The 57,671-nt window shown below is 72.3% G+C and carries 43 protein-coding genes and 1 pseudogene (2 of these 44 cut by a window edge); 22 read left to right on the top strand and 22 right to left on the bottom strand.

Annotated elements, in window-relative coordinates; genetic code table 11:
- The 7 genes from B072_RS0134895 to B072_RS0134865 form a co-directional block, all read right to left on the bottom strand.
- Positions 1–1,259: the 5' portion of a thiamine pyrophosphate-binding protein gene (locus tag B072_RS0134895; RefSeq protein WP_018534623.1), read on the bottom strand. The gene continues 391 nt to the left of window position 1, outside the view; 1,259 of the gene's 1,650 nt are visible here — the first part of the coding sequence; its start codon is at positions 1,257–1,259; the stop codon falls past the left edge of the window.
- On the bottom strand, positions 1,256–2,092 hold the full coding sequence (locus B072_RS0134890; RefSeq protein WP_051127352.1) for a cyclase family protein: 837 nt from the start codon (positions 2,090–2,092) through the stop codon (positions 1,256–1,258). Before B072_RS0134890 ends, B072_RS0134895 begins: the two co-directional genes overlap by 4 nt.
- Positions 2,093–2,170: 78 nt before the next feature.
- A complete protein-coding gene (locus B072_RS0134885; protein ID WP_018534621.1) occupies positions 2,171–3,442 on the bottom strand; it encodes an MFS transporter in 1,272 nt (423 codons plus the stop codon).
- 15 nt (positions 3,443–3,457) lie between these two features.
- Positions 3,458–4,051, bottom strand: a complete 594-nt coding sequence (locus B072_RS0134880; RefSeq protein WP_018534620.1) for an ArsR/SmtB family transcription factor — start codon at positions 4,049–4,051, stop codon at positions 3,458–3,460.
- A 127-nt stretch (positions 4,052–4,178) separates the two neighbouring features.
- Complete coding sequence (locus B072_RS0134875; protein WP_199791123.1) at positions 4,179–4,874, bottom strand: hypothetical protein; 696 nt, start codon at positions 4,872–4,874, stop codon at positions 4,179–4,181.
- 173 nt (positions 4,875–5,047) lie between these two features.
- Positions 5,048–6,208, bottom strand: coding sequence for a fumarylacetoacetate hydrolase family protein (locus B072_RS0134870; protein WP_018534618.1), 1,161 nt, complete (start codon positions 6,206–6,208; stop codon positions 5,048–5,050).
- Between the two features lie 42 nt (positions 6,209–6,250).
- Positions 6,251–7,975, bottom strand: coding sequence for an IlvD/Edd family dehydratase (locus B072_RS0134865; protein WP_018534617.1), 1,725 nt, complete (start codon positions 7,973–7,975; stop codon positions 6,251–6,253).
- 105 nt (positions 7,976–8,080) lie between these two features.
- Here B072_RS0134865 and B072_RS0134860 point away from each other — a divergent pair, with 105 nt between their 5' ends.
- The gene (locus B072_RS0134860) at positions 8,081–8,803 is read left to right on the top strand and encodes a FadR/GntR family transcriptional regulator (RefSeq protein ID WP_234018984.1); all 723 of its coding nucleotides are present in this window, start codon (positions 8,081–8,083) and stop codon (positions 8,801–8,803) included.
- 6 nt (positions 8,804–8,809) lie between these two features.
- Here B072_RS0134860 and B072_RS0134855 read toward each other — a convergent pair whose 3' ends face one another.
- Genes B072_RS0134855 through B072_RS0134830 form a run of 6 tightly spaced genes read right to left on the bottom strand, consistent with a single transcriptional unit; the run spans position 8,810 to position 15,963 of the window.
- Positions 8,810–10,027 carry an amidohydrolase gene (locus B072_RS0134855; protein ID WP_018534615.1) on the bottom strand — a complete coding sequence of 406 codons (1,218 nt, stop codon included), beginning with the start codon at positions 10,025–10,027 and terminating at the stop codon, positions 8,810–8,812.
- A 38-nt stretch (positions 10,028–10,065) separates the two neighbouring features.
- Complete coding sequence (locus tag B072_RS0134850; protein WP_018534614.1) at positions 10,066–11,082, bottom strand: ABC transporter ATP-binding protein; 1,017 nt, start codon at positions 11,080–11,082, stop codon at positions 10,066–10,068.
- On the bottom strand, positions 11,079–12,119 hold the full coding sequence (locus tag B072_RS0134845) for an ABC transporter ATP-binding protein (protein WP_018534613.1): 1,041 nt from the start codon (positions 12,117–12,119) through the stop codon (positions 11,079–11,081). The genes B072_RS0134850 and B072_RS0134845 overlap by 4 nt, the downstream gene beginning before the upstream one ends.
- Positions 12,119–13,120: an ABC transporter permease gene (locus tag B072_RS0134840; RefSeq protein ID WP_026246611.1), complete on the bottom strand. Its 1,002-nt coding sequence runs from the start codon at positions 13,118–13,120 to the stop codon at positions 12,119–12,121. Before B072_RS0134840 ends, B072_RS0134845 begins: the two co-directional genes overlap by 1 nt.
- 2 nt (positions 13,121–13,122) lie before the next feature.
- Positions 13,123–14,859 carry an ABC transporter substrate-binding protein gene (locus B072_RS0134835; protein WP_018534611.1) on the bottom strand — a complete coding sequence of 579 codons (1,737 nt, stop codon included), beginning with the start codon at positions 14,857–14,859 and terminating at the stop codon, positions 13,123–13,125.
- Between the two features lie 36 nt (positions 14,860–14,895).
- Positions 14,896–15,963 (bottom strand): ABC transporter permease subunit, encoded by a 1,068-nt coding sequence (locus tag B072_RS0134830; RefSeq protein ID WP_018534610.1) that lies wholly within the window; start codon positions 15,961–15,963, stop codon positions 14,896–14,898.
- Positions 15,964–16,225: 262 nt separating this feature from the next.
- Between B072_RS0134830 and B072_RS0134825 the strand changes: the two genes are divergently transcribed.
- The 4 genes from B072_RS0134825 (at position 16,226) to B072_RS0134810 (ending at position 22,161) form a co-directional block, all read left to right on the top strand.
- Entirely contained in the window at positions 16,226–17,722 is a 1,497-nt protein-coding gene (locus B072_RS0134825; RefSeq protein WP_018534609.1) for a chlorohydrolase family protein, read from the top strand.
- Positions 17,719–18,399 carry a GntR family transcriptional regulator gene (locus tag B072_RS0134820; RefSeq protein WP_018534608.1) on the top strand — a complete coding sequence of 227 codons (681 nt, stop codon included), beginning with the start codon at positions 17,719–17,721 and terminating at the stop codon, positions 18,397–18,399. The genes B072_RS0134825 and B072_RS0134820 overlap by 4 nt, the downstream gene beginning before the upstream one ends.
- A 129-nt stretch (positions 18,400–18,528) precedes the next feature.
- The gene (locus B072_RS0134815) at positions 18,529–20,571 is read left to right on the top strand and encodes a DUF4139 domain-containing protein (protein ID WP_018534607.1); all 2,043 of its coding nucleotides are present in this window, start codon (positions 18,529–18,531) and stop codon (positions 20,569–20,571) included.
- A 6-nt stretch (positions 20,572–20,577) separates the two neighbouring features.
- Positions 20,578–22,161, top strand: a complete 1,584-nt coding sequence (locus B072_RS0134810) for a DUF4139 domain-containing protein (protein WP_018534606.1) — start codon at positions 20,578–20,580, stop codon at positions 22,159–22,161.
- A 71-nt stretch (positions 22,162–22,232) separates the two neighbouring features.
- Here B072_RS0134810 and B072_RS0134805 read toward each other — a convergent pair whose 3' ends face one another.
- The 3 genes from B072_RS0134805 to B072_RS0134795 are packed head-to-tail and all read right to left on the bottom strand — an operon-like array spanning position 22,233 to position 28,097.
- Positions 22,233–25,199: a hypothetical protein gene (locus B072_RS0134805; RefSeq protein WP_018534605.1), complete on the bottom strand. Its 2,967-nt coding sequence runs from the start codon at positions 25,197–25,199 to the stop codon at positions 22,233–22,235.
- A gap of 2 nt (positions 25,200–25,201) precedes the next feature.
- The gene (locus B072_RS0134800) at positions 25,202–27,052 is read right to left on the bottom strand and encodes an HSP90 family protein (protein ID WP_018534604.1); all 1,851 of its coding nucleotides are present in this window, start codon (positions 27,050–27,052) and stop codon (positions 25,202–25,204) included.
- Between the two features lie 58 nt (positions 27,053–27,110).
- Positions 27,111–28,097, bottom strand: a complete 987-nt coding sequence (locus B072_RS0134795; protein WP_018534603.1) for a hypothetical protein — start codon at positions 28,095–28,097, stop codon at positions 27,111–27,113.
- A 189-nt stretch (positions 28,098–28,286) separates the two neighbouring features.
- Here B072_RS0134795 and B072_RS0134790 point away from each other — a divergent pair, with 189 nt between their 5' ends.
- On the top strand, positions 28,287–29,075 hold the full coding sequence (locus B072_RS0134790; protein ID WP_026246609.1) for an IclR family transcriptional regulator: 789 nt from the start codon (positions 28,287–28,289) through the stop codon (positions 29,073–29,075).
- Between the two features lie 93 nt (positions 29,076–29,168).
- Here the strand turns inward: B072_RS0134790 and B072_RS0134785 are convergent, their stop codons facing one another.
- The gene (locus B072_RS0134785) at positions 29,169–31,457 is read right to left on the bottom strand and encodes an FAD-dependent oxidoreductase (protein ID WP_018534601.1); all 2,289 of its coding nucleotides are present in this window, start codon (positions 31,455–31,457) and stop codon (positions 29,169–29,171) included.
- Positions 31,458–31,810: 353 nt separating this feature from the next.
- Between B072_RS0134785 and B072_RS0134780 the strand changes: the two genes are divergently transcribed.
- The 6 genes from B072_RS0134780 to B072_RS0134755 all read left to right on the top strand — a co-directional run bounded on the left by B072_RS0134780 (position 31,811) and on the right by B072_RS0134755 (position 39,317).
- Positions 31,811–32,755: a carbohydrate ABC transporter permease gene (locus B072_RS0134780; RefSeq protein ID WP_018534600.1), complete on the top strand. Its 945-nt coding sequence runs from the start codon at positions 31,811–31,813 to the stop codon at positions 32,753–32,755.
- The gene (locus B072_RS0134775) at positions 32,752–33,687 is read left to right on the top strand and encodes a carbohydrate ABC transporter permease (protein ID WP_018534599.1); all 936 of its coding nucleotides are present in this window, start codon (positions 32,752–32,754) and stop codon (positions 33,685–33,687) included. The genes B072_RS0134780 and B072_RS0134775 overlap by 4 nt, the downstream gene beginning before the upstream one ends.
- A gap of 99 nt (positions 33,688–33,786) precedes the next feature.
- Complete coding sequence (locus B072_RS0134770; RefSeq protein WP_018534598.1) at positions 33,787–35,088, top strand: sugar ABC transporter substrate-binding protein; 1,302 nt, start codon at positions 33,787–33,789, stop codon at positions 35,086–35,088.
- A gap of 145 nt (positions 35,089–35,233) precedes the next feature.
- Positions 35,234–36,523: a BNR-4 repeat-containing protein gene (locus B072_RS0134765; protein ID WP_018534597.1), complete on the top strand. Its 1,290-nt coding sequence runs from the start codon at positions 35,234–35,236 to the stop codon at positions 36,521–36,523.
- 165 nt (positions 36,524–36,688) lie between these two features.
- A complete protein-coding gene (denD, locus tag B072_RS0134760; RefSeq protein WP_018534596.1) occupies positions 36,689–37,723 on the top strand; it encodes a D-erythronate dehydrogenase in 1,035 nt (344 codons plus the stop codon).
- A gap of 85 nt (positions 37,724–37,808) precedes the next feature.
- Complete coding sequence (locus B072_RS0134755; RefSeq protein ID WP_018534595.1) at positions 37,809–39,317, top strand: MFS transporter; 1,509 nt, start codon at positions 37,809–37,811, stop codon at positions 39,315–39,317.
- Here the strand turns inward: B072_RS0134755 and B072_RS0134750 are convergent.
- Positions 39,301–40,437, bottom strand: a complete 1,137-nt coding sequence (locus B072_RS0134750; protein ID WP_018534594.1) for an FAD-dependent oxidoreductase — start codon at positions 40,435–40,437, stop codon at positions 39,301–39,303. The genes B072_RS0134755 and B072_RS0134750 overlap by 17 nt on opposite strands.
- Before the next feature lie 115 nt (positions 40,438–40,552).
- Here B072_RS0134750 and B072_RS0134745 point away from each other — a divergent pair, with 115 nt between their 5' ends.
- The 6 genes and pseudogenes from B072_RS0134745 (at position 40,553) to B072_RS0134720 (ending at position 46,767) form a co-directional block, all read left to right on the top strand.
- Positions 40,553–41,266, top strand: coding sequence for a TetR/AcrR family transcriptional regulator (locus B072_RS0134745; RefSeq protein ID WP_018534593.1), 714 nt, complete (start codon positions 40,553–40,555; stop codon positions 41,264–41,266).
- Positions 41,267–41,319: 53 nt separating this feature from the next.
- A pseudogene (locus B072_RS44805) lies at positions 41,320–41,745 on the top strand (thiamine pyrophosphate-dependent enzyme); the annotation flags it as partial.
- 9 nt (positions 41,746–41,754) lie between these two features.
- Complete coding sequence (locus B072_RS0134735; RefSeq protein WP_018534591.1) at positions 41,755–42,513, top strand: ABC transporter ATP-binding protein; 759 nt, start codon at positions 41,755–41,757, stop codon at positions 42,511–42,513.
- A 235-nt stretch (positions 42,514–42,748) separates the two neighbouring features.
- Positions 42,749–44,383, top strand: coding sequence for an ABC-F family ATP-binding cassette domain-containing protein (locus B072_RS0134730; protein WP_018534590.1), 1,635 nt, complete (start codon positions 42,749–42,751; stop codon positions 44,381–44,383).
- A 78-nt stretch (positions 44,384–44,461) separates the two neighbouring features.
- A complete protein-coding gene (locus B072_RS0134725; RefSeq protein WP_078506689.1) occupies positions 44,462–46,183 on the top strand; it encodes an ABC-F family ATP-binding cassette domain-containing protein in 1,722 nt (573 codons plus the stop codon).
- A gap of 56 nt (positions 46,184–46,239) precedes the next feature.
- Positions 46,240–46,767, top strand: a complete 528-nt coding sequence (locus tag B072_RS0134720; RefSeq protein WP_158689282.1) for a hypothetical protein — start codon at positions 46,240–46,242, stop codon at positions 46,765–46,767.
- A 54-nt stretch (positions 46,768–46,821) separates the two neighbouring features.
- Here the strand turns inward: B072_RS0134720 and B072_RS0134715 are convergent, their stop codons facing one another.
- From B072_RS0134715 to B072_RS44800, 3 genes are all read right to left on the bottom strand, one after another.
- Positions 46,822–50,112 (bottom strand): S8 family serine peptidase, encoded by a 3,291-nt coding sequence (locus B072_RS0134715; protein ID WP_018534587.1) that lies wholly within the window; start codon positions 50,110–50,112, stop codon positions 46,822–46,824.
- A gap of 160 nt (positions 50,113–50,272) precedes the next feature.
- On the bottom strand, positions 50,273–51,064 hold the full coding sequence (locus B072_RS0134710; protein ID WP_018534586.1) for a class II aldolase/adducin family protein: 792 nt from the start codon (positions 51,062–51,064) through the stop codon (positions 50,273–50,275).
- Complete coding sequence (locus tag B072_RS44800) at positions 51,061–52,068, bottom strand: C-terminal binding protein (RefSeq protein ID WP_043245264.1); 1,008 nt, start codon at positions 52,066–52,068, stop codon at positions 51,061–51,063. The genes B072_RS0134710 and B072_RS44800 overlap by 4 nt, the downstream gene beginning before the upstream one ends.
- Before the next feature lie 215 nt (positions 52,069–52,283).
- Between B072_RS44800 and B072_RS0134700 the strand changes: the two genes are divergently transcribed.
- The 4 genes from B072_RS0134700 (at position 52,284) to B072_RS0134685 (ending at position 57,415) form a co-directional block, all read left to right on the top strand.
- Entirely contained in the window at positions 52,284–53,183 is a 900-nt protein-coding gene (locus B072_RS0134700; RefSeq protein WP_018534584.1) for an Lrp/AsnC family transcriptional regulator, read from the top strand.
- A 169-nt stretch (positions 53,184–53,352) separates the two neighbouring features.
- Complete coding sequence (locus tag B072_RS0134695) at positions 53,353–55,008, top strand: amidohydrolase (protein WP_018534583.1); 1,656 nt, start codon at positions 53,353–53,355, stop codon at positions 55,006–55,008.
- Positions 55,009–55,147: 139 nt separating this feature from the next.
- Positions 55,148–56,524 carry an MFS transporter gene (locus tag B072_RS0134690; protein WP_018534582.1) on the top strand — a complete coding sequence of 459 codons (1,377 nt, stop codon included), beginning with the start codon at positions 55,148–55,150 and terminating at the stop codon, positions 56,522–56,524.
- A gap of 102 nt (positions 56,525–56,626) precedes the next feature.
- Positions 56,627–57,415, top strand: a complete 789-nt coding sequence (locus B072_RS0134685; protein WP_018534581.1) for an SAM-dependent methyltransferase — start codon at positions 56,627–56,629, stop codon at positions 57,413–57,415.
- Positions 57,416–57,480: 65 nt separating this feature from the next.
- Here B072_RS0134685 and B072_RS0134680 read toward each other — a convergent pair whose 3' ends face one another.
- On the bottom strand, positions 57,481–57,671 hold the 3' portion of the coding sequence (locus B072_RS0134680; protein WP_018534580.1) for an acyl-CoA dehydrogenase family protein. The gene runs 973 nt beyond the window's last position; 191 of the gene's 1,164 nt are visible here — the last part of the coding sequence; its start codon lies off the right edge, out of view — the gene reads right to left on this strand; the stop codon is at positions 57,481–57,483.

The raw sequence follows: 57,671 nt of genomic DNA, 5'->3' as shown, positions 1-57,671 counted from the left end.
GTGGTGGCGAGGCCGAGGCCGATGGACTGGAAGGCCTGCGTGAAGCACAGGCCCTGCTCGTCGGGGACGGACAGGTACATCGTCGGGTGGCCCATGAAGTTGCCCGAGTCGATGCCGATGACGCGTTCGGCGGGGAGGATCTCGTCGAGGGCGATGCTGAGCGTGCGCGGGTCGATGCGGTCCCGGGTGCCCTCGTCCTCGTACGGGATGTCGCGCCAGCGCAGGCGTGCGGCGAGCGCCTCGGCGGTGTCGGGGGTGCGGTAGCCCGTCGCGTGGCCGTCCCCGAGCGTGGTGAGTGTCCTGGTCGCGGTCAGCAGGACGTCGCCGGTGACGCCGAGGTGGACGGGGCGCTGCCCGCCGAGCGCCGCGGGGTCGTCGTCGACCTGGGCGAGGGTGGTGTCCGGGCCGATGAGCCGGCCGTGCCGTGTCGTCCACATGGTCAGCGAGCAGCCCCAGGCCACGATCGCGTCGGCACCCTCGATCAGCTCGGCGGCGAGCGGGGAGGCGAAACCGCCGGAGACGTCGAGCGACCATGTGTTGCCGTGGAACAGGCCGCGGGCCACGGCCGAGGTCGCGAGCAGCGCGCCGCAGCGTTCGGCGAGCGCCTCCAGCGCCGCGCGGCAGCCCGGTCCGCGCGCGCCGCGTCCCGCGATGAACACCGGCCGCTCGGCCCGCGCGAGGAGATCGGCGAGGGCCGTGATGTCGGCGTCGACGGGTTCGGCGGCGGGGCGCGGGGACGGCGGCGCGACGGCGGCGAGGGCCCGGTCCGGGTCGGGTACGTCCTGGGTCTGTACGTCGAGCGGGAGGTTGAGCACGACGGTGCACCGCTCGTGGACGGCCCGTCGCACGGCGTCGCGGGTCTGCGCGGCGGCCTCCTCGGCGGACGTCACACGGGCGGTGCGGGCGCCGACCGCCTGCGCCAACGCCCCTTGGTCGACATGGAAGTTGGAGTTCGGCTGTGTGGCCTCGGCCGCGACGACGACGAGCGGTGTCCCGCTCTTGGCGGCCTCGCCGATCCCGGTGAGGGCGTTGGTGAGCCCGCACCCCTGGTGCACGCTGACCGCGGCCACGGCGCCGCCGACCCGGGCGTACGCGTCGGCCATGGTGGCGGCGCCGCCCTCGTGGCGGGTGGCGACGAACCTCGCTCCGGCCGCCACCATCGCGTTGGTGACGTGGAAGTTCCCGGAACCCACCACGCCGAAGACCTGCCCGACGCCCGCGGCGACGAGGGCGCGCCCGACCACTTCGGCGACCTTCATGACGGCTGCCCCGTCCGCTCGACGAGGGCGAGGACGCGGGCCGGTGCCCCGGATCCGGAGACGATCGGCAGCGGCCCCGCGACCACCACGGCTCCGGTCGGCGGGAGTTCGGCCAGGTTCTGCAGCTGCGTCAGGCCGTACTTGCCGCTGCCCATGAGGTACGAGTGGCAGGGGAACGCCGGGTCGAACCCGTGCGCCGCGCCCGCGTCGGTGCCGACCGTCTCCACGCCGAGCCCGAGCACCGGTGCCTCCTCGGCCACCCAGCGGGCGCACTCGACGGAGAGCCCCGGTGTGTGCGGCCCGCTCTCGTCGGCGTTCAGGAACGGCTCCTGCGCGTACGACCTGCTGCTCCAGCCCGTCCGCACGAGCAGCCAGCCACCGTCGGGCAGGGCGCCGTACCGGTGCTGCCAGGCCTGGATGTGCTCCACCTCGACGAGGAAGTCGGGATCCTTGGCGACCTCGTCGGTGACGTCGAGCACGGCGGCGGGCGCCACGAGCTGTCGGGCCGGGACCGAGGCGATGTCGCCGAGGTCCTGGCCGGTCACCCAGTGGTTGGGCGCGTCGAAGTGGGTGCCGGTGTGCTCGCCGGACCGGAAGTTGTTCCAGTACCAGCCGGGCCCCCGGTCGTCGTACCGGCTGATCTCCTCCAGCTCGAACACGGCGGTCTGCCCGAACTGGGGCGGCAGCTGCAGCACGGGGGTGGTGGACGACAACGGCGCGGTGAGGTCGACGACTTCGATCGCGCCACCCCGCAACCCGGCCACCAGGGCGGCCAGTACGGACGGTGACGAGGACTGCGACGCTGCTGCGGCTGCTGCCGTTGACTCAGACATGCCTGCATCCTGAAGGCAGTTGCGGGGGTGCACAAGCGTCGGGGTTCCGGCGGCGGCGGTCGGCGGGAGCAGCGCGTCTCACCGGTCCGGGCGCGGCAGCTCGGCCCGGCGCACCGGGCCGGCGGCGAGGGCGACGACCACGCCCAGGGAGGCGAAGGCGCCGCAGCCGACGAACACCGGTGTCGCGCCCACGGCGCCGATGGCCGCGCCCACGATCGGGTAGCTCAGCGGCGCGATGCCGACCATGGTGAGCATGAGGACGGACGTGGTCCGGCCCAGGTGGGCGGGGTCCGTCGCGGTCAGGACGAGGGCGTTGTCGAGGCTGCCGAAGACGCCCGCGCACACCCCGATGACGGCTGCTGTCGCCACGGCGTACGGCAGGGTCGGCACCAGCGCGATGCCGGCGGCGCCCAGGCAGCCGCCGAACAGGGTCCCGGTCAGCACGAGGCCGGCCCGCGGCACCCAGCCCGCCTTGGCGAGCAGCGCGGCGCTGATCGCCGCCCCGGCGCCGAAGGCGCTGACGATCGTGCCGTAGCCCGAAGGGCCCCAGCCGCGTTCGTCGCCCAGCAGCACCAGGCCGACGTTGAGTGTGCCGGTCAGCCCGAACTCGCTGATGGCCAGGGCGATGACGAGCGGCAGGACGAGGCGGTTGCCGCGGATGTGACGCAGGCCGTCGAGCAGGTCCTGCCGTGCCGTACGCGACACCGGCCGGTCCGTGTCGCGCGTGTCGAGGGGGCGCAGCCGCAGGGTGAGCAGCAGCGGCAGCGACAGCGCGAAGAGCAGCCCGGCGATCGCGAACGCGGTACCGGCGCCGCCGTGTCCCATGGCCAGGCCGCCGACCGGCGGACCCGCGATCTGGCTCAGGCGCATCGAGAGGGCGCGCATGCCGGTCACCCGGGCCAGCTGGTCGAGGTCCGTGAGCCGGGACGGGAGGGCGCCGACCGCGGGCACGAACAGTGCGTCGACGGCGCCGAACAGCAGGGCCACGGTCACCAGGAGCCACAGCGCCGGGGTGGTGAGCGCGACGCCGGCGGCCACCGCGAGGACGATCACGCAGCGCACCCCGTCGGCGGTGACGACGATGCGCCGCGGGCCGAACCGGTCGGCCACCACTCCGCCGCCCAGCATGAGCAGGGCCCTGGGCACCGCGCCCGCGGCCATGACCAGGCCGACCTCGCCGGGTGCCGCGACCTTTTGCGCGGACCAGGCGAGGGCGACGAAGTAGACGCTGTCGCCGACCAGCGACGCGGTGTGGGCGACGAGCCAGCGCAGCACGTTCCCGTCGCGGTGAGCGGGGCGGGCGGGCTGTGCCGTGGTGGGTGCCGAGGCGCGCGCCTCCGTGGTGTCCATGGCGGGCTCCCGAGGTCAGGGCCGGAACGGGAACCCGTACAGGTGCACCGACACGTGCTCGCGCCCCGCGGTGTCACCGGCCGCCTTCGCGCTCTTGCCGCGCTCGCGCCAGCGCCGGGCCACCGCCTCCAACTCGTCGCTCATCTCGGCGAGTTCGTCGGGGCGCAGGTCGAGCAGCCACTCGGAGCTGAACGCGGCGTCGGTCCACCGCCGGTCCCACGCGGCCCGTTGGTCGAGGTACGTGCGGTAGTGGTCGGCCCGTGTCTCGAAGATGCCGCGGGTGACCGAGCCGACGGCGGCGACGCCCTCGGGCGTATCGGCGAAGTCCGAGTCGCGAAAGCCCCAGCCTTCTTCGGAGTCCACCCGCCACCAGCGCTCCCGGCCGTCCGCGCGCTGCGGTTCGGCCTCGGCCACGAAGCCGAGCTCCGCGAGCTTGCGCAGGTGGTAACTGACCAGCGACGGCACCTGATCGACCTGTTCGGCCAGCTGCGAGGCGGTCGCCGTCCCGGCCGCGTACAGCAGCCGGTAGAGCCGCACCCGCAAGGGGTTCGTGAATGCCTTGAGGCGGGACAGGTCGGTGATCCGTTCGGGTTCGTCCTTGGGCCGCATGCCCGCACGCTAGAAGTGAAAATATAGTTTCGCAAGAGAATTTTCAGATCTGCCGGTCACGGCCTGATGGCCTGGCACGCCGACGGCGGGGCTCGGCGCCCCGCCGTCGGCCTCCTGCGACCGGGCCTCAGTCGCCGTCGACGATCTGGTACAGGTAGATGAGGTGGCTGTCGTCGTCCGGCATCGCGTTCACGTCGTCGGAGGAGGCGTCGATCCGGAAGTAGAACTGCGGCGCCTTGGGCCCGCCGAGCTGTCCCTTGTCCTGCATCAGCGCGAGCTGGTCGAGGAACTTGTCGGGCTTCGGCGTCCTGGTGCCCAGGTCGCTCGCCAGCTTGCCGCCCACGACCACCTTGAGGTGGTGGGAGTCGACGAACACGTTCGACGCGGCGCCGGTCGCGCTGGACGGCACGAAGTTCGGCCCGGTGTCGCCGCACTCGTAGTGGCCGAGGACCAGGCCCATCACCGGATACGGGCTCTCGCCGCCCCAGTTGACGGACTCGACCGACCCGTAGGGGCCCTGCCCGCCGTGGTCGCAGACCGAGCCGGACGGCGGGACCTGCCGGTCCGCGTAGTCCCAGTCGTCCCCGCCGCCCTTGCCGTCGGCGGACGCGGCCGGAACGGTCGTTCCCGTCTTGGCCGGGGCCGGCTTCGAGGACGTGCCGCTGGACGGCGACGCCTGAGCGGAAGGACTCGACGACACGCTCGCGGACGGGCTCGCCGACTCGCCGGCCTTGCCGTCCCCGTCGCCCGACCCGCAGGCGGTGACGGTCAGGGCCGCCGCGACGGCCGCTCCCAGTGCGTACAGCTTCATGCTCTTGCGCATCACACGCATGGTCGGATCCCCCGATGTTCCGCGCACGCGATGATGCGCCGGTCAGCTGCTCGAATCGGGGGAAGTGTGCCCGCGGAGCCGATCCCTCCATACCGCCCGTACGGGATCGTTACGGATCACGGACAATGACCCGGACCTGCGACAACTCGGGTGCGCACCGCGTGTCAGAGCACTCCCCTGCCCGCCAGGCTGCGCATCAGCCGCCGCAGCCCGTACTCCCACGGCGGCGCCGCCTCGCTGGTGGTGACGGTGTTGAGCAGGGATCCCAGGCGCGGGCTGGAGACGCGGACCGTGTCGCCCTCGTGGTGGGTGAATCCCTCGCCGGGGGCGTCCCTGTCCTGTGTCGGCGCGAACAGTGTTCCGGTGAACAGCACGAAGCCGTCGGGGTGTTGGTGGTGGTCGCCGTGTACGGACGCGACCAGGTCCCGTACATCGCGGCTGATGCGTCGCATGGTGCTGCTGCCGCGCAGGACGAAGCCGTCCGTGCCCGTCACTTCGAGGTCGATGTCCAAGGTACGTACGTCGTCGAGGCCGAAGCCGTCGTCGAACAGGCGCAGGAACGGGCCGAGGGCGCATGAGGCGTTGTTGTCCTTGGCGCGGGGCAGCAGGAGCGCGCTGCGGCCCTCCACGTCCCGGAGGTTGACGTCGTTGCCGAGCAGCGCGCCCCGGATCCGGCCCCGGGAGTCGACCGCGAGGACGGCCTCCGGTTCCGGGTTGTTCCAGACGGACGCGGCGAGGATCCCGATCCGGGCGCCGGTGCCGACCGCCGACAGGACCGGTGCCTTGGTGAACACTTCCGGGTCGGGGCCGATGCCCACCTCCAGGTACTGCGACCACAGCCCGTCGGCCAGCAGGATCTCCTTGGCCTTCGCCGCTTCCGGGGAGCCGGGGCGCACCGCCGTCACCGCGCCCACGGAGGCGGCGAGGCGGTCACGGGTGCGGGCGGCGAGGGCCGGATCACCGCCGGTGCGTTCCTCGATGACCCGTTCCATGAGGCTCTCCGCGAATGTGACACCCGCGGCCTTGATCACCTGGAGGTCGACGGGGGCGAGCAGGTGCGGCAGGTCGCGACGCCCGGCCACGGTCGCCGCGAGGAGTGCGTCGAGCGACCAGCCGCGGCCGCCCTCCGCGTGCCGGACGAGGTGCTGCGCGTCGTCGCGTTCCAGGAGGTCGGCGACCGTGGGCGCGTACGCGGTGAGGTCGACGACGTGTCCGTCGCGTACGGCCGCCACACAGGGTCCGTCCCACTCGGGTTCGTGGACGCGGGCGACGAGGAGTGCGTCCCGCGCGTCGTCGGGCAGCACGGACTCGGCGGTGATCGTCATGCGGGCTCCTGGGGCGCGTCGGCTCTTCCGTGGTTGCGTCCGTCAGTGCGAGTCGCGGGGCACCGCGTGGCCGCGGCAACCGCGCAGGAAGTCGAAGTCGGCGCCCCGGTCCGCTCCTTCGACGTGCTGCGTGTACAACCACGCGTAGCCACTGGTGTGGTGTGGCACAGGTGGCTGCCAGGCCGCACGGCGGCGCTCCAACTCCGCGTCCTCCACGTTCAGTCGGAGTACGCGCTTCGGGACGTCCAGGGTGATCGTGTCTCCGTCCCGGACGAGTGCCAGAGGGCCGCCGACCGCCGCCTCGGGGGCGACGTGCAGGACGACCGTGCCGTATCCGGTGCCGCTCATCCGGCCGTCGCACACCCGCACCATGTCGGTGACGCCGGCCTTCAGCAGCTTCGCCGGGAGGGGCACGTTGGAGACCTCGGGCATGCCGGGGTAGCCCTTGGGGCCCGCGCCGCGGATGACGAGGACCGTGTGCTCGTCGACGTCGAGGTCCGGGTCGTCGCACACCGCGTGGTACGCCTCCGGGGTGTCGAAGACGCGGGCGGTGCCGGTGTGGGTGAGCAGGTGCGGGGACGCCGCGGACTGCTTGATGACGGCGCCGTCCGGGCAGAGGTTGCCGCGCAGCACGGCGGTGCCGCTGCCGGCCGGCTGGAACGGGGCGTCGACCGGGGTGATGACCTCGTCGCCGACGCGCTCGGCGTCCGCGACGTTCTCGGCGATGCCGTGCCCGGTGACGGTGAGCTGCTCGCCGTGGAGGAGTCCGGCGCGGACCAGTTCGCGGTGGACGGCGGGGAGTCCGCCCGCGTAGCAGAAGTCCTCCATGAGGTACTTCCCGGACGGCATCAGGTTCAGCAACGTCGGTACGTCGCGCGCGAGTTGATCGAAGTCCTCGGCGTCGAGCGGGACGCCGACCCGGCCCGCGAGGGCGGTGAGGTGGATGATCGCGTTGGTGGAGCCGCCGATCGCGGCGTTGGTGCGGATCGCGTTCTCGAACGCCTGCCGGGTGAGGATCCGCGAGGGCCGCAGCTCCTCCTCCACCATCTCGACGATGCGGCGGCCGGCCCGCTGTCCGGTCTCGAAGCGGCGCATGTCGACGGCCGGCCAGGTCGCGGAGCCCGGCAGCTGCATGCCGAGGGTCTCGGCCATGCAGGCCATGGTGGAGGCGGTGCCCATCGTCATGCAGTGGCCGTTGGAGCGCGCCATGCAGCCCTCGGCGAAGAAGCACTCCTCCTCGGTCATCCGGCCCGCCTTGACCTCGGCCTCCATCTGCCACACCGCCGTGCCCGAACCGACGTCCCGGCCCTGGAACTTGCCGTTGAGCATGGGACCGCCGGTGACCATCACGGCGGGCAGATCGACACTGGCGGCGCCCATGAGCATGGCCGGGGTCGTCTTGTCGCAGCCGGAGAGCAGCACCACGCCGTCGAGCGGGTTGGCGCGGATCAGCTCCTCGACCTCCATCGCCATGAGGTTGCGGTACAGCATGGCGGTGGGCCGCATCAGCGTCTCGCCCGTCGCCATCGTGGGGAACTCCAGCGGGAAGCCCCCGGCCTGCCACACCCCGCGCTTCACGGCTTCGGCGACGCGCGGCAAGTGGGCGTTGCACGGGGCGAGTTCGGATGCGGAGACGGCGATGCCGATCACCGGACGGCCGTCGAAGACCTCGGGTCCGAAGCCCTGGTTGCGCATCCACGAGCGGTACACCATTCCGCCGCGGCCTGCCGCGCCGAACCACGCCTGGCTGCGTCGACCTTCGGACATGCGGATCACTCCTCCACGTAGAGGTAGGGGCGTACGATGCCGGGCAATCATTGAATGATTCGATGAAACCGTCCAGGGGGTGCGCACGAGATCGTGGTGGAGATCGTGGAGAAGAGACGTGCCGGACGCCGCACGGGCCATCAGCGGCTCATCGACGACCTCGGCCGCCGGATCGTGTCGGGTGCCTTCCCGGCCGGTGTCCCGCTGCCCGTGGAGGATCTGCTCGCGGCCGAACTCGGGGTGAGCCGTGGTGCGTTGCGCGAGGCGGTGAAGGCGCTCGCCGCGAAGGGCATGCTCGTCATCCGTCCGCGGACCGGGACCCGGGTGCTGCCGTCGGACGAGTGGAACCACCTGGACCGGGATCTGCTGGCCTGGCAGCAGGAGAGCGATCCTCGGCAACTGCTGCGCGAGACGGGCGAGTTGCGGCGGATCGTGGAGCCGGAGGCCGCACGCCTCGCGGCGAAGCACCGCGGGAACGGCCACCTCCCCGCGCTGAATGCCGCGTTGGCCGCGATGGAGGAGGCGGAGGCGCGCGGTGACCGGGCGGCGTACGTGGAGGCGGACACCGTGTTCCACCGCACCCTGCTGGCCGCCGGCGGCAATCGCCTGCTCGGTTCGCTCGGCCGTGCGATCGACGTGGCGCTGCGGCACCACTTCGCGATCAGTACGCAGACGCCGGGCGCCGCCACCTCGTCCCTGCCCGGGCACCGGGCGGTTCTGGACGCGGTGACGGCGGGCCGCGGGGCGGACGCGGCGGCCGCCGTCACCCGGCTGATCACCGCCGCCGAACAGGAACTCGCCGCGTCCCCCGGGTTCCCCGCTCCCTGACCGCGGCTAGAGGGCGGCCGCGACCAGTTCGAGGCCGTCCGCCACGACGCGGCCGTCGTGCAGGACCGTGCGGTCGGTGCCGCGGTCCATGACGGCGCTGCTCGGCGTCTCGCCGTCGACGAGCAGCAGATCGGCGCGGTCGCCGACCGCGAGACCCGGCCGGTCGGTGACTCCGGCGAGGTGCGGCACGTCGTGGCTCATGATCGAGGCGCCGCCCATGGTGGCGACCGCGAGGGACATCTCGATGTGGTCGTCGCGGCGGAAGTTGTTGGTGAAGGCGAGCTGCCAGGTGCGGTCGAGCAGGTCGCAGTTGCCGTACGGGCTCCAGTAGTCGCGCTGCCCGTCCTCGCCGAGGCCGACGCGGACGCCCGCCTCGGTGAGCTGGACCAGGGAGAGCTGGTTGCGGGCGGCGGGGGCGACGGTCGCCATGGCGATGTCGAGCTCCGCGAACTCCTCGATGAGACGGCGGCTGGTGGACTCGTTGACCGAGCCGAGCTCGTAGGCGTGCGACATGGTGACCTTGCCCTGCATGCCGAGCGCGCGGACCCGCTCCAGGATCAGGTCGGTCGAGAAGACGCCGAGCTCGCCGGGCTCGTGCAGGTGGATGTCGACCTCGACGCCGTACTTCTCGGCGAGCCCGAAGACGACGTCGAGGTGGCCCTTGGGGTCGCGGTCCAGGGTGCAGGGGTCGATGCCGCCCATCACGTCGGCGCCCGCCTTGAGCGAGGCCTCCAGGTACTGCTCGGTCCCCGGCTCGCGCAGGATGCCGGCCTGCGGGAACGTCATGATCTGGACATCGGCGAGGTGCCCGTACTTCTCCTTGGCGGCGAGGACGGCCTCGAACTTCTCCAGCTTGCAGTCCACGTCGACCTGCGCGTACGTCCGCACCCGGGTCGTGCCGCGCTCGATCATGCGGGCCAGCGTGCCGGCGACCCGCTCGGGCAGCGGGACCTCGGCGTCGCGCCAGTTCTCGCGGTCGTTCATCATCATCGTCCACACGCCGGGGCCACCGGTGTGCGGGCGGAACGGCAGGCCGATGCGGGTGGAGTCCAGGTGGACGTGGACGTCGCTGAAGGAGGGCAGGAGGAGCCGGCCGCGGCCCTCGACGACCTCGCCCGCGGGCGTGGCGGCCGGGTCGTGCGGGCGGATCGCCGCGATGCGGGTGCCGTCGAGCTCTACGTCGCTGCGGTCGCCGCCCCAGGGGCGGACGTCACGGATGAGCATGTGGTGCAACTTCCTTACGTTGTCGGTCGATGGGTGGGTCAGTGAAGTGCGGCGACGGCCCGGTCGCCGAAGTGGCAGGCGGGTCCTTCGTCGCTCGCCACGGCCGGCACCTCCCCCGCGCACCGCGCCTGCTCGGCCTCGCCGAGGGTGGGGCGCAGCGGGCAGCGCGTACGGAACACGCAGCCGGACGGCGGGTTCGCGGGCGTGGGCAGGTCGCCGCTGAGCCGGATCCTGCGGCCCCGGTCGGCGTCCGGGTCGGGCTGCGGGACGGCGGAGAGCAGGGCCCGCGTGTAGGGGTGGCGGGGGTGGTCGAAGACGTCCCGGGTCGCGCCGCTCTCCATGACCTTGCCGAGGTACATGACGGCGACCCGGTCGGCGAAGTGCCGTACGACGGACAGGTCGTGGGCGATGAAGAGGTACGAGACGCCGGTGTCGGCCTGGATGTCCTGGAGGAGGTTGACGACCTGGGCCTGGACGGAGACGTCGAGGGCGGAGACCGGTTCGTCGCAGATGATGAGGCGCGGTTCGAGAGCGAGGGCGCGGGCGATGCCGACGCGCTGCTTCTGGCCGCCGGAGAACTCGTGCGGGAAGCGGTTGTAGTGGTCGGGGCGCAGGCCCACCCGGTCCATCAGTTCGCGGACGCGCGTCTTGATCCCGCCGGGCGGTTCGATGCCCTGGGCCTGCAGCGGCGCGGCGATGGCGGCGCCGACGGTCTGCCGGGGGTTGAGGGAGGAGGTGGGGTTCTGGAAGACCATCTGGACCTGGCGGCGGTACTCCTGCGCCTCGGCCCGCTTCATCGCGCCGATGTCGCGGCCGTCGAGGCGGATGGTGCCGGAGGTCGGTTCGAGCAGGCGCATCAGGAGCCGGCCGGTGGTGGACTTGCCGCAGCCGGACTCGCCGACGATGCCGAGGGTCTGTCCGGCGCCGACGGAGAAGCTCACGCCGTCGACGGCCTTGATCGGGGCGCCGCCGCGGCCCAACAGGCCGCCCCTGCCCGGGAAGTGCTTGGTCAGCCCTTCGGCCTCAAGCAGCGGGGTCTGCTCGGTGGTGGTCATCGCGCGGCCTCCTCGGTGGTTTCCCCGGCGGTTCTCCCTGCGTCGAGGTTCTCCTGGTGGCACCGGGAGGGATGGTCGGCCGCGTCGCCGGTGACGAACGCGGGCCGCTCGCCGTGGCACAGGCCGTCGGGCACGAGGTGGGTCTGCGGACAGCGGTCCGCGAAGAGACAGCCGACGGGCAGGGCGGTGAGCGACGGCGGGAACCCGGGGATGGGGCGCAGCCGTTCGCTCTCGTCGCCGAGTGTCGGCATGGAGGCCAGCAGGCCCTGCGTGTACGGGTGGCGCGGGTCCCGGAACAGTTCGCGCACGCTGCCCCGCTCCACGCACTGCCCGCCGTACATGACGGCGACGTGGTGACAGACCTCGGCGACGACGCCGAGGTCGTGGGTGACGAGGACGACGGCGGTGCCGGTCTCCTGCTGCAACTCGCCGAGCAGGTCGAGGATCTGGGCCTGCACGGTGACGTCGAGCGCGGTGGTCGGCTCGTCGGCGATGAGCAGTTCGGGCTCGCAGACCAGGGCCATGGCGATCATCGCGCGCTGGCGCATGCCGCCGGAGAACTCGTGCGGGAAGGCGCCGGCCCGCCGCTTCGGGTCGGGGATGCCGACCCGGCCCAGCATGTCGACGGCGACCGCGAGCGCGGCCTTCCTCGACACCTTGTTGTGGACCCGGTACGCCTCGGCGATCTGCGCGCCGACGGTGTGGAAGGGGTGCATCGCGGAGAGCGGGTCCTGGAAGATCATGGCGATCTTCTTGCCGCGCCAGGTCCGCATCCGGTCCTCGGACAGGGAGTTGAGGTCGGTGCCGTCGAGCAGGATCTCGCCGGTGACCTGGGCCCTGCTCTCCTTGAGCAGGCCCATGAGGGCCTGGCTCGTGACGGTCTTGCCGGAGCCGGACTCGCCGACGATGCCGACGGTCTCGCCCCGGTTCAGGGTGAGGTCCATGCCGTTGACGGCGTGCACGAGCCCGTCGTCGGTGGGGAACGCGACGTGCAGGTCCCGTATCCGCAGCAGGGGTTGCTCGGTGGAGGTGGTCATCAGGCGGCCCTCACTCGCGGGTCGATGACGGCGTAGACGGCGTCGACGACGACGTTGGCGACGATGATGAAGAAGGCGGCGAGCAGGGTGATCGCCATGGTCACGGGCAGATCGCCGGCCTGCGCGGCCCGTACGGCGGTGAAACCGACGCCGGGCACGGAGAAGATCTGCTCGGTGAGGACGGCTCCGCCGAGCAGCAGCCCGATGTCGAGGCCCAGCATGGTGACGACGGGGGTCAGTCCGGCGCGGGCGCCGTGCCGGACGACCATCACGGTCTTCGACAGGCCCTTGGAGCGGGCGGTGCGCATGAAGTCCTCGCCGAACGTCTCCAGCATGGAGCTGCGGGTGACGCGGATGTACTGGGCGCTGAACAGCACGGCGAGCGCGACCCACGGCAGCAGATAGTTCTCGAACCAGCCGCCGAATCCGGCCGGGCCGAACGGCGAGGTGATCGCGTTGGTGGTGAACGGCAGCACGTCGAAGGTCGAGACGAAGACGAGCAGCAGAAGCAGTCCGGTGACGGGGATCGGCAGCGAGACGCCGATGGAGGCGGCGCCGACGATCACCTTGTCGGTGAGCTTGTTCTTGCGCAGCGCGGCCAGCGTGCCGAGGGTGACCCCGGCGACCGTCCACAGCACGATCGCGCCGACGGCGACGGAGACCGTGTACGGCAGGGCGCGTTCGAGTACGGCGGTGACGTCCTCGTTCGTCTGGAAGGACTTTCCGAAACAGGGCCACTGGCAGATCGATTCCGCACCGGGCGCGCCGACCGTCCGCCCGTGGAACAGGCCGGACATGTAGGTCAGGTACTGGGTGAGGAAGGGCTTGTCCATGCCGAGGGCGACGCGTGCCTCGGCGACCCGTTGCGGTGTGCACTCCTGTCCGCAGGCCGCGGCCGCCGGGTCGGCGGGCCCGAACTGGAAGAGGCTGAAGGTGACGAAGCTGATGACGATCAGCAGGACGACGGTGGCGCCGAGGCGCCGCAGCAGAAAGGCAGGCATGGTCACCCCTTCTTGGACACGACCGAGACGGTCGACAGGTCGATGGAGCCGAAGAAGTAACCGACTTGCGCGTTACGGATCCGGGATCCGACGACGCTGCGGGTGACGTTCCTGATCAGCGGGACGAGCGGGTAGTCCTGCATGCCGCGGTCGAAGAGCGTCGCCCACTTGCGGCCGAGCTCCTCGCTCGTACCGTTCTCGCCGCGCAGGGCGTACATGGCGTGGGCGAGCTCCGGGTCGTGGTAGCGGGGGATGTTGGAGAAGCCGAAGGACGTGCCGTCGACGCTCGGGCCCAGGTTCGGGTCGACGGTGGTGCGCACCGAGCCGCTGTCGGCGCCGCCGCACCAGCCGCTGCGGGCGATGTCCGGCATGTTCTTCCCGGCGAGCGTCGTGTAGTAGTTCGCGGCGGGGATGGCGCGCAGTTCGAGGTCGATGCCGATCTGCTTCAGGTTCTGCTGGAGCGAGGTGCCCATGTTCTTGTAGCGGGGCGTCGCGTCGGCGTATCCGTAGACGAGCTTCTTCGGGACGTCACGGCCCTTGAGCAGCTTCTTCGCCGCCGCCACCCTGGGCTGCCCGGACGGGTCGAGGGCGGTGTGCTGGGTGACGTAACCGCGCTGGTCGGGGTTGATGTACGACTGCGTGAGCTTGCCGAAGCGGGCGCCGCCGTACTGGAGGTGGATGGCCTTGCGGTCGATGGCGATGGCGATCGCCTCGCGCACGACCGGGTCCTTGATGGACTCGGTGTTGAAGTCGAGGACATCGGTGCAGCCGATGAGCCCGGAGGCGGTGCGCCGCGCGACGTCCGACCCGTCGAGCTTCGCCGCGTCGGACGCCTGCAGGCCGCCCGCGCTGTCGAGCGTGAGGGCCGTCGGGTCGGAGTCGGCGAGCAGCTGCTGGCTGATGGTCGACTGGGCGGTGGAGAGACTGAACGTGAAGGTGTCCGGCAGCGCGGTGCGGTTCGGGTCGGTCGCCGGGTCCCACTGCGGGTTGCGGACGAGCTGCATGGAGCGGCCGCGGTCGTAGTGCTTGATCTTGTACGGGCCGGTGGACACCGGGTGGTTGGTGTAGTCGAGCTTGGTGTCCTTCGCCCGGGGCACGGGCGCGGTGTTGGAGCGCGAGACGAGGGCCGGGAACTCGGCGAACGGCTGCTTCAGCTTGAAGACGACCGTACGCGCGTCGGGCGTCTCGATGCCCTTGAAGTCACCGGCGGAGCCCTTGGCGTAAGGGCCCTTGTAACCGTCGTCGGACAGCGCGGCGTTCAGTTCCTGCGGCGCCTGCGTGTACACGTCGCGGGCGTAGGTCCGCTCGACGCCGTACTTGACGTCCTTGGCGGTGATCGGCGAGCCGTCCTCGAACTTCAGCCCCTTCTTCAGGGTGTACGTCCAGGTGAGGCCGTCCTTGGAGACCTTGCCGAGGTCGGTGGCGAGGTCGGGGACGATCTTCGGCGGCTTGCCGGCCTCCTCCTTCGCCATGGTGAGGGTGCGGTAGTAGAGCTGGCCGACGTTGGCCGTCTGGACGTAGTTGCTGTTGCCCGGGTCGAGGGTCTGGAAGTCGGTGGACATGAGGACGTTGACGTTGCCGCCCCTGGTCGTGTCGCCGTCGCCGACCGTGACGGCCTCGAAGGCGTCGGCGGGGGCGCGCGAGCCCGCGTCGGGCGACGGCTTGGGGCCGCCGCACGCGCTGAGGGTGAGCCCGGCGGACACCGTCAGGGCGAGCACCGCCGTGGTGCGTCGATTCACTGCTGCTCCTGGATTTCCTGGTCGTGCCGGCCGGGCTCAGCCACGGGAGGACTTGGGGTCGAGGGCGTCGCGGACGGCGTCGCCGAGCAGGTTGAAGGCGAGGACCGTGATCACCAGCGCGCCGGCGGGGACGGCGAGGAACCAGGGGTCGGTCAGGTACCAGTTGCCGGCCTGGGCGGCGTTGAGCATCTGGCCCCACGACGGGGTGGGGTCCTTCACGCCGACGCCGAGGAAGGAGAGCGCGGCCTCGGCGGTGATGTTCGTGGGGATCATCATCGTGGCGTAGACGAGGACGACGCCCATGACGTTGGGGACGATCTGGCGCAGGATGATCGAGCGGTGCGAGGCGCCGTAGGCGCGGGCCGCCTCGACGAACTCCTGCTCCCTGATGGACAGGACCTGGCCGCGCACGACCCGGGCGAGATAGGCCCAGCCGAAGAAGCCGAGGATGATCACGAGCGAGGCGATCGGCAGCAGGCTGCCGTCCCCCAGCGCCGTGTCACCGAGCCGGGACTGGAGGATCGGGGTCAGCGAGAGCACGAGCAGCAGGTGCGGGAAGGCCAGGAACAGGTCCATGATCCGGCTGATCACCATGTCCACCTTGCCGCCGAAGTAGCCGGCGGCCGCGCCGAGCACGGTGCCGAGGACGACGGAGACGGCGGTCGCGAGCAGCGCGATGACCAGCGAGACCTGCGCGCCGTGCGCCATGCGGGCGAAGAGGTCGCGGCCGAGGCCCGGTTCGACGCCGAGCCAGTGGTCGACGGACGGGAAGCGGTAGTAGGGCACCGGCAGCCCGGGAGTGCCGTAGTCGTCGAGGACGTCCGGGCTCGTGCGGGTGGTGTACGGGTCCTGGCCCTCCAGGGCGGTGAGCAGCGGGGCGAGCGCCGCGAACAGGATCATGAGGATCACCACGGCGAGCGAGGCGAGGGCGATCCTGCTGCGCCGGATGCGCAGCCATGCCGTACCGAGCAGGGAGCGGGCGGCGATCGCGGGAGTGGTCGAACTCGCCTCGGGAACAGGCGAGTCGGGCACGTCTGCGGCGTCGGCGTCGGAAGGCGGCCGAGCGGGCAGCACAGGGGAATCCGTCACGTCGGGGAGGTCCATTCGGCGCTCGGGGGAAGGTTGGCCCGGACGGTATACCAAGAGAGCGGGCGGGCGGTAGGGGTGACCGGATTTTGGTATACCGAAGACTTCAACCGCCCTCGATAACGGGACAATTCACCGCCACCCGGGATCCGGGGTGCGCTGCCCCGAACTCGCCCTTCCCATCCGGTATACCAACTCGTACGATCACGATCACGGACCGTCGGACACCGTCGGGCGGTGACCGGCACACGTCCCAGGACAAAGAACCCCAGGAGGCAACATGCGCACCCGCTGGCGCGCCCGGCACATCCTCGCCCACCAGGGCGGCGGTCACGCGCTGCTGCGGGACGGCGAGGTGGTGTGGGAGGACGACAGGATCGTCTACGTCGGCCCCCGCTACGAGGGCGACGTCGACCGGGAGCGCGACCTCGGGGAGTCCCTGGTCATGCCGGGGCTCATCGACCTCGACGCACTCACCGACGTCGACCATCTCGTCCTCGACTCCTGGGCGGGCCCGGAGCGCGGCCCGGGACTGCAGTGGTCGCTGGACTACTTCACCCACCACCGCCACGACGTGTTCACCCCGCCGGAGCGGGCGACGATCCGCGCGTACGCCCTCGCCCAGCTCGCCCTGCACGGCATCACCACGTTCATGCCGATCGCCTCCGAGGTGCACAGCCGCTGGGCCGAGCCGTACGAGGAACTGGTCGACATGGCGCGGACCGCGCGCCGGATCGGGCTGCGCGGCTATCTCGGCCCGGCCTACCGCTCGGGCGTCAACGTCGCCCTGCCGGACGGCACCCGGGACGTCGCCGTCGACGAGGAGGAGGGCCGGGCCGGCCTGCGCGACGCGGTCCGCTTCCTCGACCGTCTCGCCGAACTCGACGACCCGCTGCTCACCGGCGTCCTGCTGCCCTGCCGCATCGAGACCCTCACCGAGGAACTGCTCGGCGAGACGGCCCGGATCGCACGCGAGCGCGGTGTCCTGGTCCGGCTGCACGCACTCCAGGGCCTGGTGGAGCGCGACATCATCCAGCGGCGGCACGGGATGACGCCGCTCGAACTCCTCGGCAAACACGGCCTGTTGACCCCGAACCTGCTGATCCCGCACACCGTCACCATCGACCGGCACCCGTCGGTGCACGGCGAGGACCGCGGCGACCTGGACCTGCTCGCCCGCAGCGGCGTCTCGGTGATCCACTGCCCGCAGACGTCCCTGCGCTACGGCGAGATGCTGCACTCGTTCCGCGCCTACCGCGCGGCCGGCGTCAACCTCTGCCTGGGCACGGACTCGTTCCCGCCGGACCTGATCCGCGGCATGGACGTCGGCGTGCACCTGGCGAAGATCGCCGAGCGGCGGTCGGACGCCGCGCCCGCCGAGCACTACGTCGAGGCGGCCACGCTGGGCGGCGCCCGCGCCCTCGGCCGCGACGACCTGGGCCGGATCACGCCCGGCGCCCAGGCCGACCTGGTCGCCTTCTCCCTCGACGACATCCGCGACGGGGTGCTCGACGACCCGGTGCGCACGTTCCTCCTCAACGGCACGGCACGGCAGGCGACGGACTCGGTCGTCGCGGGCAGCCCGGTACTGGTCGACGGCGGACTGCCCGGCATCGACCTGGACGCTCTGCGCCACGACGCGCAGGCCCTCTTCGAACGGATGCGCGCGGCGTACAGCGAACGCGACACCGAGCGGCGCGACACCGCCGCGCTCTTCCCACCGACGTTCCCCGCCTTCGACGCGTCCCGCGTTCCCGCGACGGAGGTAGGTGCGTGACGCTCGCCGAGGTGGCCGAACCGCCCGGCGCCTCACACGTGGAGCGCACCGAGGAGCTGATCAGGGCGCACGTCCACTCCGGGGCGTACAAACCCGGCGCGCGCCTTCGCGAACGCGAACTGGCGGAGGCACTCGGCGTCTCGCGCGTCCCGGTGCGCGAGGCCCTGATGCGGCTCGCCGCCGAAGGGCTCGTCGTCCTGGAGCCGCGGCGCGGCGCGCGCGTGCGCCGGCTCACCCTGCGCGACGTCGACGAACTCTTCGACCTCCGGCTGAGTCTGGAGGTGTTCGCCGCGCGACGGGCGGCCGAGCTCGTCGCGCGCGGCGGCGACCACGGCGTCCTGCGCAAGGTGATGGACGAGGCAGAGGCGGCGACCAGGCACGGTGACGCGGCCGGCATCGCGGCCGCGAACACGGCCTTCCACGCCGAGCTGATCACCATGACCGGCAACAGCCTGCTGCAGTCCTCCTTCCAGCCGTCGATGGGCCTGATGCACTGGCTGTTCCGGCTCACGGCCACCGAACGGGGCGCCGAGCAGCACTGTGCCGAGCACCGGCAGATCTGTGACGCGATCGGCGCGGGACGGCCGCGGCTCGCCGAAGCCCTCACGTTCTCCCACATCGACATCCGGCGCGAGCCCGTGATGCGGTCGCTGGCCGAGACGCTCCCGGCGGACTGACAGGGCGTTCGGTCCGCTCCCGGCGTCAACTCTGGGGTGCCGGCGCACTCCGCGGCGTACCCTTCGACGGGGGTCGGCGCCGTGATCAACGGCGTGCTCGCCCCCGCACGCCCAGGGGGAGGGATCAAGATGACGGACGCGGTGGCACAGCCGTGGGAATCAACGCTCACGTCGGTCGTGGTGCACGCGCGTGGCGCGGTGTGCCGGCGCCTGGCCCGCGGCGTCGTGGCGGCCGACGGCCGGGTGCGGGTGAGCGGGCTGCCGCGCGTGCTGGAGCCGGGCTCCCTGCGCGCCCAGGTGGTGGACGCCGCCGGTGTGCGGGTCGTCGAGGCCCGCGTCGTCGTCGAGGCCGAGCCGCTCGCGGCGGACGCTCCGCCGGAGCTGCTCCGCGAGGTGGAGCGTCTCGGCGAGGAGCGGCGGCGGGCCGAGGTCCGCCGGGAGCGCCAGACCCGGCGGATCGAGGAGGTCTCCGCGCTGCGCCCGGTCCCGCCGACGCGCAAGCGCGACGACCCGCACCGCCGCACCCCCGTCGACGCGTGGCTCGGGCTCGCGGAGTTCGTCGACTCACGGCTGGCGGCCCTGCACTGCGGACTCGTCGAGCTGGACGAGGAACTCCGCCGGATCGAGCACGAACTCGACATCGCCGGCGACCGCCTGGCGCGTGCCTCCACGGACACGCCGTCCACTCCGGTGCACACCACGGTCTCGGCCGACCTCACCGTGGCGGGAGCCACCGCGGCGGCCGTGGAGATCGCGGTCGAGTACCGGGTTCCGGGCGCGGTCTGGGCACCCTCGTACCGCCTGACGCACCATCAGGACGAAGGGGGCGGACGGCTGTTGCTGCGCGCCTCGGTCGCGCAGCGCACCGGCGAGGACTGGACCGGTGTGCGCCTCGGGCTGTCCACCGCGGATCTGCTGCGCCCCACCGGGGTGCCGACCCTGCGCTCGCTGCGGATCGGGCGCCGTCAGCCCGTCCCCGCGCCGTCCGGCTGGCGTGAGCCTCCCGCGGGGCTCGGCGACCTGTTCGCCGGGTACGACACGGCGGAGCGGCGAAGGCCGGCCCGTCTCGACCCGGGGGCCGTCGGTGGGTACGTGCCGGAGAGCCAGGGGTACGCGCCGGCGGGGGAGGTCGCCGGGGCCGCTTCCGACGCGCCCCGCGCCGCCCGTCCGCGCAGGGCTGCGCCTCCCTCGGCCGGCTCCGCTCCCCGGCCCGGCCCGGCGCCCGTGCCCGTCGGGGCTCCCCCGCCCCCTCCTCCCGCTTTCGGGGCTCCGCCGGCCCCCGCGGCGCCCGGCGGTGCGCCCGCCGCGCCACCGCCCCCGCCACCGCCCGGGCCGCCGCGCCCCAGCGCAGCCGAACTGGACTACGCGGACCTGGTCCTCGCCGGGCCCGACAGCCCGGGTGGCCGCCGTGGCCTGCTCGCGCCCGGGACGCCGGTCGACCCGGTGGCCACGGAGTACCGGCGCCGCGCCGAGTCGGTGAACTCGCTGGCGCTGCCCGGGCACGCGGTGCGGCCGCGCGAGTCGGCCGGATCCTTCGACCACCGGTACGACACGGAGGGCCCCGCCGACATCCCCTCCGACGGCACCTGGCACACCGTCACCGTCACGGAACTCCCGGTCGGTCTGCGCACCGAGTACGTCTGCGCGCCGTCCGTCGAGGAGACCGTCTACGCGACCCTCGTGGTCACCAACTCCACCGGTCAGGCACTGCTCGCCGGCCCCGTGGACGTCACGGTCGACGACGACCAGCTGCCGACGACGGCCCTGCCCACGCTCGCTCCCGGCGGCACCGGCCGCGTGGGACTCGGGCCCGCCGAGGCGATCCGCGTCGGCCGCCGCACCGAGCTGCGCGAATCCACCGCGGGGCTGCGGAACACGACCACGGTGCTCGACCACCGGATCCACGTGGAGCTGGCCAACCGGCTCTCCCGGCCGGTCACCGTCGAGGTCCGCGAGCGCGTTCCCGTCGCCTCCCAGTCGGACATCCGTGTCGAGGAGCGGGCCGGCTGGACGGCGCCGGAGCACGGCGACGACAGCGGCGAGCCGCACGCACCCGGCACCCGCCTGTGGCGGGTGGAGCTGCCCGCGGGCGGCACCGCCGAGCTCGACGGCGGCTACGAGATCCGGATCCCGGCCGCCAAGGCCCTCACCGGCGGCAACCGGAGGAGCTGACCCACCATGACCACATCCCTCGCCCCCGACGCGCCGCCCACCGTTCCCCTGCCCGTCACCGCGGTGACCTGCCTGGAGGACCGCGCCCACATCGAGCGCTCGACACAGCTCCAACTCGTCCCGGGTGTGCAGCAGTTGCGCCTCGGCCCGATCAGCGCCCTCGCCGTCGACCGCAGCCTGCACACCGAGCTCACGGGCGCCGACGCCACCGTCCTCGACGTGCGGGTGGTGCGGGCCTGGACCCCGCGCGGGCCCCGGCCGCCGGCCGACGACGACTCCCCGCTGCGCCACCACGTGCACGCCCTCGACGAGGAGCGGCGCACGCTGGAGCAGCGCCGCGACAGGAGCCGGGCGCGCCTCGACCTGCTCGGCAGGCTGGCCGCCGATCTGCTGCGGGAGATCGGCGAGGGCGCCGGCTACGGCGAGACCGAGCAGGAGCGCTGGGCCGCAGAGTTGGACCGGGTGGACGCCGAGCGCGCCACGCACGAGGACGAACTCGGCGTCACACAGAACCGTTTGACGATCCTGAACACCGAACTGCAGGAAGCCCGGCACGCGTTGGACCTCTCGGAGGAGGACCCGCCCGAGCTCACCGCGCACGTGGAACTGACGGTACGCGCCGCGGCCGCGGGCCCCGCCGAGCTGCGCCTGAGCCACCTCACTCCTTGCGCGTTGTGGCGCCCCGCCTATCGGGCGACGCTCGACGCGGGCGAACTGACCCTGCAGACCGACGCGATGGTGTGGCAGCGCACCGGCGAGGACTGGTCCGGCGTACGCCTGACGCTCTCGACCGCCCGCTCGGCGGCGGCCACCACCCCGCCGCGCCTCGTCGAGGACCGGCTGACGTTGCGGGACCGGTCGTCCGAGGAACGCTCCTCCGTCGCCGTCGAGTTGCGCGAGGAGGCGGTTTCCGACGTCGGCCCGAAGCAGGTGACCGGCCTGCCGGGCGTGGACGACGGCGGAGAAGTACGCGTCCTGCGCGCCCCCGATCCGGCCTCCGTGCCCGGCGACGGCCGCGCCCACCGCGTCCCGCTCACCGCCGCCTCCTCGCCCGCGCACAGCGAGTACGTCTGCGCGCCCGAGCTCTCCCCCTTGGTGACCCAGGTGGTCCGGTTCACCAACACCACCGGCCACGCCCTGCTCGCGGGCCCGGTGGACCTGATCCGCGGCAGCGGCTTCACCGGCCGCGGCACCCTGGACTTCACGGCTCCCGGGGCCGCCCACGAGCTGGCGTTCGGCAGTGCGGACACGTATCGGGTGACGCGGGAGACGGAGGAGTCCCGGCACACGACGGGCCTCAGCCAGCGCACCCGGATCACCCGCACCGTCCGCCTGCACCTGTCCCGCTTCTCCGGGCCGGGCGAGACGGACGACCGTGTCATCACGCTCCGCGAACGGATCCCGGTCTCCGAGGTCTCGGAGGTGGAGATCCGCCTGCGCAAGGACGCCTGCTCCCCCGCCCCCGACAGCCTCGACGCCGAGGGCATCGCCCGCTGGGACGTCTCGCTGCCACCGGGCGGGCGGCGCACGGTGACGCTGGTGTACGAGGTGTCGGCGAGCGGGAAGGTCACCGGACTGTCCGACGCCTAGGGGCGGCTACAGCGCTTGCCGACGGTGTCGGCCGGAGGCCTCCGCGTCGGCGGCTGCCTCCGGCCCCGGCGTCACCGCTCGTCGCGCAGGCCGGCCGCCAGCTCCGCCAGCGGTTCTGCCTCCCCCGTGTGGCCGAGGGAGGTCAGGTGGGCGACCGCCGCGTCGAGGCGGGTGAGCGCGGGGGCGGTGCGCTCCAGGTACATGCCCTCGACGACGCCCGCGAGGCGCACGCACTCGGCCCACTCGCCGAGCTGACCGTGCCCGGGGGCCGGTCCGCCGAGCAGGCCGAGCGCCTCCTCCAGCGCCGTCAACGACGCCTCATAAGCACCGGCGTAGGCGTTCACCCTGCCGTGTTCGTAGGCGAGGGCGGAGTCCAGCGGCCGCCCCTGGGCCGTGTACCCGGCCGCGCGGGCCTCGTCGGCCACCCGGCCGGCGTCGGCGAGCACGGCGAGTGCGGCGTCCAGGCCTTCGGCGCCCTGGCGATGGGCCTGGAGGCGGGCGAGTTCGCGCAGGGTGCTGCTGATCTGCTCGTACCGCGGGGCCTTGGCGTGGGCGGCGAGGGCCTGGGCCGCGACGTCGCGTGCCCGGTCGAACTCACCGGCCTCGCCGAGGAGTACGGCCGTCTCCGCGGCGATCATGGCATGGCTGCCGGGGTCGTCGTCCCAGCCCTCCGACTCGGCGGCGAGGGCGAGGAACTCCGCCATGGCGGCCTTCAGGTCCTCCCCCGCGTGCAGGGCACGGGCGCGGGTGAGCCGCAGCTGGGCGGTGAGCCGGTCGTCCAATTCGCCTGCGGCGATGTCCGGTTCGGCCAGCACGGAGTCGAGGAGGGCGATGCAGTCCTCGACCCGGCCGAGGTCGAGGGTGAGGTTGGCGGCGTTGCTGTAGGCGCAGAACCCGTCGATCCGGCTGCCCGCGCGCAGGTGCAGTTCCGCCGCCCGGATCAGGTGCGTCAGCGCCTCGTCGGGCCGGTCCAGGTGCAGGCAGGCCTCGGCCAGGTCGCCGTACAGGCGCCCGGGGTCGCTCCGGTCGGCGGGCCAGTCGGCGGCGAGCCGGACGGCCTCGGCCAGATTCGCGTGGGCGGCCTCGGCGTCCCGCAGGCCGAGCTGGACACGGCCGCGCAGGCCCAGGACGCGGGGCAGGTGCCAGGCGGGGCCGTGCGCGCGCACCCGGTCGAGCAGGGAGTCCAACTCGCCCACGGCGGCGGGCAGATCGCCGGACATGGCGTACGTGCTGGCCCGCAGGTGCTGGGCGCCGGCGGTCTGGCCGACGATGTCGTGCCGCGCGGCGAACTCCTGCAGGACCTCGATCTCCGCGAGGGCCGGCGGAACCTGCTCCTCGTCCTGCGATGCCTGAAGCCGCAGGACGAGCGCGGTGGCCCGCAGGCGGAGCAGGCGGGCCTCCTGGTGCGGGGTGAGCCCGTGGGTCTCCTCCTGCAGGCGCACGATCGAGGCGTGCGCGGCGGTCAGCCGGTCGGCCTTCGCCGACGCCGCGGCCTCCTCGCTCGCCTCCTCGCCCTTCTCGTCCTTCTCGTCGTCGGCCGACGACAGTTCGGCGGTGGCCAGCAGGACACAGGCGCGGGAGACGGCGGCTTCGCCGGGCAGGTCCGCGTCCTCGTAGAGTCCCGCCGCCTCTTCGTAGAGGTCGGCGGCCACGCGGTCGTCGTCCTTGTTCCTCGCCCGGTCCGCCTCGTCGATCAGCAGGTCGGCCCGCAGCTGTACGAGCGTGCCCACGGCCCGGTCGTCGGGGTGCGCGTAGTCGCGAGCGGCGACGAGGGTGCGCAGCCGCGCCCAGCAGGCGTCCGCCTCCGGATGCCCCTGCTCCTCCAACTCCCTCGCCCGCAGGATGAGTTCGGGCAGGCTCTCGGGAACGTCGACGGGTGCCGCGGCCGGGGCGACGGGTGCTGCCGGGGCCGCGTCCGCGAGGTCGCGCGGGCGCAGGGTCAGCTCCAGCGCGTCCAGGAGCGGGGCCCGGTCCAGGCGGGAGCGGCGTCGGTCGGCGTGGGCCGTGGTGCCGTTACGGGCGTCGAAACGGGCGGCGAGGTCGTCGGCGCGCCCGCGCACCTCGGCGCACAGCTCCGCCACGGTCCAGGCGCGGCCCGCGTACCCGGCGGTGGGGAGCTCGCCGTGGCCGAGGGAGTCGACGCGCCGGAGGAGGACTTCCAGGCCGGTGAGGAAGTCGAGCTGCTCCCGCGGATCGTCCACCTCCTCGAAGAGGGTGCGGTTCTCGGCGAGCAGTTCCAGGCCGCGCGCCTCGTTCCCGGTGAGCGCGCAGAACTCCAGGTGCCGGCCGACCTCCCCGGACATCGAGGGGTTGCGGCGGCAGGCGCGGTAGCCGGACAGGTGCAGTTCGCGGGCGCGGTCCACCCGGCCGGTGCGGAGCAGGGGCAGCAGGGCGTACGAGACCGAACGGGCGGGCTCCTCCTGGCAGGAGTCCTTCCCGACGAGGACGGGCTCCCAGGTGCGCAGGGCCCGCTCGTCGTCGCCCGCAGCGAGGTGGAACCGGGCGCGCTGGCAGATCTCGCACGCCTCGCAGTCGCTGAGGCGGTCACGGGTGCGGCTCGCCCACAGCTCGTAGGCGAGCGCGGTGTCCTCGCCGAGGTGCGCGGCGAGCTGGTACGCCTGGCCGTAGTAGGGCTGCAGGTCGAGGCCCGCCTTGGTGTACCGGTCGCGCATCTCGCCCAGCCACTGGCGCAGGCTGGTCAGCGGCACCTCGGGCAGTGCGAGCAGGGCGTTGGCCACCCACTTGAACCGCCAGAAGAGCATGTGCCGCAGGCGCTCGTCGAAGGCTTCGGGCTGCTCGTCGAAGAGGTTGAGGATGCGGGCGAAGACGACGGGCGACTTCCGGGGTTCGGAGCCGTAGGTGTAGGCCTCCTGGAGTTCGAGGAGGGCGCACACGAGCGCGGTGGTGTCCTCGAACTGCTCGGCGGTGTCGACGAGTTCCTCGGCGGTGACGGTGCGGGTGCGGCCGTAGGGGCGCCGGTCGTTCTCGTTCAGCGCGTCGTAGAGCTCGTCGGTGGACTGGGGTGCGGTCGTCGGCATCGTCAGCTGTCCTTGCGGAGGGCGTGGGCGAGGAGGTCGAGGAAGGAGCGGTTGATGAGGCTCGACTCGGCGGGCCGCAGGGGACGTCGGGAGAGCATCGCGGCCTGGCCGTAGAGGGCCTCGGCGCTGGTGCGGGCCAGCTCCGGCTCCTCGATGGTGACGGCGGTGCGGACCAGCGGGTTGAGCTGGTTGAGGATGAGCTGGGCGCGCGGCGCCTCCTGGCGCAGGGCGCCGAGGATGTCGCCCCACAGTCCGCCTTCCTGCTCGCGGGCGAGCTGGGAGCGGGTGCGCTCGTGCCGGGCCTCGCGGCTGTCGACGAGCAGGGCGGGCGCGGAGGCGGGCTGGAAGGTGCGCAGTGCGACGTCGCAGTCGAAGACGGCGAGGGCGTCGCGGGCCTGGCCGAGGTAGGCCGCGGCGGCCAGCTCCGTCTCCCGGTCGACGGGGTCGAGGTGGGCGGTGAGCGTCTCCGGGTCTAGGTCGGCGACGGTGGCCCCGGGCCTGATCTCGGGGAGCCGGTGGACGAGTTCGCGGTCGTACGTGTAGCCGCCGTTGACGACACCGAGCCCGGCTGCCGAGGCGATCGCGGCGACCTGCCGGAACTCTTCCACGCTCGATGTGACGAGGACGGTGCGGTGGGTGCGGGCGAACTCGTCGAGGGTGGCGTGCCCGTCGGTGGTCTCGAACGGCAGCCAGGGCAGCAGCATCCGCAGGATCTCGTCGTCGTGCACGGCGAGGGACTTCACGGCCAGGTGGTGGACCTGGAGGAAGCGGGCGAGCAGGTCCGGGTCGCCCGCGGCGGCCCTGGCGATCCAGGCGCGCAGCCGCTCGGCGAGGGCGTCGCGCACGGCGGCGAGGGTGTCGTCCTCGTACAGCGCCTCGCGCGACGCCGTCGGCCGCAGGCTCTCGGCGTCGACGACACAGCGGACGAAGAACGCCCAGTCGGGGAGGATCTCCTCGGCCTGCTCGGACAGCAGCATGCCCTTGACGTGCACGCGGTGTCCGTGGCGGCGTCCGGCCGGTACCGCCTCGGGCAGGATGCAGGCGATGCCCTTGAGGCCGACGGCCGGCAGGTCCAGCTCGATGGTGTCCAGGGGCGTGAACCCGAAGACCTCCTCCCCGTACGCGGCGAGGGCGCGGGCCCGTGCTCCCGGCGTCGGGTGCGTGATCGCCCAGGGGGCGGGTTCGGGGTTGACGGGCACGGCGAGGCCGCTCGCGCTGCCGTCGTCGAAGGTCACCGGGTGCCGCAGCAGCGATCCGAAGTGCCGAGAAAGGGCGTGCACTTGGCCCGGTCGGGTCCATTCGGCCGCGTCGGCGCGGGGCGTCAGCGTGACGGTCGTACCGGGCCTCGGGCGGGCGGAGGCGGGCAGGGTGCGGACGGAGTACGAGCCGTCGCCGCGGCCGCGCCACTCGACGGCGGGCGCGTCGGGTGTGCGGGCGGAGCGGCTCAGTACGTGGATCTCGTCGGCGACCAGGAAGCAGGAGAGCAGTCCGATGCCGAACTGGCCGATGAAGTCGGCGCGTTGCTCGGCGATCCGGTCGGCGCGCTTGCTGCTGCGGCCGATCGTGGCGAGGAAGGTGTGCACATCGGCCTCGGTGAGGCCGACGCCGTCGTCCTCGACGCGCACCACCGAGCCGTCGGCGTACAGGCGGATGCCGAACTCCCCTGCGGGGGCGGCCGGTTGCAGGCCGTGCCGGGCGGTCAGCGCGTCCACCGCGTTCTGCAGCAGTTCGCGCAGGTATACGCGGGGGCTGGAGTAGAGGTGGTGGGAGAGGAGGTCGACGAGGCCGCGCAGGTCGACCTGGAAGGTGCGGTCGGTGGCGGCCGGGTGGGCAGCGGAGTCGGGCAGAGTCATCGGGCAGTCCGTGGTGGGGTGAAGGGGCGCGAGGCGCGGAGAGGGGCGGCGGGCGGGCTCAGACGTGACGCCGGAAACGGGCGTACGCCTTCTCCGGGTTCGACATGTACTTCCACGGCCACGAGGTGTAGGCGCCGTCCAGCTCGTGGAAGACGCGCCGCGCGGCGGTGCTCTCGGAGGCCAGCGCCAGGGCCATGGCGAACATGTTGAAGTCGGCCTGCCAGCCCGGGCGCCGCTCGTAGTCGGGGTGCAGGATGCTGCGCTGTGCCGCGTCCCTCAACTCGGCCTGGATCGCGGGGGTGTGGAGGCAGTCGTGCCGCTCGGACTCGACCCAGTCCTCGATGTGCGCCATGGCGATCACACAGCCGAGGCGATGCCCCTCGGGCGCGCGGGCGGCGGCCTCGCGGGCGAACGTCACGGCCTGCCCCGGCTCGCCGCCCCAGCGGGGCTGCAGCTGCGACACCCACTCGACGTGAACGTCCAGGTCGAGCGGGTCGCGGCGCAGGGCGGCGTCGAACCGCGTCTCGTTGATGTCTGCGCCGAGTGACATGCCGCGCCCCGAGGTGAGCAGTTGGCGCCACGGCGTGCCCCAGTCCGGCCGCAGCTCGGCGGCCTCGAACAGCTGCTCCTCGGCGATGTGGAGCCGCTCGTGGAAGATCTTCCACTGCTCCCTGGAGACATCCACGGCCCGCGCGGACGTCCGCGCGTCCCAGCCCCATTTGATGTGGCGCGCACCGGATATGAGCAGGGCCGTCGCCCGGTGCTCCTTGTCCCGCTCGACCGCGCGGCCGATCCACTCCTCCACACCGTCGAGCTCGGCGAGTTCACCGAGGACGAGGTGGTCCCGGCCCAGGTCGAAGGGGGCGAGCGCGTCCTTGACGGCGTCCCAGTCGCCCACGTCGGCCGCCTCGATCAGCGTGAGCACGCGCGCGTCGCCGAGTGCGCGCAGCGGGTACGTCTTGTTGCCGCGCCCCCGCGGGGCCGGCAGCACGTGCGGATCCGCCGCCGGTCTCTCCGCACTTTTCCCGAACAGCTTCCCCAACATGCCGCACCCTCCCCAGGTCCTGCGTAAATGTCGCAGCAGCATATGCGCCCCCACTGACACTCCCTTCGCAGGGTGCTCACGGGGGCTTCACACACCACCTGCGTATCCAGTGAATTCCAGGAACGCCCTTCACGGCAACGCGATATGCTGATGCAGATAGTGCAAGCCATTTGCAGAACTAGGAGGGTCATGGCTACTCGGGCGACCGACGCCGGGACGAACCAGAGCGTCGAACGAGCGGTGTCGGTGCTGCGCGCACTCGACTCCGGCCGCGCCGAGCTGCGCGTCTCCGACGTCGCCGAACTCACCGGCCTCGGCTCCTCCACCACGTCCCGGCTGCTGTCCACCCTCGAGCGCCTCGACATGGTCGAACGCGACCCGCTCAGCAACCTGTACCGGCTCAGCCTGGGGATCCTCCCGCTCGCCGCGACCGCGGCCAACCGGCACCCCGTCCACCGGGCCGCCCGGATGGTCCTCCAGGAGCTCGCCACCCGCACCGGCCTCGGGGCGAACGTCGCGGTCCGGCGCGGCACCGAGCTGATGTTCCTGTGCAACTTCGAGGGCTCCCGCGCCCCCAAGTCGTACACGCAGGCCGGGCACACCGCCCCGCTGCACGCCACCAGCATCGGCAAGTGCCTGCTGACCGGCCTGAGCCCCAAGGAGCGGCGCCGGCTGCTGCCCGAGCCGCTCGACGCGCACACCGATTTCACGACCACGAGTCACGATCTGCTCGACACCGAGATCGACTCCGTGCGGCGTTCCGGCTACGCCGTAGAGGCCGAGGAGCGCGCCCTGGGGCGCGCTTCGCTCGCGGCGCCGGTCCGTGACGCCTCGGGGGACGTCGTCGCCGCCATCTCCCTGTGGGGTCCCACGTCGGTGCTCGGCGACCACACCGAGGCCGACGGACAGCGGCAGGCCCTCACGCGTGAGGTCATCGAGGCCGCCGACGCCATCAGTCAGGCGCTCGGGGCGCTCTGAGGCGCGTATGGGGAAGGGGCCCTGCACAGGTCGTGCGACCTGTGCAGGGCCCTTCCCGCACGCCTACGCGCCGTACATCTACGCCCCGTACACCTACGCTCCGTACGCCTTGAACGCGATCACGTGCGCGCGCCGCGCCCCGTGCGTCGCGTCGACCACGAGCCGCAGCGCGTCCGTGCGCACGGGTCCGCCGTCCGGGCCGGTCAGCGGGTGCACGCGGTGCCGGCGCCGGTTGTCCTTCACCGTCAGCAGCGTGAGCCAGGTGCCGTCGAGGTCGCGGCTCTGGATGCGGTAGTCGCGGACCAGTTCCGGCATGACCTCGTACGGGGTGCGGTGGCGGTGCAGGTTGTTCAGGTACTCGTCGACGTCGTCGTCGAACACCACGCGTGCTTCGGTGAGCTGCTGCGCGTGGTCCCAGTCGAGGCTGAGCCACTCCGCCTCCCGCAGCGGCTCGGACGACCACACCTGCGGTCCGCCGTAGGCGCGCTGGAAGCCGCCGACGGACCGCTCGGGCCTGAACGCGGCCGTGTCCGGGCTCGCGCGGAAGGCGAAGGTCTGCCGGCGCAGGCCGCGGGCCTGCCACTCCAGGACCAACTGTCCCTCCTCCTCCGGGATGTCGTGGTCGACGGCCGCGTCCCCCTCGACCCTGCCGCGCAGCGCGAGGACTCCGTCGGTGCGCTCGGGGAGCAGGACGAGGGCCGCGCCGGGGCAGGCCCGCACGATCAGGATGACGTTCTCGGGGGTGTCCGGGTGGTGGTCGAAGCGGGCGGTGACCCAGTGCGGGCCGCCCGGCGCCACGGTGACCTCGGTCGTGAGCAGGTGGTCCACCGGGACCGCGTTCTCCGGGCGGCCCGTGCCCCACAGCTCCACGGTGAGTTCGCGCGGCCGCCCGTCGTCGGCTCCGTGCAGGAGCAGGTCGACCGAGTCGAGCGCGGGGTCCACCGGCAGCAGCAGAGCCAGGTCGCGGGTGAGCGGGTGCGGCTCGCCGGGCGCGTCGGGGGTCGGCTCCGCGGCCAGCCGGGCCAGGTGCGAGGAGGCGGTGACGCGGGCGGTGCGGGCCAGGTTGTCGGGGTCGTCGTCGGCCAGGCCGATCACCGAGGCGTCCTGGCGCAGCAGGGCGCGGCGCACCAGCTCGGGGCGCTTGGCGGCCAGTTCGCGCGGGCTGAGCCCCTCGGTGACGCAGAGCGCGGCCGCGGTACCGGCCGCCTCGCCGATCGTGGCGCAGGTCGCCATGACGCGGGTGGCGCCGAACGCGATGTGGGTGGCGGAGATGTTCCGCCCGGCGAACAGCAGGTTCGTGACGTTCGCCGAGTACAGGGAGCGCAGTGGGATGTGGAAGATGCCGTCCGCGTAGCGCTGGCGGGCGCCGGGCTCGTCGGCGTACATGCCCTGCACGGGGTGGAGGTCGACGGACCAGCCGCCGAAGGCGACGCGGTCGGGGAACTGCCGCTGTTCGAGGATGTCCTGCTGGGTGAGGACGTGGTCGCCGAGGAAGCGGCGGTACTCGCGCTTGCCGGGGAGGCTGCCGACCCATTCCAGCGTGAGGTTGGCGGCGTCCGGGAACTCGCCGGAGTTCTTGATGTGGTCCCAGATGCCCATGACGACGGACTGGAGTTCGTCGCGGATCCGCTCGTTGTCGTGCACGGTGTCGAGCTCGCCGCCCCACTCGACCCACCAGTAGTCGCAGCCGTTGTCCCCGGTGCGCAGGACGCGGTTGCGCAGGATGGGCGTGGTCGACAGATCCTTGGCGTAGGCGGGCGGCACGAACTTGACCGGGCGGCCGGTGTCCTTGGTGTGGAACAGGATCGTCGATCCGAGCAGCGCCTCGTCGCCCTCGTCGGGCGCCCAGGGCTCGCCGAACTCCGCTCGGGCCTCGCGGCCGACGCGGTAGCGGGCGCCGGCGAGATGGCCGAGCAGGCCGTCACCGGTGCAGTCCAGGAACTGGCGTGCGTGGAAGGTGATGCGCCGTTCGGAGCCCATCATCCAGCCGGTGCAGGAGTGCACCTCGCGTGCGTCCTCCGGGCCGCTCGCGTCGGCCTCGCGCACATCGGTGTTGAGGTACAGGTCGATGTTCGGCTCGGCGCGCACCGCGTCGAGGACGACCTGGTCCCAGTAGTACGGGTTCCCCTCGGGGTTGCGGAACTGGTTCTCGGTGTAGAGCTCGCCCATGATGCCGGTCTCGCGGGCCCATCGGTGCACGCCGTGTGCGGTGGCGCCGCAGACCCAGACGCGGACCTCGCTGCTGGCGTTGCCGCCCAGGACGGGACGGTTGTTGACCAGGGCGACGCGTCGGCCGAGCCGGGCCGCGGCGATGGCCGCGCAGGTCCCCGCCAGGCCCCCGCCGATGACGGCGATGTCGTAGTGGACCTCTTCTTCCCGCACGGTGCGGCCTCCTTGATGTGATGCCAGGTGAATCCCAGACGCTCCCCGCCGCAGCGGAGCGACCATGAACGTACATCACATCCACATTGTGCAACTACTGTTCAGCTAGTGGGATGTGTTGTAGATTCCCGGCGCAGCCGCCGGTACGGCTGCCACCAGCACAAGTTCAACTACATGGCAGGTAGGACGAGTTCGCCGGGCCCGCACAGAACCGGCGATTCACCGACCAAAAGGGTTGACGCCGTCGCACGATATGGAGAACGATCCCGCATGCTGCAAGTTGCGTTCAATGGAGCGGGGACGACGTTCACCCAGGGCCCCGGCGCTCCCGCCCCGTTCGAGAGGACACACCCATGAGTACGGCCGCACCTCCCCAGAAGGTCGCTCCACCCCGCGAGCGCACCGACCGTGAGCGGACCGGCGGACGGCTCTCCAACGGCGCGTTCGCCCTGCTGCTGACCGCCCCGGGGCTCGCCCTGTTCGCGGCGATCATCTTCTATCCGCTGATCTCCGCCCTGATCACCGGCTTCTTCAAGCAGGACCTGCGGCTGCCGGGCCGGGAGTTCGTCGGCCTCGACAACTTCACGTACTGGCTGAACGGCGACTTCCTCACGATCTTCAAGCAGACGCTGATCTTCACCGTCGGCGCGACGCTCGTCCCCTTCGTGCTCGGCTTCGCCCTCGCCCTCGCCCTCAACACGGGCCTCAAGGGCAGCGGCTTCATGCGTGGCCTCTTCCTCTTTCCCTGGGTGATCCCGGGTGTGGTGGTCTCCTTCCTCTGGATGTGGATCTTCAACGCCAACTACGGCGTGCTGAACGGCGTCCTCATGAAGACCGGCCTCATCGACGAGTCCATCTCCTGGCTCGGCCAGCCGGGCACCGCCATGCTCGCCGTGATCATCACCAAGACCTGGGCGAGCTTCCCCTGGATGATGGTGATGCTCCTCGCCGGTCTGCAGACCGTGCCCAAGGAGCTGCACGAAGCGGCCTCGATGGACGGCGCGGGCTCGATCCGGCGCTTCTTCAACGTGACCTGGCCCCAGGTCCGCGGGGTCGCCTCGATCGTGCTGCTCCTGGAGTTCATCTGGAACTTCCAGCACTTCGACACCATCTACGTCCTCACGGGCGGCGGCCCGGCCGGTTCCACCGAGACCTTCGCGACCGCCGTGTACCAGACCGCCTTCAAGGGCTTCGACATCGGCCGGGCGACCGCCCTCGGCGGCCTGTGGATGCTGCTCCTGCTCGTCCTCGTCGCCGTCTACCTCAGGATCACCGAGCGGAAGGGCGACGCCCGATGACCTCCACGACCCCCCTTGCCGACATGACCTCCACCCAGATGTCCGGCACCGACGCGCTGCGGCCGTCCGCCTCCGCCACCGGGCGCACCTCGCGCCGCCGGATACGCAAGGACCTGCTGCGCTCGCGGATAGCCGCCTGGACCGCGGTCGTCGTCATCGGCGCCTTCGGCCTGCTGCCGGTCTACTGGCTGCTCGCCACGGCGCTGAGCAGCCCCGAGTCGACCTTCCAGTTCCCGCCGAAGCTGATCCCGACGGATCTCACCTTCAGCAACTTCACGGCCCTCGCCGAGAACGACCAGCTGATCAAGTACCTGGTCAACTCCCTGATCGTCGCCACGATCACCGCCGTGCTGAGCGTGATCGTCGCCACGTACATGGGCTACTCGTTCTCCAAGTTCCGCTACCGCGGGCGCCGTTCCCTGATGCACATGGTGCTGGCGTCCCAGATGTTCCCGCAGGCTCTCCTGCTGGTGACGCTGTACGCCGTGTTCTCCAGCTTCGGCCTGCTGAACACGTACACCGCGCTGGTGCTGTCCTTCACCACGTTCACGATGCCGCTGTGCGTGTGGATGCTTAAGGGCATCTTCGACACCATCCCGGACGCCCTCCTGGAGGCCGCGTCCATCGACGGCGCCTCGCGCTGGCGCACACTGCACTCCATCGTGGCGCCGCTGGCCGCGCCCGGCATGATCGCCGCCGGCCTGTTCGCCTTCGTCCGCGGCTGGAACGACTTCATCTTCGCGGTGACGCTGGCCGACAAGGAGAAGCAGACCCTGCCGCCCGGCCTCGTCTCCACCTACATCGGCGAGTTCCAGACCGCCTGGCCCGAGTTGATGGCGGCCTCGCTCGTCGTCTCCGTCCCGGTGGTCGTCGCCTTCATGTTCCTGCAGCGCTACCTCGTCGGCGGCATGACCGCCGGTTCGGTCAAGTAGCCGAGCAGCACCGCAAGCACCCAGCTGAACCCGGGCGGGCCGAGCCCGCACGCGCCCCCACGCACTTCCCCTTCCGCCTCACTCCCCCATGGAGACACCATGACCACCTCTGGCATCAGTCGGCGCGGCGCCCTGCGCATGTTCGGCATCGGCGCGCTCGGTGTGGCCGGCGCCGGCGTGCTCGGTGCGTGCGCCCCGTCCGGCGCCAGCACCTCCTCGAACGGCGGCGACACCAAGTCGAAGAACTTCGACTTCTCCTCCTGGTCGCTGAACGAGGAGGCCGCCAAGCCCTCGATCGAGAAGATCATCGCGGCGTGGGAGAAGGACAAGAAGTCGAAGATCCGTGCGGTCTCGTACCCGTACAACGAGTACCTGAGCCAGCTCACGCTGAAGCTCGGCGGCGGCGAGACCACCGGCGCCATACACCTCGACATCGCCTGGCTCGCCGCCGTGGCGCAGATGGGCAAGCTCGCCGACCTCGGTTCCGTGGCCGGCAAGGGCGGTTACACGGATGTGGCGCTCGCGAGCGGCAAGTACGACGGCAAGCAGTACGGCCTGCCGTGGAACACCGGCTCGATCGGTGTCATCGCCAACTCCAAGCTCCTGTCGAAGGCGGGCATCGACAAGCACCCCACCACCGTCGAGGAGTTCGAGGACGCGCTGCGGGAGCTGAAGAAGCTCGGCGGCGGGGTCGTGCCCTACGCCGCGGCCACCAAGGTCGCGCAGCTCAAGGACATCTTCCCGTGGATGCAGACCTTCGGCTGCACCCTCATGGACGGCGAGAAGGTGACCATCGGCGACGACGCCTCGATCGACGCGGTCACCTGGTACAAGAAGCTCCACGACGACAAGCTGATCGCCGCGGACGTGGACCGCTTCGACGCGCGCGCCCTGTTCGGGCAGGGCAAGGCCGCGTTCTACGACGACGCCATCATCGGCAAGGGCGTGACCGCGGCCCAGTCCAAGGACAAGACGCTGGCCGACGCGATGCAGCCGCTGGAGCGTCCCGTGCTGAAGGCCGGTGACACGCCGCAGGCGCTGCTGTGGGGCGGTGTCATCGCGATCGTCAAGGGCAAGGGGCAGGACGCGGCGACCGAGTTCGCGCTGCACACCACGACCGACCAGGCCACCGTCACCGACTACTTCGTCGAGCGTGCCCTGCCGCCGTCGACCAAGGCCGGTCTGGCCGACCCGAAGGTCGCCAAGGACACCTTCTCCACCGAGTGGACCGAGAAGATCACCAAGACGGCGACCGGCAGCCCGTTCTGGCGGTACGCGCAGAACGCCCAGATCGAGGAGGCCGTCGCCAAGCAGGTCCAGGCCGTCCTGGTCGGCAAGTCGAAGCCGAAGGACGCGATGAAGCAGGCGGGCGAGGAGGTCGCCGCGCTCATCAAGCGCTGAGCCCGAACGCGGTACGGCCCAGGGGCCCGGTGGACGTCGTACGACCAGCACCGGGCCCTTCGTCGTTCCGCGCTCCCCTCCGGACCGGCCCACGGGCCACTCCTGTTCGGCACCACCCGCACCCGCACCCGCTTAGGAGTTCACGATGAAACGTCCCTCGGCACGCGCGTACGCCGCCTCGGCCGCGACCCTGGCCGCCCTGGTCATGCCGGTCCAGGCCGCCCAGGCCGACAGTGCGGCGGCCACGGCCGTCGAGAAGGTCCCGTACGCGATGGACTCGTCGAACCAGGCCGCCTGGTGGACGCCGGTCGCCACGTACAAGGGCCGCGGCCAGTACACGTACTTCGCCTTCAACGAGCCCGGTTCGACCGCGGCGACCCACCGTCCGGCGATCGCCCGCCGCGACCCCGACGGCGTCTGGAGCCGGCTGCCGCTGCTGAACAGCGACGGGCAGCAGGCCGAGTTCCCCGACGACAACGGCCACAACCAGCCGTCGGTGGCACGCGACGGCAGCGGCCGTCTGCACGTGTTCGCCTCCATGCACGCCAACGCCTGGCGCTACTTCCGCACCGACGCCCCCGGCGGCAGCGTCACCGACCACGCCTCCGAACTGCCCGACCAGGGCGAGGGCATCACCTACCCGGTCGTGACCACGGCGCCCAACGGCGACCTGTACGTGATCGCCCGGGTCGGCACCGGCAGCGACCAGCGCCCCGGCAAGCTCTACCGCTGGGACAACGCCGCCTCGCGCTGGAGCGTGGTGACCACGTTCGCCAGTGCGCTGTACCGCTCGGTGTACCCGGACGACCTGACGGTGGACGCGTCGGGCCGCGTGCACATCCTGTTCGAGTGGGCCAAGGCGCCGGCGGTCGCGTTCCGCCACCAGCTCACGTACCTGAGCTACGACCCGTCGACCGGCTCCTTCGCGGACAGCACGGGCGCGGCGGTCACCACTCCGGTCACGCCCGACACCTCCGACGTGATCCAGGACCTCACCACGGACGAGGTGTGGAGCAACGACAACGCCTACACCGGGCCGGCGGTCCAGAGCGCGAAGCTGACCCTCGACGGCTCGACGCCCAAGGTCGCCTACCGCTACCGCTCGTCCGACAGCGGCGGCGACTTCCGCGTGTACTACGCGTACCCGAGCGGAGCCTCCTGGGTCCGCAAGACCGTGTACGCGGCGGGCCAGACCTCGGCCGCCCTCGGCATCACCTGGGACGAGACGGACACCAAGCGGGTCTACTACGTGACCTCGTCCGGCACCGACCGCGTCTTCTCCGCGACCCAGACGGCCGACGGGTCCTGGACCGCGCAGTCCGCGGCGCCGGGCGTGACCGCGGACCGGCTCGCGGTGCGCCGCGACTCGGACGGGAACGACGTGCTGTACATGCCGGACACCGCGCACAACTCGCTGTACTACGGCCTGCGTTGATCTCCCGCTAGCCCGTCACCGCCGGACGCGCCCGTTCTCGCGGGCGCGTTCGTTCCTCGGCGTCGGCCGGATCGGCCTTGGGTACTTCCCCCCTGCGCGGTACGAGTCGGTGGCGCGGCCGAACGGTCGCGCCACCCCTTCCCGAGCCTTTCCGAGGGGAAACACATGAGGATCGTCATCACGGGCGGCTTCGGCTTCCTGGGACAGCGGGTGGCCGCCGCTCTGCTGGAGCGGCGCGCGTTCGGCGGCGTACCGATCGACCGCCTGGTCCTCGCCGACCTGGTCGTCCCGGACGGGTCGCCGCTCGCGGCGGACCCGCTCGTGGACGTCGTCCAGGGCGATCTGACCGAGCGCCTCGGCGAGGTGTTCGCGGCGCCGGTGGACGTCGTCGTCCACCTCGCCGCCGCCGTCTCGGCCGCGTGCGAGGCCGACTTCGACCTCGGCATGGGCGCCAATCTGGACACGACCCGCGCCCTCCTCGAAGCCGCCCGCGCCCAGTCCGCCGCCGGCGGCCCGACGGTACGGCTGTTCTTCGCCAGCAGCGTCGCGGTCTACGGGCCGGACGCCGCGCTGCCGCTGCCGCCGGTCGTCACCGAATCGACGCTGCCCGCACCGCAGTCGAGTTACGGCGTCCAGAAGCGGATCTGCGAGCAGCTGACAGCGGAGTACACGCGCCGCGGTTTCCTCGACGGCCGCGTCGCCCGGCTCATGACGGTGACGGTGCGGCCGGGCAGGCCGAACGCGGCCGCCTCCGGTTTCCTGTCCGGCATCGTCCGCGAACCTCTCGCCGGACTCCCCGCGATCTGCCCCGTCGCCCCGGACCTGCGCGTCGCCCTGGCGTCCCCGCGCCGCACGGTGGAAGGCATCCTCCGCGTCGCGCAGGCCGGGCGCGGGGACGGTCCCGGCCTGCTGAAGGGCGCTCTTCCGGTCAACCTCCCGGGGCTCACGGTCACGGTCGCCGAGATGCTGGACACACTGCGCCGGGTGGCGGGGGACGCGGTCGCCGATCTGGTGACGGTCGAGCCCGACCCGACCGTGGAGGCCATCGTCGGCTCGTGGCCCGCGGCCTTCGACCACGGCCGCGCGGCCGGCCTCGGCCTCGCGCCCGACCCGGACTTCACGTCGGTGGTACGGCAGTACATCGCCGACAACCCGAAGGGAGTCGGCGCCTCGGCGCCCACAGGCCTCGGCCCGCGGTGACCGCCATGCGGACAGGCGGACGTCGAGATTCCGGATGGTGCTTACGATTCCGCGAACCGTGCCCGCACCACCCCGGAAGGCGCTCGTGAGCTCCACCCCTCCCCCGTCCGCCCCGTCCGCCCTGACCGATTCGTCCGCCGCGTCCGGTACGACGGACTCCGGCGCGGTGACCATCCGCTCGGCCGCCGACGTCTCCGATCTGGTCAACTCCGGTACGGCGCGCGGCCGCCACGCCAAGATGATCGTGGTCATCGCGCTCGGCGGCATCTTCCTCGACGCGTACGACCTGAGCTCGCTGGCCTACGGACTGCCCGACATCACACGGCAGTTCGGCCTCAGCTCGGCGATGGCCGGCACCGTCACCGCGTCGATCAGCGTCGGTTCGCTGCTCGGCGCGCTCCTCGGCGGCTGGCTCGTCGACCGAATAGGGCGCTACCGCGTCTTCATGGCCAACATGGTCTTCTTCGTCGTCACCGCGCTGGTGTGCGCCGTGGCGCAGGACGTGTGGACACTGATCGTCGCCCGGTTCGTGATGGGCATCGGCGTCGGCATGGACATCCCGGTCGCCATCGCGTTCCTCGCCGAGTTCTCACGGCTGCGCGGCAAGGGCAGCAAGGGTTCGCGCACGGCCGCCTGGTCCCCGGCCTGGTACACCGCGACCAGCGGCTGCTACCTGGTGATCATGTTCCTGTACTTCGTGCTGCCGGACGCCCACCTGGGCTGGCTGTGGCGGTTCACCGTCGGGTTCGGCGCGGTGCCCGCGCTGGTCGTGATGCTGCTGCGCCGCCGCTACATGAACGAGTCGCCCACCTGGGCCGCCGAGCAGGGTGACCTGGCGGCGGCGGCACGGATCCTGCGCGAGTCGTACGGAGTGGACGCGCGCGTCGCCGACGACCTCCCGGCACGGGCGGCCCGCCCGGCCCGGCCCGGTCTCGCCTCGTACGCGCGGCTGTTCACCGGTCCGTACCGCGCCCGCACGGTCCAGTCGGTGGCGGTCGGCCTCGCCGAGACGTTCGGCTACAACGCGGTCGCCTTCGGCCTGCCGATCATCATCGCCACGCTGATGACGCAGGGCCCGCTGACCACGATCGCGTCCTCGTTCACCCTCAACCTGGTCTTCGCGCTGACCGGCGGTCTGCTCGGCATCCGCTGGGCGTCGACGCGCGGCGCCTGGCCCATGATGACGCTCGGGTTCGCGATCCAGCTCGTCGCCATCACCGTCCTCGCCCTGATCGGGCAGCCGTCCGGCACGGCCGTCGTCACGGCGGGCATCCTCATGCTCGGGGCCTTCATGTTCGCCCAGGGATTCGGCCCCGGCGCGCACATCATGAGCTACGCGTCACTGGGCTTCCCGACATCGATGCGCGGCGTCAGCATCGGCTTCAACCAGGCGGTGCTGCGGCTCGGCTCGACGCTGACCCTGTTCTTCTTCCCGATCCTCAGCACCGGCCTCGGCACCCACGTGTACTGGGTGATCCTCGCCGCTCCCGTCCTCGGCCTCGTCGCGCTCCTCGTGAAGCGCTGGGAGCCGGTGGGCTTCGACGCGGACGCGGAGGAGCGGGCCCTCCTGTCGCCGGTCACCCCTGGCCGCTGAGCAGACCGACGAGGCCGTGGGGCGCCGTGTCTCCGAAGATCAGCTCGAAGTCGCGGGTGGCCTCGGTGGCGGCCTCGGCGCTGCGCGGGAACAGCGCCCGCTCGTACGCGGTGAGCGCGGCCTCGACGTCGTCGGGGTGCGCGGCGAGGGCCTCGCCGAGTTCGGCGGCGTCGTACATGGCGAGGTTGGCGCCCTCGCCGTTCGGACGCGAGAGGTGGGCGGCGTCGCCGAGCAGGGTCACCCCGGGCACCCGGTCCCAGCGGTGTCCGGTCGGCAGCGCGTTGATCGGGCGCAGGACCGGCGCCGTGTCGCCGTCGGTGATCAGCGCGGTGAGCTCCGGCGCCCAGCCGTCGAACTCCTCGGCGATCCGGGCGGCGGCGGTCGCGGGGTCGGTGAAGTCGATCGCGGCGAAGAACTCCTGGGGCCGGGAGAGCGCCACGTACGTGTGCAGGGTTCCCTCGGTCTCCCGGTGGGCCTGGATCCCCCGGCCGGGTGTGAGGGCGAACATCGCCCCGTCGCCCACGGCCTTCGCGGCGGCCGGGTGCCGGTTGTCGCTGTCCAGCAGGTAGGTCTCGACGAACGACGTCCCCACGTACTCGGGGGTGGCGTCGGACAGCAGCGGGCGGACCCGTGACCACGCGCCGTCCGCGCCGACCAGCAGGTCCGTGACGGCAGTGGTGCCGTCGGCGAACGTCACTTCGTGCCGGCCCTCGCCGAGCGCGCGGACGCCGGCGACCTTGTGGCCCCAGCGGACCGTGCCGGCCGGGAGCGAGTCGAGCAGCATCCGGCGCAGCTCGCCGCGCAGCGCCTCGGGGCGTGTGCCGGTGCCGTCGTCGGGCTCGTCGAGCAGCACCGTTCCGTCCGTGGCGAGGGCCCTGGTCGCCTCGCGGCCCTCCAGGACGATGCCGCGGAACTCCTCGAGCAGGTCCGCCGCGCGCAGGGCCGGCTGGCCGTTGTAGTCGTGGATGTCGAGCATCCCGCCCTGCGTGCGCGCGCTCGGGGACGCCTCCGCCTCGTAGACCGTGGACGGGATGCCGTGGACGTGCAGGACACGGGCGAGCGTGAGGCCGCCGAGTCCGGCGCCGATGATCGTGACCGGGGTGCGTATGGGGGTGTTCATGATGATCTCTCCTTCGGATGCGAGGCCGTCCGGCGGCAGCCGCTGCCCGACCCTTCTGGAATGTCGTTCCAGAGACCATGTTGGAACAGCGTTCCAGTCATGTCAAAATGGCGGTATGGCACCACGGACACGCAAGAAGCCGGAGCGGCGCACAGAGGCGCTCAGCCGCGAGCGGATCATCGAGGCCGCCGTCGAGCTGCTCGACGCGGGCGGCGAGGCAGGGCTGACGTTCCGGGTCCTGACCGAGCGGCTCGCCACCGGGCCCGGGGCGATCTACTGGCACGTGGCGAACAAGGGGGAGCTGCTCGGCGCCGCGACCGACGCCGTCGTCGCCGATGCCGTGACCCTCGCGCCCGCCGACGCGGCGGACACCCCGCGGGAAGGGATCCGCGCCGTCGCGCTCGGCCTGCTCGACGCCATCGAGGCGCACCCCTGGCTCGCCGCGCAGCTCGCGACCCAGCTCGCCCGCAACCCCGGCGGGACCGTGGCCCCCCGGCTCTTCGAGAGCATCGGCCGCCAGGTCCGGGCTCTCGGTGTGCCCGAGGCCGGCTGGTTCACGGCGACCTCCGCGCTGGTGCACTACATCCTCGGTGCCGCGGGTCAGCACGCCGCGAACACCGCGAGCGCCCGTACGCTCGCCCCCGACGCGGACCGCACCTCGTTCCTCGGCGACGTGTCCCGGACCTGGCGGGAACTCGACCCGGACGACTACCCGTTCACCCGGGCCGTCGCCCACCAGCTCGACGACCACGACGACCGCGAGCAGTTCCTGGCCGGGGTCGACTTCCTCCTCACCGGCATCAACTCGGGCCGCCCGCCCGGCGCGTAGCCAACTTTCACACACGCGTCCCGGTCGATCTCTCGGGCGGCTTCCTCACCACGGGCAGCGGGGCGCTCGGCTGGGGCCTACCGCTGGCCGTGGGGCGTGCGCTCGCCGACCGGCGCCGGGTGGTGTGCGTGCTGGGCGACGGGTCCGCGCTGTACTCGGTGCAGGCGCTGTGGACGGCCGCCCGGCACGAGGCACCGGTCACGTTCGTCGTGCTCGACAACGGCGGGTACGGGGCGGTGCGGGCGCTCGGCCGCCGCATCGGCGTCGAACCGGTCCCCGGCACGGACATAGGCGGCATCGACTTCGCGCGGCTCGCCGCGTCGTTCGGCGTCGCGGCGGACTTCACGGACCGCCCGGACGGCTTGGACAAGGCCCTGGACCGGGCGGTGACCTCGCTCGGCGACGACGACGGCCCGCACCTGCTCCACCTGCGCGTCACCGGTACCGAGGGCACGCTCTACGAACCCTGGGCCAAGTGAGGCGACCGCATGCTCCGACTCGACTCCGTGCACCAGTCCTACGGCGAGCGGCGCGTCCTGCACGACGTGTCCCTGACCGTGCCGGACGGTCAACTCCTGTGTGTCGTCGGCCCGTCGGGCTGCGGCAAGTCGACGCTGCTGCGCACGATCGCCGGGCTGCTGCCCGTGCGCGCGGGCACGGTCACCGTCGACGGCACACCGGTCACCGGGGTCCCGGACCGGCTCGCCGTGGTCTTCCAGGACTACGGCCGCTCCCTGCTGCCCTGGCTCACTGTCCGCGACAACGTGGCCCTGCCGCTGCGCCGCCGGGGCCTGCGCCGGGCCGACCGACGCGCCGAGGCCGAACGGATCCTGGAGCGCGTCGGCCTGGAGGGCTCGGCCCGGCAACACCCCTGGCAGCTCTCCGGCGGCATGCAGCAGCGCGTCGCCATCGCCCGCGCCCTGGTCGTCCGCCCCTCACTGCTGCTCATGGACGAGCCCTTCGGCTCACTGGACGCCCAGACCCGCGAGGACCTGGAGGACCTGCTCCTGGAGGTCCACCGCACGGACGGCACCACGATCGTGTTCGTCACGCACGACATCGACGAGAGCGTCTACGTCGGTGACCGCGTCGTCGCCCTCTCCCCCGGCCCGGGCGCGCGCGTCGCGCTCGATCTGCCGGTCGGGCTGCCGGTGAAGCGCGACCAGATCGCCACCCGGGGCCTGCCCGAGTTCGTCGCGCTGCGGGCGGAGGTGGGCCGGGCCGTACGGACGCCGGGCCGCCTCTGAGTCCGTCGAGCGGGGGTGGAGCGGCGCCTGCTAGGCTCGAAGGGATCTGAACCGTGCAGTGGAGGAGTGGCAGTCGTGGCGGGTGACGACGACATCTCCGGGTGAGACCCGGATCCGGCAGGCCATCGGAAGGCGCTGAGAGAGCGCCGCGGGGTGGCCCCGTTCGTCGTACCCCTTTTTCCCACGCTGCCCAGGGCAGAGGTCTGTCTGCCCGCGATGCTCCGAGGTCGCTTCCATGTCCGATGCCGCCATCGTCTGCTCGAACGTCTCCTTCGCCTGGCCCGACGACACCCCCGTCTTCCAGGACCTCTCCTTCACCGTCGCCGCGGGCCGCACCGGTCTGGTGGCGCCCAACGGCTCCGGCAAGAGCACCCTGCTCAAACTGATCGCCGGTGAGCTGAAGCCCGCCACCGGCTCCGTGTCGGTCGACGGCACGCTGGGGTACCTCCCGCAGAGCCTTCCGCTGGCCGACGGCCTCACGGTCGCCGAGGTGCTCGGCATCGCCCCGATCGTGCGGGCCATCGACGCCGTCGAGTCCGGCGACGTGAGCGAGGAGCACTTCACCACCATCGGCGACGACTGGGACATCGAGGAGCGCACCCGCGCCCAGCTCGACCGGCTCGGTCTGGCCGGGCTCGCGCTCGACCGGAGCCTGAGCACGCTCAGCGGCGGCCAGGTCGTCTCCCTCGGCCTCGCCGCCCAGCTGCTCAGGCGCCCCGACGTGCTGCTGCTCGACGAGCCGACCAACAACCTCGACCTGACGGCCCGGCACCGGCTCTACGACGTGCTGTCCGACTTCACCGGCTGCCTGCTGCTGGTCAGCCACGACCGCGCGCTGCTCGACCGCATGGAACGCATCGCCGAACTCGGCAACGGCGAACTCCGCTTCTACGGTGGCGACTTCACCGCGTACGAGGAGGCGGTGCGTGCCGAGCAGGAGGTCGCCGAGAAGAACGTGCGCAACGCCGCGCAGGAGCTGAAGCGGGAGAAGCGGGAGATGCAGCAGGCCCGCGAGCGCGCCGAGCGCCGGCAGAGCAACGCCGCCCGCAATCTCAAGAGCGCCGGGCTGCCCCGCATCTTCGCGGGCAACATGAAGCGCGGCGCGCAGGAGTCCGCGGGCCGGGCCGGACAGATGCACGCGGGCCGGGTCGGCGAGGCCAAGGCGCGGCTCGACGAGGCCGGTCGGGCCGTGCGCGACGAGCAGCGGCTCACCCTGGAGCTGCCCGACACCCAGGTGCCCGCAGGCCGGAACCTCTTCATCGGCGCGGGGCTGCAGGCCCGCCACGGGGACCGGCCCGTGTTCGCCGACGGCGGGATCGACCTGACGGTCCGCGGCCCCGAGCGGATCGCCCTGACCGGGCCCAACGGCGCGGGCAAGACCACTCTCCTGCGGCTGATCACCGGCGAACTCGCCCCGGACGGCGGGGAGATCAAGCGGGGCGACGGCCGGATCGCCTACCTCTCGCAGCGGCTGGACCTGCTGGATCCGGACCGTACGGTGGCGGAGAACTTCGCCGCGTTCGCCCCGGAGCGGCTGGAGGCGGAGCGGATGAACCTGCTCGCCCGCTTCCTCTTCCGGGGCGCCGGGGCGCATCTGCCGGTCGGCGCGCTGTCCGGCGGCGAGCGGCTGCGCGCCACGCTGGCCTGTGTGCTGTGCGCCGAACCGGCCCCGCATCTACTGCTGCTCGACGAGCCGACCAACAACCTGGACCTGGTCAGCGCGGGCCAGCTGGAGAGCGCCCTCCAGTCGTACCAGGGCGCGTTCATGGTGGTCAGCCACGACGAACGGTTCCTCACCGAGATCGGGGTGAACCGCCGGCTGCTGCTGGCCGACGGGACGCTCCAGGAGAGCGGGGGCCCCGCGGTGTGAGCCGCCGGTGTGCTCGAGGGCCCGCGTCCGAGGCTGACGCCCGGCGGGCCGACCATCGAACGCATCGGACGGTTTCCCGTGCCCCAGACATCTTCCAGGGCCGCTCTGCTCGCCCATGACCTCGTCCGCATCCTCGGGGACCGCCGGGTCCTCGACGGCGTCAGCCTCACCGCGTCCCCCGGCCGTCGCATCGGTCTGATCGGCGAGAACGGCGTCGGCAAGTCCACCCTGCTGCGGGTGCTGGCCGGCGTGGACGAGCCCGACTCCGGGAGCGTCGAACGCCCCGCCGACCTCGGCTTCCTGCACCAGGAGATGCCGTTCGACGCCGACTCGACCCTCGCCGACGTGTTGGACGAGGCGCTGCGCGAGGCCCGCGAGGACCTCGCCGAACTCGACCGGCTCGGCGCCGAGTTGGCCCGCGTCCCCGAGGACTCCCCCAATCACCGGGAACTCCTCGACGCCTACGGCAGGTGCCTCGAACAGGCCCAGGACCGGGAGTCCTGGGACGCCGACCGGCGCGCGGCCCTCGTCCTCGACGGTCTCGGCCTCGGCGGGCTCGGCCACGATCAGTCGCTCGGCACGCTGTCCGGCGGGCAGCGCGGCCGGCTGGCCCTGGCCGCGCTGCTCGTGCGGCGGCCCTCGGCGCTGCTGCTCGACGAGCCGACGAACCACCTCGACGACGAGGCGGCCGCGTTCCTTGAGGAGCAGGTCCGGGCGCTGCCCGCGGCCGTGGTGGTCGCGAGCCACGACCGGGCGTTCCTGGACGCCGTCTGCACCGATGTCATCGACCTCGACCCCGCGGTGGACGGCCCGGTCCGCCACGGCGGCAACTACAGCGCGTATCTCGCCGAGAAGCACGCCGAGCGGGAGCGCTGGGAGCGGCGCTACGCCGAGGAACAGGAGGAGTTGGCCGGGCTGCGCCATGCGGCGGGTGTGACGGCGCACCGGGTCGCGCCGGACCGGGGACCGCGCGACAACGAGAAGATGGGCTACGGCCACCGGGCGGGCCGGGTGCAGAGCCAGATTTCACGGCGGGTGCGCAACGCCACGCGGCGCCTCGACGAGCTGGACCGCACCAAGGTCGCCGAGCCGCCGCGCCCCCTGCGGTTCACCGCCGGGGAACTGGCCGCCCCCACGGAGGAGGACTCCCGGCCCCTGATGGAGCTGCGGAACGTACGGGTGCCCGGCCGCCTCGAACCGACCTCCCTGGAGCTGTCGACGACCGACCGGCTACTGGTCACGGGCGGCAACGGGGCGGGCAAGTCGACGCTGCTCGCGGTGCTCGCCGGGCGGCTGACCGCCGAGGGCGAGCTCCGCGCACGGCGCGATCCGACGGTGGGGCTGCTCACCCAGGACACCGAGTTCGAGCGGGCCCACCGCACGGTGCGCGAGACGTACGAGCAGTCCGTGGGGGCGGCGCGGGCCGAGCGGGTGCCGCTGCTCTCGCTCGGCCTGCTGCACGCGGCGGACCTGGACAAACCCGTCGGGCAGCTCTCCGTCGGGCAGCGTCGGCGCCTCGCGCTGGCCCTCCTGGTGGCGCGCCCGCCCCAGTTGCTGCTGCTCGACGAGCCCACGAACCATCTGTCCCCACGCCTGTGCGACGAGTTGGAGGAGGCCCTGGGGAGCGGCCCCGGCGCGATCGTGGTGGCGAGCCACGACCGCTGGCTGCGGCGGCGGTGGCAGGGCCGCACGATCCGGTTGGCGCCGGACGGCGGGCTCCGGCGGCCGTCGCCCGGCGGGCCGTCGAGCTGCTCAGCGGCCCCGACGTCTCCCCCGGCCGCCGGTCACCCACTTCAGTGATCAGTGCGACGCGCGGCTTCACTCACACGGGTTCTCCGGAGTTGCCACGAGCGTAGGTGGGATCTTGCGGGAGCGGCAGCCGGTCGGTGTACGCGGGCGCGCGGGACAGCAGCCTGGACGAGGACTCGTATCACCCGGTGACCGTGGGCCCGCCCGTCACCGTCGTACCGATCGGCCGGAGTTCGCTCAGCGGCGTCCAGCAGACCGCCGACCGGCTCCGCCGGGTCCCGGCCCTCGGCACCTTCGGCGTGCTGCTCGTCGCCCTCGCGGCCGGTCTCAACAACCTCGCCGGGATCACCCGGTTCACCCGGGCCGTCGCACCCGTCACCGTCCTCAGCGGCAGCCGGCGCATCTACCCGGCGGTGGCCGTGTGGACCCTCTTCGCGCCGCTGTGCCTCGCCACCGTCCTCGGCATCCTCGGCGGCGTCTGGATCACCCTGCCGCTGACCACCCCGCCCAGCACCGGCGTCCTGCCCGACTCGACCCTGGCCCTCATTACGGCCGTCCTGCTCACCCTCGCCCTCGCCCTGGCGACCCGCAGCGCGGTGGTGGAGTCCAGACGGTGGCGCCCGCATCACGAGTGACGGGTGCCCCGGAACCGGTCCTCGACCGGTTCCGGGGCACCCGTGCACATGTCCCTAGCGGCGTCCGGCGTTGACCCGGAACGCCCGGGTCACCGTCTGCGTCACCGCGCTGCCGTCGCTCGCCGAGGCCGTCACCCGCAGCGTCGCGTACGAGGCGTCGCCGGGGGCCGTCAGGTCGGCGTGCGGGGCCTTCCCGTGCCGGGCCGCGGTGAGTTTGACGGGGTGCCAGGTGGCGCCGTCGTCCCAGCTGACCTGGAGCTGCGCGGGGTCGACGGTGGCCGTGGCGGCGCCCGGCGCGCGCTGGACGGCGACGTCCACGCGGGTCGTGGCGCCGCGTGCGGCGCCGCCGGAGGCGTCCAGGCCGTGCGGGGTGAGGCGGGCGGTCATCAGCGGCAGCACGGTTCCCGCGCCGTCGTCCGTGGTGGAGTCGAAGGACCACTGCGCCTGTACGCGGGTGGAGAGCGCCGCGTAGGACTGGTCGCGGGTGAGGTCCGCGCCGAGTGTGTACCGGCCGGACCCGGCCGGGACGGGGACGGTCTTCCCGGCGCCGACGGCGTTCCACTCGTTCACCTTCTGGCCGTCCTTGGCCAGGGTGAGGGTGCCGGTCGCGCCCGAGTCGGTGCCGCCGCGGGTTCCGTCGCCGTCGACGAACCACGGCAGCGCGGTCCACAACAGGGTGTCGCCGACCCGGCGCAACGGCGCGGCGGGCAGCGAGGGACCGACGACCGCGGCCCCGAAGTGGAGGCTGTGCACCTTGTGCGGGCCGATCTCCTGGGTCGAGGTGGCGAGGGTCTGGCGCCCGGCGATGTTGGCGCGGTCGAGCCACTCACCCGGGGTGCGGTAGTCCCGCACGGTCGAGGGGAAGCGGACCGGCTGGTCGATGAAGAGCGGCAGCAGCGTGTCGTCGTCCGGGGCGGCTCCGACGGTGCCCGCGGCCGGGGTGCCCTGTGCGTCGAGGCCGAGCCGTACGTCGGTCAGGTCGCGGCGGCGGACCGAGAAGGCGGGGTCGGCCGGCACGCCGCCGCTCCAGGTGCGGGCCACGTGGTAGAAGAACGGGCTCGGGGCCGCCGACGAGGCGCCCTCCGCCGCGAACACGGCGAACGTGCGGTACTTCGCGTCCGCGTCGTCGAACGGCGTCGCGTACAGCGAGGTGCCCGCGCTCGCTCCATTGGTGACGACGCTCATCGTGTATGTGCCGGTGCCGGCCGGCAGGGAGAGGGCGGCCTGGACCGCCGTGGCCCGGGCCGCGGCGTCGTGGACGTCGGCGCCGACCGGGGCCGCGGTCCGCGCGTCGAGGTCGACCGTGGCGTCGTCGACGGGGGTGACGGACGTGACGGCCATCGTGGTGGTGCGCTCGGTACCGGACCCGCTGGTGATGGTCATGCCGAGCCAGTACTGGGCCTCGGGCACGGACACCGTGCCGGTGCCGCCGGTGACGCGGACCGGATAGCGGTCGCCCGTCCAGCGGTTGACCAGCAGCGCGGTGCCGGTGGCCGGGCTGCCGTCGCGCTGCTCGGCGGTGACCGTGACCCGGTGCGTGGGCAGGGGGCTGTCGACGCCGAGGATCGTGCGGGTGACGGGCTTTCCGTCGTGGGAGGCGGTGAGGACGGCGGACCAGGGGCCGTGCGGCAGCAGGGCGGCGCGGGTGGTGACCGTGGCGGTCGCGGTGCCGTGCGCGGGGACGGTGACCTGGTCGCGGTCGACGGAGAACTGCTCGGGGTTGCCCGGCTGGGCGGTGGGCGACAGCGGCTTGTCCAGGGCCAGTTCGAGGGTGGTGGCCGTGTCACCGGTGTTGGTGAAGGTGACGGTGTGCTCGGTGTTCTTTCCGGCGCCGGCGGACCAATCGGCCGTGGTCGTCAGGTTCGCGGGCGAGGCGAGGAGGGTCTGCTCGACCGCGCGGCCCGCGTCCACCCGGCCGGTGCCCTGCTGGTACGCCGAGCGCTTCGCGTTCGGCGCGGCGCTGTTCATCAGCGCGGTCTTGATCCGCTCGCCGCTCCAGTCGGGGTGCGCCTGGGCGACCAGCGCGGCGGATCCGGCGACGTGCGGAGTCGCCATCGACGTACCGGACTTGGCGGTGTGGCCGCCGCCCAGCTTGGCCGCGACGATGCCGACGCCGGGCGCCGTGATGTCGGGCTTCACCGCGTTGTCGCTCGGGCGCGGCCCTCGGCTGGAGAACGCCGCGAGTTCGTCGTCGCCGTCGACGGCGCCCACGGCGAGCGCGGAGTTCGCGATGGCGGGCGCGCCGACCGTGCCGGTGCCGTACTCGCCGTCGTTGCCGGCCGCGACGACGAAGAGCGTGCCGGTGCTCGCCGACAGATCGTTGATCGCGGCGATCGCGGGGTCGGTCTCGTCGGCGGGGCCGCCCAGGCTCATGTTCACGACCTTGGCGTGCACGGTGTCGGCGGCCCACTCGATGCCGGCGAGGACCGCGGAGGTGGGGCAGGAGCCCGTGCTGTCGCAGACCTTGCCGACGGCGAGGGACGCGTCGGGCGCCACGCCGCGGTACGTGCCGTCGATCCCGGCGATGGTGGAGGCGACGTGCGTGCCGTGGCCGTTGTCGTCCTCGGCGCTGTCGCCGCCGAGGAAGTTCGCCGAGGTCGTGACCCGGCCCGCGAGGTCCGGATGGTCGGAGTCGTAGCCGCTGTCGAGGACGGCGACCGTGACGCCCTTGCCGGTGTACCCGTCGCTCCACGCCTGCGGGGCGTTGATCTGCGGGACGCTCTTGTCCAGGGCGATGTGCATCTCGCCGTCGAGCCACAGCTTCCGGGCGCCGCCGGTGAGCGAGCGGCCGTCGTCGGCGGTGAGGTGCCGCCAGGTGGCGGCGGCGTCCGCACGGCCGTGCGGGGCGAGCGCGGTCAGGCCGAGGCGGGCGAGCGCGTGCCCCGGGCGGGCCTCGTCGCCGGCCGCCGCCCGCGCCTTCTTCGCGGCCGAACTCCCCTTGCCGTGCTGCAGGATCAGCCCCACGGTCTCCTTCGCCGTCGAGCCCCGGGTGCCGTATCCGGCGTCAAGGAGCGCCTCGACGTCGAAGAGCCGGGGGTCGATCCGTCCGGTGGCGAGCAGCGGTTCGGCGTCCGCCGGTACGACGCTGACGTCGCCGGAGCCGACGGAGCCGGTGGTGAAGGCGATGTCACCGCGGCCCGGCGCGGGGGTGACGGTGGCCGAGCGGATTGTGTCGCCCGAGCGTTCGACCGTCACGGTGTCGCCCGTGGGCAGCGGCACCGTGTACGTGGTGGAGTCGGCGGGGCGGGACACGGCGCCCGGCCCGGGCGAGTCCGCCGCCCGCGCGGCGGTGACAGGTATCAGTGCCGCCACCAGAGCGGCGGCGGCGATGGATCTGGCATGCACGGAAGAAACCCCCGGGGATCGCAGAGAGGACCGCGGCGAGGCCGCTGAGCAGCGACGCTCCCGATCCTCGCAGCGAGGAGTCCCTCAACCTGCTTCCATGGGTGGCGACTTGACGACACGTCGGCCTTACGCCATCGCGCCACCCGTTCCGCCGGAAGGATCAGTCCTTATAGTCGGGCGCGATCCGCTCGACGAGCCGGAGCAGCGCGCCCCACGCCAGGTCGTAGGCGTCGAGGTCCTCGAAGTCGGAGGTCGCCTCGCCCTCGCCGGTGAGCTGCTGTGCCGTGTACTCGGCGACCTGGTCCGAGGGGAGGATCAGCGCAGCGCCGCCGGCCTGGGCGGTGACCTGGATCTCGCAGGCCTTCTCCAGGTAGTACATGCGCAGGAACGCCTGCTTGGCGCTGTCGCCGACGGTCAGCAGGCCGTGGTTGCGCAGGATGAGCGCGGGGTGGCCGCCGAGGTCCTCGACGAGGCGCTCCTGCTCGTCGAGGTTGAGGGCGACGCCCTCGTAGTCGTGGTAGCCGACGCGGTGGTGGAACTCCATCGACATCTGGTTGACCGGCAGCAGGCCGCCCTGCTGCGCGGCGACGGCGCAGCCCGCCCTGGTGTGGGTGTGCAGCACGCAGTGCGCGTCGGTGCGGGCCTTGTGGATCGCGCTGTGGATCACGAATCCGGCCGGGTTGACCGGGTGCGGCGTCGGCTCGACGGGGTTGCCCTTGAGGTCGATCTTGACCAGGTTCGAGGCGGTGATCTCCTCGAAGAGCAGGCCGTAGGGGTTGATGAGGAAGTGGTTGTCGGGTCCGGGGAGCCGCTGCGAGATGTGCGTGAAGATCAGGTCGGTCATGCGGAAGTGCGCCACCAGCCGGTAGACGGCGGCGAGTTCACGGCGCAGGCGCAGTTCCTCGGCGGCTGCGGCGTCCGCGGTGACGGGGGTGGTGAGGGTGTCGGTCACGCGAGGGCTCCTTGCGGGCTGGTGGTGCTGGGTGCGGGCATGGCTTCAGGGGCCGGGACGACGACCGGGGTGTGCGGGCGTCCGGTGGTCCACCAGGCGATGACGTTCCGGGCGGGTTCGGTGACGTAGGCACGCAGCGAGGCGTCGCTGAGGAAGGCGCTGTGCGGGGAGAGCAGCAGGCGCGGGTGGCTGCGCAACCGGTCGTCGGCGGCGGGCGGTTCGGTCGGGAACACGTCGAGTGCGGCGCCGGCGAGACGGCCGCTGTCGAGGGCGTCGAGCACGGCGTCGGGGTCGACGAGATCACCGCGGGAGACGTTCACGAGGAGGGAGCCGGGACGCATGCGGGCCAGCAGCGGGCCGTTCACCATGCCCCTGGTCCGCGGGGTGGACGGGGTGTGCAGGGAGAGTACGTCCGCCTCGGCGATCAGCGTGTCCAGGTCGGCCCGTTCGACCCCCTCGGGCCAGTCGGTGGCGTGCGGGTCGTACGCGACGACGCGGCCGAAGACCGGGGCGGCGATCCGGGCGAGGGTGCGGGCGATGCGCCCGAAGCCGACCAGGCCGAGGGTCAACTCGCTCGCCCTGCGGGGCACTTCGGTGAAGTCGGTGTTCCATCCGCCGCCGCGGACCACGGCGTCGGCCTGCGGGAGGCGCCGGACGAGCGCGAGCGCCTGGGCGAGGGCGTGCACGGCGACGTCCTCGGTGGCCGAGTTCGGCAGGTTGGCGACCCACAGGCCGCGGCGGGCCGCCTCGGCGGTGTCGATCATGTCGTGACCGGCGGACATGGTGGCGAGCATGCGCACCTTCGGCAGCCGGTCGAGGAGGGCCGCGTCGACGCGGGCGTACCCGACGATCAACGCGTCCGCGTCGTGTGCGGCGGCGGCGATGGCCTCCGGGTCGCGGCTGCCGACGAACCGCGCGTCGAAGCCGGCCTCGGACAGCAGCTCCAGGCCGGGCCGGGGGTCGAGTTCTTCCGTCTCGGTGATCACGGCTACGGGGCGCGTCACGCTACCCTCCAAGAATGATTCGGTCGCAAGATGAGCCTTGAACCTACGTTTCGACTGCACAACTTGTCCAGCCCGGATGCGACGCTCGCTCGTGGCGGAGCCGACCGCGTCGGCCGTGCCGCCGCCGGAGCGGTCGGCGCACTGCCCGACAATGACCCGAGACCCCGGCCACACCCACGACCGGGCGAACCGAACACCACCGAGGGGACCGATCCGTGGATCTCGACGAGACCGACCTGGCGATCGCGCGCGAACTGCAGACCGACGGGCGGCTGACCTACGAGACGCTGGCCCAGCGGGTGGGCCTCTCCCGCCCCGCGACCCGGATGCGGGTGCAGCGACTGCAGGAGTCGGGCGCCGTGCGCGTCGTGGCCATCGCGCATCCGGCGGTGCGCCGGCTGACCGCGTCCGCACATCTGGCGATCGACACCGAAGGCCCCTCGGGGGATGTGGCGCGCGCGATCGCCGAGCTCCCGCAGGCCCCGTTCGTGACGCTGACCAGCGGGCGGCGGTCGATCATGACGGAGCTGCGCACGGCGGGGTTCGAGGAGCTGGAGCGGACCATCGAGCGGATCCGGGCGATGAAGGGGGTGCGCACGGTCGACCCGCTGGTCGCGACGCGGCACGTGAAGGATCCGTACCTGCCGGCCGAGAAGCCGACCGTCGCGCTGCAGGACGACGTGGACGAACGCATCCTCGCCGAGCTGGAGGAGGACGGACGGCTGCCGTTCGCCGAACTGGCGGCGCGGATCGGCCTGTCGGCGGGCGCGACCCGCTCGCGCACCCTGCGGCTCCTGGAGGGCGGCGTGGCCCAGGTGGTCGCGCTGGTGCGGCCGGAGGTGCAGGGCATGGGCTATCTGTGCGGATTCAGCCTGCGGGTCGCGGGCCCGGCGGCGGACGTCGCGGAGCGGGTGGCCGGGCTGGCGCGTGTGACGTTCCTGTCGACGTGCCTGGGCCGCGCGGAGCTGGTCGGCACGATCACGGCGGAGTCGTTCGCCGCCGTGCGGGACACGCTCGAGGAGATGCGCGGGCTCACCGAGGTGCGCGCGGTGGACAGCTGGCTCCACCTGGAGCTCATCAAGGAGCGGTACGACATGGGGCCACGCACCGCCTGAGCGGGCGACCGGGCGGCGGACAGTCGATCCGTAACCAAGAGAGCGATTCAACTTTACAAACATTCTTCACTGGAACCTCTGGTCAACCAGTCGTTCGCTCTCTATGGTTCAGCGAGTCGAATCGTCTGTCGGCGCACCCCCGTACCTCCCGGTCGAAAGCAGGCCTGCCATGTCCCGTCCCTCCGCATCCCCCGACCGCACGCTGCTCGTCACCGGAGCGGCCGTCGCCGTCCCCGGCACCACCGTCCGCGCCGAGGCCCTGGCCGTGCGCGGCGAGCGCGTCGTGCACGTCGGCACCGCTGAGGAGGCCCGCGCCGCGCTCGGCGGCCGCGTCGACGAGGAACTCGTCCTGGACGGCGGCCTGGTGCACCCCGGCTTCATCGACGCGCACTGCCACCCGGTGATGTACGGCCAGGCCCTCGCCTGGGTCGACCTGCGCCCCGAGCGCGTCCCGGACATCGACACGCTGGTCGAGGTGCTCCGCGAGGCGGCCCGCGACCTGCCCGGCGGCGTCCCGATCCGCGGCTTCGGGTACGAGCACCGGCGCTTGGCCGAGGGACGCCACCCCACCTGCCACGACCTGGACCGCGTCGCCGAGGACCGCGAGGTCTACGTCATGAACGCCTCCGGACACGGCGGCGTCGTCAACTCCCACACCCTGCGCACCTGCGGCATCACCGCCGCCACGCCGTCGCCCGAGGGCGGCAGCATCGGCCACTTCGCGGACGGGGAGCCCGACGGGCAGCTGTGGGACGCGGCCTGCGACCTGCTCACCGGACCGGCCGGGGTGAAGATCGGCAATCACGGCCCGAACTTCCACCTCTCCGAGCCCGACGACATCATGGCCGACCACCTGCTGCGCGCCCAGGAGGTGTTCCTCGCCGCCGGTGTCACCACGATCGGCGACGCCCAGGTCTCGCGCCGCGAGATGGAGACGTACCTGCGGGCCCACGCCGACGGTTCGCTGCGCATGCGCGTCAGCGCCTACCTGACCTCGGCCCTGCTCGACACCGCCCTCGAACTCGGCGCCGTGCGCGGCTTCGGCGACGATCAGTTCCGCATCCAGGGTGTGAAGTTCTACGCCGACGGCACCCTCGGCGGCTGGACCGCCTACTTCCCGGAGGGCTACGCCGCCGACTGCTGCCACCACGGCCAGCTGTACCACTCGGTCGAGGAGTACGCCGAGATCGTCCGCAAGGCCCACGCCGCCGGTCTGCAGACGGCGACGCATGCACAGTCCCCGTACGCCATCGGCATGGTCCTCGACGCGATCGAGAAGGCGCAGGCCGACCGGCCGCGCGACGACATGCGCCACCGCATCGAGCACTCCGGTCTGCCGACCGACGAGCAGATCGACCGCATGGGCGAGCTCGGCGTCGTCCCCGTCATGCAGCCGCAGCACCACCTGCGCACCGGAGACGGCACCCTGACCGCGATCGGCGAGATGGGGCACCGCTACAACCCGGCCGGCCACTGTCCCGGGGCCGGCGTCCCCGTCGTCTTCTCCTCGGACGCGCCGGTCGCCCCGCCCGCCCCGCTGGAGGCCGTCGCCGCCGCGGCGACCCGGCGCACCGTCCTCGGCACGGTCCTCGGCGACGAGTCCCTGCGCCTGCCGGTCGAGGCGGGGCTGCACGCCCACACCGGTGCGGCGGCGGCCGCGCTGCACCGTGAGCACGCGGTCGGCGCCCTCGCGCCCGGCATGCTCGCCGACTTCTGCGTCCTGGACACCGACCCGCTGACCGTGCCGGCCGACGAGCTGACCGGCGTCCGGGTGCGCGAGACCTGGATCGGCGGCCGCCGCGCCTGGGCCCGCTCCGGCCGCTGAGCGACGACGCCCCGAAATCTCCCGGCGGCCGGACGATCCTTTTCACGGCCCGGCCGCCGGGTCCGGTACCCATTCCGGCCCCTCTCCCCCACGCCCGCAGTTCCCGTCCCCTACCGCACTCTTCCCGCCGGAGCTCCCCGTGACGGAACGCCCCACCCCTCGCTCCCCGCAGAGCCCGTTCAGAACGGCCCTCGCCGCGCTGTCCGGAACGTCCATCGAGTGGTACGACTTCTACGCCTTCGCCACGGCGGCGGCGATCGTCTTCAACGACGTCTTCTTCCCCGCCGACATGCCCACGGCCCTGAAGACGATCTCCTCCTTCGCCACCTTCGCCGTCGGCTTCCTGCTGCGTCCGCTCGGCGGCATCGTCTTCGGTCACATAGGTGACCGCGTCGGCCGCAAGAAGACGCTGGTCATCACGCTTCTGATGATGGGCGTCGCCTCGTTCGCGATCGGCCTGCTGCCCACCTACGACCAGGTCGGCGTCCTCTCGCCCATCCTGCTGATCACGCTGCGCCTGATCCAGGGCATCGCGATCGGCGGCGAGTGGGGCGGCGCCGTACTCATCGCCGTCGAGAACGCACCGAAGGGCAAGGCCACCTTCTTCGGCTCCTTCGCCCAACTCGGCTCGTCCGTCGGCGCGTTGCTGTCGACCGGCATGTTCAGCCTCATGAACATGTTCGGCGAGAGCGCCTTCGACTCGTGGGGCTGGCGCGTCCCGTTCCTCGCCTCCGCGGTCCTCGTCGTGATCGGCCTGGTGGTGCGCACCAAGCTGGAGGACTCGCCGGTGATGGACGAGATCCACGCCGAGCAGAAGCGCGATCAGGCGCAGAAGAAGCAGGGCGCGGTCAGCGGGCTCCCCGTCGCCGAGGTGCTGCGCAAGGACTGGCGGACGGTTCTGGTCGGCGTCTTCTCCCTGGCCACCGCGACCGGCGGCTACTACGTCGTCACCAGCTACCTCCTCTCGTACGGCACCGACGACCAGCACCTGTCCGAGTCGATGCTCCTCAACGGCCTCTCGCTCGCCGCGTTCCTGGAACTCGTCGTCACGCCGTTCCTCGCTCTGCTCGGCGACAAGATCGGCGCGCACAAGATCGTCGTCGGCGGACTCGCGGGCGTCGTGCTGCTGTCGATCCCGCAGTTCATGGTCATGGGCACCGGAAGCGTCGCGCTGATCTACGTGATGATGCTCGCCATGCGGTTCGTGATGTCGGCGCTGTACGGGCCGATGGCCGCGATCCTGGCCGACGGCTTCGCCCCGCACGTCCGCTACACCGGCATCTCGCTGTCGTACCAGATCTGCAACCTGATCTTCGCGGGCTTCGCGCCGGTCACCGCGGTGTGGCTGTCGTCGCTCGCGGGCGGCGCGTACTGGCCGCCGGCCGTCGCGCTGATGGCCGTCTCGGTGATCGGCATCTGGTGCACGCTGCGACTGCGCACCTACCACGAGCGACGTGTCGCGGCCGAGAACCTGCCGCTCGCGCAGCCGAAGTACGTTGTCGAGCAGACCAGTTGAGGGCGGCACTCGCGACGCGGCTCTCACTCTGGCAACTCTGCGCAATGGCCTGGCCAATGGCATAATCGCCCCCAGTCCTTCCCTCACACGCTGGAGTCAGGCATGACGGCACCGTCCTCCCCGGAAAGTCGGATCGACACGAGCAAGCCCCATCCGGCCCGGGTCTACGACTGGCTGCTCGGCGGCAAGGACAACTACCCGGTCGACCAGGCGGTGGGGGAGAAGCTGCCGCTGGAGTCACAGCACAGCGCCCGGCGCAACCGGGCGTTCATGCACCGGGCCGCCGCGTGGCTGGCCGAGAACGGCATCGACCAGTACCTGGACATCGGCACGGGCATCCCGACGAAGCCGAACCTGCACCAGATCGTGCAGGGCATCGTGCCGTCGGCGCGGGTCGCGTACACCGACAACGACCCGATCGTGCTGCGGCACGCGGAGGCCCTCCTCGTGAGCAGCCCGGAGGGGGCCACGGACTACATCGAGGCCGACGTCCGCCGACCCGAGGAGATCCTCGAACACGCCCGTACGTTCCTGGACTTCAGCCGGCCGGTCGCGCTCTCGATGATCGCGCTGATGCACTTCATCACCGACGAGGAGGACCCGTACGGGCTGGCCCGCACGCTCGTCGACGCGCTGCCCTCGGGCAGCTACTTCGTCCTCTCGCACGGCACCACCGACGAGCACCCGCATCTCGCCACGTCGGTGAAGAACACGTACCGCAAGGGCGAGATCCCCCTGCGGATGCGCACACGCGCCGAGGTCGAGCCGTTCTTCGAGGGCCTCGACCTCGTCGAGCCGGGCCTGGTGACGTCGACGCGGTGGTACAAGAGCGAGCCCGCGCCGGCCGAGGAGCTCAGCGGCTTCTACGTCGGGGTCGCGCGCGTCCCGTAACCCCGGGCGTGGTGCTGCGACGTCCGTGACGCAGGCCTGCGGGGCACCTGTGCGGCGCCGTGGGCCTACAGTCCCAGATCGCGCGCGACGATCTCCTTCATGATCTCCGTGGTGCCGCCGTAGACGGTGGTGATGCGGGAGTCGAGGTAGTCGTGGGCGATCCGGTACTCGAGCATGTAGCCGTAGGCACCGTGCAGTTGGAAGCAGCGGCCGACGATGTCGACGTAGTGCTCGGTGGCCCAGAACTTGGCCGCCG

The organism is Streptomyces sp. HmicA12, from assembly GCF_000373565.1.
Taxonomy (GTDB): domain Bacteria; phylum Actinomycetota; class Actinomycetes; order Streptomycetales; family Streptomycetaceae; genus Streptomyces.
Note: the sequence above shows the minus strand (reverse complement) of the source record. Positions and strands in the feature narration are given on the sequence as shown.

Bases quoted from the DNA above. Each gene is read 5' to 3' on its own strand.
- B072_RS0134695 (WP_018534583.1), top strand. From the start codon at position 53,353: ATGTCCCGTCCCTCCGCATCCCCCGACCGCACGCTGCTCGTCACCGGA.
- B072_RS0134745 (WP_018534593.1), top strand. From the start codon at position 40,553: ATGGCACCACGGACACGCAAGAAGCCGGAGCGGCGCACAGAGGCGCTC.
- B072_RS0134765 (WP_018534597.1), top strand. From the start codon at position 35,234: ATGAAACGTCCCTCGGCACGCGCGTACGCCGCCTCGGCCGCGACCCTG.
- B072_RS0134735 (WP_018534591.1), top strand. From the start codon at position 41,755: ATGCTCCGACTCGACTCCGTGCACCAGTCCTACGGCGAGCGGCGCGTC.
- B072_RS0134875 (WP_199791123.1), bottom strand. From the start codon at position 4,874: ATGCGCAAGAGCATGAAGCTGTACGCACTGGGAGCGGCCGTCGCGGCG.
- B072_RS0134840 (WP_026246611.1), bottom strand. From the start codon at position 13,120: ATGCCTGCCTTTCTGCTGCGGCGCCTCGGCGCCACCGTCGTCCTGCTG.
- B072_RS0134775 (WP_018534599.1), top strand. From the start codon at position 32,752: ATGACCTCCACGACCCCCCTTGCCGACATGACCTCCACCCAGATGTCC.
- B072_RS0134730 (WP_018534590.1), top strand. From the start codon at position 42,749: ATGTCCGATGCCGCCATCGTCTGCTCGAACGTCTCCTTCGCCTGGCCC.
- denD (WP_018534596.1), top strand. From the start codon at position 36,689: ATGAGGATCGTCATCACGGGCGGCTTCGGCTTCCTGGGACAGCGGGTG.
- B072_RS0134685 (WP_018534581.1), top strand. From the start codon at position 56,627: ATGACGGCACCGTCCTCCCCGGAAAGTCGGATCGACACGAGCAAGCCC.
- B072_RS0134845 (WP_018534613.1), bottom strand. From the start codon at position 12,119: ATGACCACCTCCACCGAGCAACCCCTGCTGCGGATACGGGACCTGCAC.
- B072_RS0134800 (WP_018534604.1), bottom strand. From the start codon at position 27,052: ATGACTCTGCCCGACTCCGCTGCCCACCCGGCCGCCACCGACCGCACC.
- B072_RS0134780 (WP_018534600.1), top strand. From the start codon at position 31,811: ATGAGTACGGCCGCACCTCCCCAGAAGGTCGCTCCACCCCGCGAGCGC.
- B072_RS0134795 (WP_018534603.1), bottom strand. From the start codon at position 28,097: ATGTTGGGGAAGCTGTTCGGGAAAAGTGCGGAGAGACCGGCGGCGGAT.
- B072_RS0134790 (WP_026246609.1), top strand. From the start codon at position 28,287: ATGGCTACTCGGGCGACCGACGCCGGGACGAACCAGAGCGTCGAACGA.
- B072_RS0134750 (WP_018534594.1), bottom strand. From the start codon at position 40,437: ATGAACACCCCCATACGCACCCCGGTCACGATCATCGGCGCCGGACTC.
- B072_RS0134885 (WP_018534621.1), bottom strand. From the start codon at position 3,442: ATGGACACCACGGAGGCGCGCGCCTCGGCACCCACCACGGCACAGCCC.
- B072_RS0134810 (WP_018534606.1), top strand. From the start codon at position 20,578: ATGACCACATCCCTCGCCCCCGACGCGCCGCCCACCGTTCCCCTGCCC.
- B072_RS0134805 (WP_018534605.1), bottom strand. From the start codon at position 25,199: ATGCCGACGACCGCACCCCAGTCCACCGACGAGCTCTACGACGCGCTG.
- B072_RS0134865 (WP_018534617.1), bottom strand. From the start codon at position 7,975: ATGTCCGAAGGTCGACGCAGCCAGGCGTGGTTCGGCGCGGCAGGCCGC.
- B072_RS0134830 (WP_018534610.1), bottom strand. From the start codon at position 15,963: ATGGACCTCCCCGACGTGACGGATTCCCCTGTGCTGCCCGCTCGGCCG.
- B072_RS0134770 (WP_018534598.1), top strand. From the start codon at position 33,787: ATGACCACCTCTGGCATCAGTCGGCGCGGCGCCCTGCGCATGTTCGGC.
- B072_RS0134890 (WP_051127352.1), bottom strand. From the start codon at position 2,092: ATGTCTGAGTCAACGGCAGCAGCCGCAGCAGCGTCGCAGTCCTCGTCA.
- B072_RS0134855 (WP_018534615.1), bottom strand. From the start codon at position 10,027: ATGCTCATCCGTGACGTCCGCCCCTGGGGCGGCGACCGCAGCGACGTA.
- B072_RS0134825 (WP_018534609.1), top strand. From the start codon at position 16,226: ATGCGCACCCGCTGGCGCGCCCGGCACATCCTCGCCCACCAGGGCGGC.
- B072_RS0134815 (WP_018534607.1), top strand. From the start codon at position 18,529: ATGACGGACGCGGTGGCACAGCCGTGGGAATCAACGCTCACGTCGGTC.
- B072_RS0134870 (WP_018534618.1), bottom strand. From the start codon at position 6,208: ATGACGATCACCGCCGAGTCCGTGCTGCCCGACGACGCGCGGGACGCA.
- B072_RS0134880 (WP_018534620.1), bottom strand. From the start codon at position 4,051: ATGCGGCCCAAGGACGAACCCGAACGGATCACCGACCTGTCCCGCCTC.
- B072_RS0134850 (WP_018534614.1), bottom strand. From the start codon at position 11,082: ATGACCACCACCGAGCAGACCCCGCTGCTTGAGGCCGAAGGGCTGACC.